The 54,766-nt window shown below is 65.1% G+C and carries 54 protein-coding genes (2 of these 54 running past the window's edge); 25 read left to right on the forward strand and 29 right to left on the reverse strand.

Annotation, left to right across the window (positions count from 1 at the left end; all coding sequences use genetic code 11):
* Window positions 1-992, reverse strand: the 5' portion of a protein-coding gene (locus AC1Q5W_RS01050) for a c-type cytochrome (RefSeq protein WP_492645870.1). The gene continues 49 nt to the left of window position 1, outside the view; the window shows 992 of its 1,041 coding nt (coding positions 1-992); it begins with the start codon at window positions 990-992; its stop codon lies off the left edge, out of view.
* Window positions 993-1,234: 242 nt separating this feature from the next.
* On the reverse strand, window positions 1,235-1,948 hold the full coding sequence (locus AC1Q5W_RS01055; protein WP_492645871.1) for a DNA alkylation repair protein: 714 nt from the start codon (window positions 1,946-1,948) through the stop codon (window positions 1,235-1,237).
* Between the two features lie 46 nt (window positions 1,949-1,994).
* Here AC1Q5W_RS01055 and AC1Q5W_RS01060 point away from each other — a divergent pair, with 46 nt between their 5' ends.
* Entirely contained in the window at window positions 1,995-3,155 is a 1,161-nt protein-coding gene (locus tag AC1Q5W_RS01060) for an NAD(P)/FAD-dependent oxidoreductase (RefSeq protein WP_492645872.1), read from the forward strand.
* A 7-nt stretch (window positions 3,156-3,162) separates the two neighbouring features.
* Here the strand turns inward: AC1Q5W_RS01060 and AC1Q5W_RS01065 are convergent, their stop codons facing one another.
* Window positions 3,163-4,275, reverse strand: coding sequence for a diguanylate cyclase (locus AC1Q5W_RS01065; RefSeq protein WP_492704003.1), 1,113 nt, complete (start codon window positions 4,273-4,275; stop codon window positions 3,163-3,165).
* 239 nt (window positions 4,276-4,514) lie between these two features.
* On the opposite strand from AC1Q5W_RS01065, the gene AC1Q5W_RS01070 reads away from it, so the two are divergent.
* Window positions 4,515-5,207 (forward strand): crotonase/enoyl-CoA hydratase family protein, encoded by a 693-nt coding sequence (locus tag AC1Q5W_RS01070; RefSeq protein WP_492645874.1) that lies wholly within the window; start codon window positions 4,515-4,517, stop codon window positions 5,205-5,207.
* Between the two features lie 10 nt (window positions 5,208-5,217).
* Here the strand turns inward: AC1Q5W_RS01070 and AC1Q5W_RS01075 are convergent, their stop codons facing one another.
* Both AC1Q5W_RS01075 and AC1Q5W_RS01080 read right to left on the reverse strand, forming a co-directional pair.
* Complete coding sequence (locus tag AC1Q5W_RS01075) at window positions 5,218-5,643, reverse strand: DUF6691 family protein (protein ID WP_492645875.1); 426 nt, start codon at window positions 5,641-5,643, stop codon at window positions 5,218-5,220.
* Between the two features lies 1 nt (window position 5,644).
* Entirely contained in the window at window positions 5,645-6,115 is a 471-nt protein-coding gene (locus AC1Q5W_RS01080) for a YeeE/YedE family protein (protein ID WP_492645876.1), read from the reverse strand.
* A gap of 103 nt (window positions 6,116-6,218) precedes the next feature.
* Here AC1Q5W_RS01080 and AC1Q5W_RS01085 point away from each other — a divergent pair, with 103 nt between their 5' ends.
* A complete protein-coding gene (locus AC1Q5W_RS01085) occupies window positions 6,219-7,004 on the forward strand; it encodes an enoyl-CoA hydratase (protein ID WP_492645877.1) in 786 nt (261 codons plus the stop codon).
* Window positions 7,005-7,043: 39 nt separating this feature from the next.
* Entirely contained in the window at window positions 7,044-7,298 is a 255-nt protein-coding gene (locus AC1Q5W_RS01090) for a hypothetical protein (protein WP_492645878.1), read from the forward strand.
* A 31-nt stretch (window positions 7,299-7,329) separates the two neighbouring features.
* Here the strand turns inward: AC1Q5W_RS01090 and AC1Q5W_RS01095 are convergent, their stop codons facing one another.
* The 6 genes from AC1Q5W_RS01095 to AC1Q5W_RS01120 form a co-directional block, all read right to left on the reverse strand.
* On the reverse strand, window positions 7,330-7,479 hold the full coding sequence (locus AC1Q5W_RS01095) for a lmo0937 family membrane protein (protein ID WP_492645879.1): 150 nt from the start codon (window positions 7,477-7,479) through the stop codon (window positions 7,330-7,332).
* 110 nt (window positions 7,480-7,589) lie between these two features.
* Window positions 7,590-7,901, reverse strand: coding sequence for a BON domain-containing protein (locus AC1Q5W_RS01100; RefSeq protein ID WP_492645880.1), 312 nt, complete (start codon window positions 7,899-7,901; stop codon window positions 7,590-7,592).
* Between the two features lie 290 nt (window positions 7,902-8,191).
* On the reverse strand, window positions 8,192-8,920 hold the full coding sequence (locus tag AC1Q5W_RS01105) for a Crp/Fnr family transcriptional regulator (RefSeq protein ID WP_492645881.1): 729 nt from the start codon (window positions 8,918-8,920) through the stop codon (window positions 8,192-8,194).
* 23 nt (window positions 8,921-8,943) lie between these two features.
* Entirely contained in the window at window positions 8,944-9,768 is an 825-nt protein-coding gene (locus AC1Q5W_RS01110) for a response regulator (protein WP_492645882.1), read from the reverse strand.
* A complete protein-coding gene (locus tag AC1Q5W_RS01115) occupies window positions 9,765-11,459 on the reverse strand; it encodes a hybrid sensor histidine kinase/response regulator (protein ID WP_492645883.1) in 1,695 nt (564 codons plus the stop codon). Before AC1Q5W_RS01115 ends, AC1Q5W_RS01110 begins: the two co-directional genes overlap by 4 nt.
* Window positions 11,460-11,606: 147 nt before the next feature.
* Window positions 11,607-12,278: an OmpA family protein gene (locus tag AC1Q5W_RS01120; protein ID WP_492645884.1), complete on the reverse strand. Its 672-nt coding sequence runs from the start codon at window positions 12,276-12,278 to the stop codon at window positions 11,607-11,609.
* Window positions 12,279-12,488: 210 nt separating this feature from the next.
* On the opposite strand from AC1Q5W_RS01120, the gene AC1Q5W_RS01125 reads away from it, so the two are divergent.
* Window positions 12,489-12,863: a translation initiation factor Sui1 gene (locus AC1Q5W_RS01125; protein WP_492645885.1), complete on the forward strand. Its 375-nt coding sequence runs from the start codon at window positions 12,489-12,491 to the stop codon at window positions 12,861-12,863.
* 18 nt (window positions 12,864-12,881) lie between these two features.
* The gene (locus AC1Q5W_RS01130) at window positions 12,882-13,418 is read left to right on the forward strand and encodes an NYN domain-containing protein (protein WP_492645886.1); all 537 of its coding nucleotides are present in this window, start codon (window positions 12,882-12,884) and stop codon (window positions 13,416-13,418) included.
* On the opposite strand, the gene AC1Q5W_RS01135 is transcribed toward AC1Q5W_RS01130, so the two are convergent.
* From AC1Q5W_RS01135 to AC1Q5W_RS01145, 3 genes are read right to left on the reverse strand one after another with little or no spacing between them, the layout of a single operon-like run.
* The gene (locus AC1Q5W_RS01135; protein WP_492645887.1) at window positions 13,415-14,398 is read right to left on the reverse strand and encodes an LLM class flavin-dependent oxidoreductase; all 984 of its coding nucleotides are present in this window, start codon (window positions 14,396-14,398) and stop codon (window positions 13,415-13,417) included. The two genes, AC1Q5W_RS01130 and AC1Q5W_RS01135, sit on opposite strands and share 4 nt — an antisense overlap.
* Window positions 14,395-15,606 carry a YbfB/YjiJ family MFS transporter gene (locus tag AC1Q5W_RS01140; protein ID WP_492645888.1) on the reverse strand — a complete coding sequence of 404 codons (1,212 nt, stop codon included), beginning with the start codon at window positions 15,604-15,606 and terminating at the stop codon, window positions 14,395-14,397. Before AC1Q5W_RS01140 ends, AC1Q5W_RS01135 begins: the two co-directional genes overlap by 4 nt.
* Window positions 15,603-16,199: a 3'-5' exonuclease gene (locus AC1Q5W_RS01145; protein ID WP_492645889.1), complete on the reverse strand. Its 597-nt coding sequence runs from the start codon at window positions 16,197-16,199 to the stop codon at window positions 15,603-15,605. Before AC1Q5W_RS01145 ends, AC1Q5W_RS01140 begins: the two co-directional genes overlap by 4 nt.
* 102 nt (window positions 16,200-16,301) lie before the next feature.
* On the opposite strand from AC1Q5W_RS01145, the gene AC1Q5W_RS01150 reads away from it, so the two are divergent.
* On the forward strand, window positions 16,302-16,652 hold the full coding sequence (locus AC1Q5W_RS01150; RefSeq protein ID WP_492645890.1) for a DUF6172 family protein: 351 nt from the start codon (window positions 16,302-16,304) through the stop codon (window positions 16,650-16,652).
* A 33-nt stretch (window positions 16,653-16,685) separates the two neighbouring features.
* Here the strand turns inward: AC1Q5W_RS01150 and AC1Q5W_RS01155 are convergent, their stop codons facing one another.
* Window positions 16,686-17,945, reverse strand: coding sequence for a DEAD/DEAH box helicase (locus AC1Q5W_RS01155; RefSeq protein WP_492645891.1), 1,260 nt, complete (start codon window positions 17,943-17,945; stop codon window positions 16,686-16,688).
* A gap of 165 nt (window positions 17,946-18,110) precedes the next feature.
* On the opposite strand from AC1Q5W_RS01155, the gene AC1Q5W_RS01160 reads away from it, so the two are divergent.
* Window positions 18,111-18,845, forward strand: a complete 735-nt coding sequence (locus AC1Q5W_RS01160) for an AsmA family protein (RefSeq protein ID WP_492645892.1) — start codon at window positions 18,111-18,113, stop codon at window positions 18,843-18,845.
* Between the two features lie 15 nt (window positions 18,846-18,860).
* On the opposite strand, the gene AC1Q5W_RS01165 is transcribed toward AC1Q5W_RS01160, so the two are convergent.
* Window positions 18,861-19,922: an AraC family transcriptional regulator gene (locus tag AC1Q5W_RS01165; RefSeq protein ID WP_492645893.1), complete on the reverse strand. Its 1,062-nt coding sequence runs from the start codon at window positions 19,920-19,922 to the stop codon at window positions 18,861-18,863.
* A 111-nt stretch (window positions 19,923-20,033) separates the two neighbouring features.
* Between AC1Q5W_RS01165 and AC1Q5W_RS01170 the strand changes: the two genes are divergently transcribed.
* Genes AC1Q5W_RS01170 through AC1Q5W_RS01185 form a run of 4 tightly spaced genes read left to right on the forward strand, consistent with a single transcriptional unit; the run spans window position 20,034 to window position 24,138 of the window.
* Window positions 20,034-21,167 carry an acyl-CoA dehydrogenase family protein gene (locus AC1Q5W_RS01170; RefSeq protein WP_492645894.1) on the forward strand — a complete coding sequence of 378 codons (1,134 nt, stop codon included), beginning with the start codon at window positions 20,034-20,036 and terminating at the stop codon, window positions 21,165-21,167.
* A complete protein-coding gene (locus AC1Q5W_RS01175) occupies window positions 21,164-22,546 on the forward strand; it encodes an acyl-CoA dehydrogenase family protein (protein WP_492704006.1) in 1,383 nt (460 codons plus the stop codon). Before AC1Q5W_RS01170 ends, AC1Q5W_RS01175 begins: the two co-directional genes overlap by 4 nt.
* Before the next feature lie 30 nt (window positions 22,547-22,576).
* The gene (locus AC1Q5W_RS01180; RefSeq protein ID WP_492645896.1) at window positions 22,577-23,362 is read left to right on the forward strand and encodes an acetoacetate decarboxylase family protein; all 786 of its coding nucleotides are present in this window, start codon (window positions 22,577-22,579) and stop codon (window positions 23,360-23,362) included.
* The gene (locus AC1Q5W_RS01185; protein WP_492645897.1) at window positions 23,362-24,138 is read left to right on the forward strand and encodes an SDR family oxidoreductase; all 777 of its coding nucleotides are present in this window, start codon (window positions 23,362-23,364) and stop codon (window positions 24,136-24,138) included. Before AC1Q5W_RS01180 ends, AC1Q5W_RS01185 begins: the two co-directional genes overlap by 1 nt.
* 19 nt (window positions 24,139-24,157) lie before the next feature.
* Here AC1Q5W_RS01185 and AC1Q5W_RS01190 read toward each other — a convergent pair whose 3' ends face one another.
* The 3 genes from AC1Q5W_RS01190 to AC1Q5W_RS01200 form a co-directional block, all read right to left on the reverse strand.
* On the reverse strand, window positions 24,158-24,850 hold the full coding sequence (locus AC1Q5W_RS01190; protein ID WP_492645898.1) for a TetR/AcrR family transcriptional regulator: 693 nt from the start codon (window positions 24,848-24,850) through the stop codon (window positions 24,158-24,160).
* Between the two features lie 72 nt (window positions 24,851-24,922).
* The gene (locus AC1Q5W_RS01195; protein ID WP_492645899.1) at window positions 24,923-26,494 is read right to left on the reverse strand and encodes a GMC oxidoreductase; all 1,572 of its coding nucleotides are present in this window, start codon (window positions 26,492-26,494) and stop codon (window positions 24,923-24,925) included.
* Window positions 26,495-26,508: 14 nt separating this feature from the next.
* Entirely contained in the window at window positions 26,509-28,179 is a 1,671-nt protein-coding gene (locus tag AC1Q5W_RS01200; RefSeq protein ID WP_492645900.1) for an AMP-binding protein, read from the reverse strand.
* A 135-nt stretch (window positions 28,180-28,314) separates the two neighbouring features.
* Here AC1Q5W_RS01200 and AC1Q5W_RS01205 point away from each other — a divergent pair, with 135 nt between their 5' ends.
* Window positions 28,315-30,099 (forward strand): acyl-CoA dehydrogenase C-terminal domain-containing protein, encoded by a 1,785-nt coding sequence (locus AC1Q5W_RS01205; protein WP_492645901.1) that lies wholly within the window; start codon window positions 28,315-28,317, stop codon window positions 30,097-30,099.
* 95 nt (window positions 30,100-30,194) lie between these two features.
* Window positions 30,195-30,845, forward strand: coding sequence for a DsbA family oxidoreductase (locus tag AC1Q5W_RS01210; protein ID WP_492645902.1), 651 nt, complete (start codon window positions 30,195-30,197; stop codon window positions 30,843-30,845).
* Window positions 30,846-30,869: 24 nt separating this feature from the next.
* Here the strand turns inward: AC1Q5W_RS01210 and ytfE are convergent, their stop codons facing one another.
* From ytfE to mfd, 4 genes are all read right to left on the reverse strand, one after another.
* Window positions 30,870-31,610, reverse strand: coding sequence for an iron-sulfur cluster repair protein YtfE (ytfE, locus tag AC1Q5W_RS01215; protein WP_492645903.1), 741 nt, complete (start codon window positions 31,608-31,610; stop codon window positions 30,870-30,872).
* A gap of 134 nt (window positions 31,611-31,744) precedes the next feature.
* Window positions 31,745-32,473, reverse strand: a complete 729-nt coding sequence (serB, locus tag AC1Q5W_RS01220) for a phosphoserine phosphatase SerB (protein WP_492645904.1) — start codon at window positions 32,471-32,473, stop codon at window positions 31,745-31,747.
* A gap of 131 nt (window positions 32,474-32,604) precedes the next feature.
* A complete protein-coding gene (locus AC1Q5W_RS01225; RefSeq protein ID WP_492645905.1) occupies window positions 32,605-33,165 on the reverse strand; it encodes a GNAT family N-acetyltransferase in 561 nt (186 codons plus the stop codon).
* Window positions 33,166-36,684, reverse strand: a complete 3,519-nt coding sequence (gene mfd, locus AC1Q5W_RS01230) for a transcription-repair coupling factor (protein WP_492645906.1) — start codon at window positions 36,682-36,684, stop codon at window positions 33,166-33,168.
* 33 nt (window positions 36,685-36,717) lie between these two features.
* Here mfd and ispD point away from each other — a divergent pair, with 33 nt between their 5' ends.
* Window positions 36,718-37,431 (forward strand): 2-C-methyl-D-erythritol 4-phosphate cytidylyltransferase, encoded by a 714-nt coding sequence (gene ispD, locus AC1Q5W_RS01235; RefSeq protein WP_492645907.1) that lies wholly within the window; start codon window positions 36,718-36,720, stop codon window positions 37,429-37,431.
* Between the two features lie 48 nt (window positions 37,432-37,479).
* Window positions 37,480-37,953, forward strand: coding sequence for a 2-C-methyl-D-erythritol 2,4-cyclodiphosphate synthase (gene ispF / locus AC1Q5W_RS01240; RefSeq protein WP_492645908.1), 474 nt, complete (start codon window positions 37,480-37,482; stop codon window positions 37,951-37,953).
* 27 nt (window positions 37,954-37,980) lie between these two features.
* Here ispF and AC1Q5W_RS01245 read toward each other — a convergent pair whose 3' ends face one another.
* Window positions 37,981-39,390 carry a sensor histidine kinase gene (locus tag AC1Q5W_RS01245; protein WP_492645909.1) on the reverse strand — a complete coding sequence of 470 codons (1,410 nt, stop codon included), beginning with the start codon at window positions 39,388-39,390 and terminating at the stop codon, window positions 37,981-37,983.
* A 17-nt stretch (window positions 39,391-39,407) separates the two neighbouring features.
* Window positions 39,408-40,139, reverse strand: coding sequence for an osmolarity response regulator transcription factor OmpR (gene ompR, locus AC1Q5W_RS01250; RefSeq protein ID WP_492645910.1), 732 nt, complete (start codon window positions 40,137-40,139; stop codon window positions 39,408-39,410).
* 154 nt (window positions 40,140-40,293) lie between these two features.
* Here ompR and AC1Q5W_RS01255 point away from each other — a divergent pair, with 154 nt between their 5' ends.
* From AC1Q5W_RS01255 to AC1Q5W_RS01270, 4 genes are all read left to right on the forward strand, one after another.
* The gene (locus AC1Q5W_RS01255; RefSeq protein ID WP_492645911.1) at window positions 40,294-40,602 is read left to right on the forward strand and encodes a hypothetical protein; all 309 of its coding nucleotides are present in this window, start codon (window positions 40,294-40,296) and stop codon (window positions 40,600-40,602) included.
* Window positions 40,603-40,649: 47 nt separating this feature from the next.
* A complete protein-coding gene (locus tag AC1Q5W_RS01260) occupies window positions 40,650-41,360 on the forward strand; it encodes an SIMPL domain-containing protein (RefSeq protein ID WP_492645912.1) in 711 nt (236 codons plus the stop codon).
* 5 nt (window positions 41,361-41,365) lie between these two features.
* A complete protein-coding gene (locus tag AC1Q5W_RS01265; RefSeq protein WP_492645913.1) occupies window positions 41,366-42,652 on the forward strand; it encodes a hypothetical protein in 1,287 nt (428 codons plus the stop codon).
* A 98-nt stretch (window positions 42,653-42,750) separates the two neighbouring features.
* Complete coding sequence (locus AC1Q5W_RS01270) at window positions 42,751-45,219, forward strand: protein kinase domain-containing protein (RefSeq protein ID WP_492645914.1); 2,469 nt, start codon at window positions 42,751-42,753, stop codon at window positions 45,217-45,219.
* 11 nt (window positions 45,220-45,230) lie between these two features.
* Here the strand turns inward: AC1Q5W_RS01270 and AC1Q5W_RS01275 are convergent, their stop codons facing one another.
* Window positions 45,231-46,001: a 3-hydroxybutyrate dehydrogenase gene (locus tag AC1Q5W_RS01275; protein WP_492645915.1), complete on the reverse strand. Its 771-nt coding sequence runs from the start codon at window positions 45,999-46,001 to the stop codon at window positions 45,231-45,233.
* 72 nt (window positions 46,002-46,073) lie between these two features.
* On the opposite strand from AC1Q5W_RS01275, the gene AC1Q5W_RS01280 reads away from it, so the two are divergent.
* The 4 genes from AC1Q5W_RS01280 to AC1Q5W_RS01295 are packed head-to-tail and all read left to right on the forward strand — an operon-like array spanning window position 46,074 to window position 51,176.
* Window positions 46,074-46,970: an alpha/beta fold hydrolase gene (locus AC1Q5W_RS01280; protein WP_492645916.1), complete on the forward strand. Its 897-nt coding sequence runs from the start codon at window positions 46,074-46,076 to the stop codon at window positions 46,968-46,970.
* A gap of 9 nt (window positions 46,971-46,979) precedes the next feature.
* Complete coding sequence (locus tag AC1Q5W_RS01285; protein WP_492645917.1) at window positions 46,980-49,205, forward strand: RelA/SpoT family protein; 2,226 nt, start codon at window positions 46,980-46,982, stop codon at window positions 49,203-49,205.
* Window positions 49,206-49,216: 11 nt separating this feature from the next.
* On the forward strand, window positions 49,217-50,668 hold the full coding sequence (gene sbcB, locus AC1Q5W_RS01290; protein ID WP_492645918.1) for an exodeoxyribonuclease I: 1,452 nt from the start codon (window positions 49,217-49,219) through the stop codon (window positions 50,666-50,668).
* Between the two features lie 31 nt (window positions 50,669-50,699).
* Window positions 50,700-51,176 (forward strand): FKBP-type peptidyl-prolyl cis-trans isomerase, encoded by a 477-nt coding sequence (locus AC1Q5W_RS01295; protein WP_492645919.1) that lies wholly within the window; start codon window positions 50,700-50,702, stop codon window positions 51,174-51,176.
* A 12-nt stretch (window positions 51,177-51,188) separates the two neighbouring features.
* On the opposite strand, the gene AC1Q5W_RS01300 is transcribed toward AC1Q5W_RS01295, so the two are convergent.
* Window positions 51,189-52,445 carry a class I SAM-dependent methyltransferase gene (locus AC1Q5W_RS01300; RefSeq protein ID WP_492646189.1) on the reverse strand — a complete coding sequence of 419 codons (1,257 nt, stop codon included), beginning with the start codon at window positions 52,443-52,445 and terminating at the stop codon, window positions 51,189-51,191.
* Between the two features lie 203 nt (window positions 52,446-52,648).
* On the opposite strand from AC1Q5W_RS01300, the gene AC1Q5W_RS01305 reads away from it, so the two are divergent.
* Window positions 52,649-53,275, forward strand: a complete 627-nt coding sequence (locus AC1Q5W_RS01305; RefSeq protein WP_492645920.1) for a phosphoribosyltransferase — start codon at window positions 52,649-52,651, stop codon at window positions 53,273-53,275.
* Between the two features lie 66 nt (window positions 53,276-53,341).
* Here AC1Q5W_RS01305 and AC1Q5W_RS01310 read toward each other — a convergent pair whose 3' ends face one another.
* The gene (locus AC1Q5W_RS01310) at window positions 53,342-54,622 is read right to left on the reverse strand and encodes an amidohydrolase family protein (protein ID WP_492645921.1); all 1,281 of its coding nucleotides are present in this window, start codon (window positions 54,620-54,622) and stop codon (window positions 53,342-53,344) included.
* A gap of 82 nt (window positions 54,623-54,704) precedes the next feature.
* Window positions 54,705-54,766: the final stretch of a uracil phosphoribosyltransferase gene (gene upp / locus AC1Q5W_RS01315; RefSeq protein ID WP_492645922.1), read on the reverse strand. The gene runs 568 nt beyond the window's last position; 62 of the gene's 630 nt are visible here — the last part of the coding sequence; its start codon lies off the right edge, out of view; it ends in the stop codon at window positions 54,705-54,707.

The following is a 54,766-nucleotide window of genomic DNA, read 5'->3' on the forward strand; positions in this document are numbered from 1 at the left end:
TCCTGCAATGGGCCGAACGGTCCATATTTATGCTGGTCGGCCGGCGCCCCGTCCACATAGGGTGGGAAAGCCGAATCCACAGGCTTGTTCCAGCGTCCGGGGAAATCGCGCTCCAGATGGGCCTTGACTGGTCGTGGATGGCTCAGGACAAAGGCCGCCACGTCGTAGGCCTCGTCGTCTGTTACCTGGGGTTGGCCGTACTGCGTGCCCTGCGGCATGTTGGTCTTGATGAAGGATGAGGCAAACAGCAGGCGGCTCATTCCGGCGCCGTTGTTGAACGAATCCTTGCCCCACAGCGGCGGGAAGGTGTAGCCCGTGGCGCTTCCCGGAGCACCGGCCCGCAGCCCCGCACCTTCGGCACCGTGGCAACTCGCGCATTTTTCCGCGTAGACCGTGCTGCCGGCAGCGGGGTCGGCGCGGCGATTCGGTGCCTTGAAGGGCGGAAGGCCCTGGCCTTCGACCTTGCCGCCCGTTGGCACGTCCCTGGACAGGAAATGCATGTAAGTGACAAAGGCTTTCATCTCGCGGCTGTCGAGCGGCAGTTTCTTGCCGGCCATGCTGCGTTCCATGCAGCCGTTGATGCGCTCCTCTACTGTGCTGACTTCGTCTTCCCGTGCCCGGTATTGGGGAAAGGTGGCATGCGCGCCGACCCATGGGATGGCAAATTTCTTGGTCGCCGAGGCCTGATGGCACGATGCACACGCCAGGTTGTTGCCCGCGAAGCGCATCTTGGTGTTCTTGACCTCCGGGCCAATGTATGCAAAGGTGCGGTCGGTCAGTTCCTTGCCGTAGCGAGCCAGCCGGCCGTAGTGGTCGTCGGGTAGTTTGGAGGTGTCGTAAGCCTCTGCGGGGCGAATGACAAACGCGCCAGTCGGTGCTGCAGTCTGCGTGGCAGACACGGACGCAGAGGCAGCCGCGGCGGGCGCTGAGCCCTGTGCATGCAGGGCGCCTGTGGCACAGAGTGTGCCCAGGGTAATCAGGTGTTTCAGCATACAAATTTCTCCCCGTGGATTCGCACAACGGTTTTCACTGTAAATCTGGCGGAATGCCACAGCATGATTTTTCGCAAGGATGCTGCGCCCGCATCGGGTAGGGCGGGTTCGGATTGGGGTAGCCTAGGCCCCCTGAATGCAAGGGCCCCACATGAAGAAAATCAACGTCACCATCCGGCTGGACATGGTCGAAAGCGAAGACGTGATCTACGCATTCGCAGCGTAGTCTGCGGACCTGACGCTCAGGCCGGCCGGGGGCGGCCCGACCGTTTGCGTAGGCGTTCCTGCACCGCCTCGCTCTCCAGTTCCCGCAGCGCGTCTGCCGCAATCCAGCGCGCCGGCTGCGTGCCCTGCTGCCGGATGCGCAGGGCCGCCTCCCGCGCGGCCGCGTTCAGCGCCCCATTGCGCTTGCCGATGTTGCGCAGCGCCCAGTTCACGGCCTTTTTCACGAAGTTGCGCCCATCGGCGGCGGCGCTCTCCACCAGGGGCAGCGCGGCGATGAACTGCGCGTCGGGTGCCTGCTTGTCGTGAACCGCCAGGGTGGCCAGCAGGGCAAAGGCGGCGCGGCGCACAAACTCTTCCTCGTGCGCGGACCACGCCGCTACCTTGTTCCACGCCAGGGGTGAGGCCAAAAAGGCGCTACCGCAGACCTGGTCGCACACGTCCCAGGATGCAAAGCCCCGGGCCCAGGCATCCATCTGGCGTGAGGTCAGCCGTGCGGGGTCGGCCAGCAGGCCGGCCACGATGCGGGCTTCGGGAATGGTGGTGTCCCACAGCGCCAGGGCTAGATCGTGGTCGCGCCCCAGGGTGCGGGCAATGCGGCGCATGACGGGCATGGACAGGCCCAGGCGGTTGTCGCCCACGATGCCAAAACGGGCCATGCTCGCCAGTTCCTCGGGGCGGGCGTTTTGCTGCAGCAGGGCCATGGCGTCGGCCAGACGGGTGGTGTGGGGCATGGTGGCGGCGTGCGTAAACTAGGGCGTCTGCTCGGAGGACCACACTATGCCGCAAACGTCTCGCGCTCCCGTATCTGTCGACTTTCTGGTTGTGGGTGCTGGCATTGCCGGAGCGTCGGTCGCCTACTGGCTGGCCCCGCATGGCCGGGTGCTGGTGCTGGAGCGCGAGTCGCAGCCGGGCTACCACTCCACGGGGCGGTCGGCTGCGCTGTTCATGGCCAGCTATGGCGGCCCGCAGGTGCGGGCGCTGTCGCTGGCCAGTCTGCCGTTCTACAGCAAGCCGCCCGCGGGGTTTTCCGAGCACCCCCTGATCAGCCCGCGCGGGGCCATGATGGTGGCTACGCCGCAGCAGATGGATGCGCTGGACGCCCACTGGCAGGTGCTCAGCCCGTTATCCCCCATGGCCCGGCGCCTGACAGGCGCGCAGGCCTGTGCGATGGTGCCCGTGCTGCGCCCGGAGACGACGGCCGGCGCCACCTACGAGCCCGATGCCGCCGACATGGACGTGCACGCCATCCACCAGGGATTTCTCAAAGGCCTGCGCCACCATGGTGGCACGCTGGCCTGCGATGCCGGGGTTGCGGCCCTGCACCACGACGGCGCGCAGTGGCAGGTGCAGACCACCGACGGTCGCGCCTGGCGTGCCCGCGTGGTGGTCAACGCCGCCGGTGCCTGGGCGGACGAACTGGGCCAGCTGGCCGGCGCCATGCCGATCGGCCTGCAGCCCTGCCGGCGCTCGGCCTTTGTGTTTGCGCCGCCCCCCGGGGTTGCGGTCGCACAGTGGCCCATGACCTACAGCGCCGGGGAGGACTGGTACATCAAGCCCGATGCCGGCATGCTGCTGGGGTCTCCCGCCAACGCCGACCCGGTGCCGCCCCACGATGTGCAGCCCGAGGAGATGGACATTGCCCTGGCCATGCACCGCATCGGCGAGATGACCACGCTGGCCATGCGGCGCCCGCAGCGCACCTGGGCCGGTCTGCGCTCCTTTGTGGCCGATGGCGGACTGGTGGGCGGGCCGGACCCGCAAGTCCCCGGTTTTGTGTGGGTGGCCGCGCAGGGCGGCTATGGCATACAGACGGCGCCGGCCATGGGTGAGGCGTGTGCCGCACTGGCGCGCGGCCTGCCGCTGCCGGCCCACATTGCCGCCCTGGGCCTCACGCCGGAGATGCTGGGGCCGCAGCGGCTGCAGCGCCCGGCAGGCTAGCGGGGCCTTACCCCATCTCCACTCGGTTGCGTCCAGACTCCTTGGCGCGGTACAGCGCCTGGTCGGCCCGGTCGATGGTGGCGTTGAAGCATTCATCGGGCACGAACTGGGCAACACCCGCCGAAAAGGTGAGCCGCAGTGCGGGGCTGATGTCGCTGAGGTTTTCGCGTTCCATCCGGTTGCGCATGCGGCCCACCGCCTGGTTGGCGGCGTCCAGATCGGCATCGGGCATGAGCAGCAGGAACTCCTCGCCACCCCAGCGGGCCAGCGCATCGGAGGCGCGCATCTCGTCTTCCAGCACGACCGTGAACCGCTGGAGCACGGTGTCGCCGACGCCATGGCCGTGTTCGTCGTTGATGCGCTTGAACCAGTCGATGTCGATGAGCGCCAGCGACACGGCCTGCGCACCGCGGTCGACGCGTGACTGCTCGTGTGCCAGCACCTCCACCATGGCGCGGCGGTTGAGCAGGCCGGTGAGGGCGTCGCGCGTGGCCAGCTCGCGGTTCAATGCGAGTGCGGTCTTCAGTTCCTTCTTTTGCGCGGCCAGCTTGGCCCGCAGGCGGCTCACGGTAATGGCCAGGCTGGACGTTGCCAGCATGACGACGGCGGCGAACACAAAGTGGATCAGCTCGACGCGCGGATCGTATTGGGCGCTGGTTGCCGCCCGCCAGGCCATGGCCAGGGCCAGCATGAGAAAGCCGGCAAGGCTCAGGCGGCGCGCAACGTGGGGTTTCAGGTCGAACACGCCGAAGAGGATGACCAGAATCATGAGTGACAGCACAGCCCCGCGCGCGGGGCCGCTGATGGCGTAGGACCAGGTGAGGGCGGCCATGGCAAACAGCATTTGCGGCAGCGTCAGGCTGGGGTCCGCAGCAAAGCGCCGGCTCCAGCCGCTGCGCACCAGCACAAAGAATATGCAGGCGCCCGGCAGGGTGACCAGCGTGAGCTGGTTGGACGCCGCCTGTGGCATCAGCCCGAGGTAAACCTCACCCTGCTGTATCAGAGCCAGCAGCAGGTAGCTCACCAACGCCACCGCCGCAGGCGCATAGCGCGCCCGCATGGGGCCGCTGGGGCCTGCGATCAGTGTGGCAAGCCGTTGCGGCAAGCTGGTGTGTGGCATTGTTGAACAGGGCATGCGGTTGCGCTATCAAATTGATAGCTACTGGCGCAGTAAACAAAAGCTTTGCAGCGGCATTTTATGCCGGTATTGCCCGGCTGTGGTCAGGTCGAACCCGCATGGGCTGCGGGCTTCGGATGGGGGCGGGCCGGCACGGGCCGCCGAATTGACCAGGGTCAACGACGTGCCGCCCGGACGGCACACGCTAGACTGCTGCTTTTGCAATTTACGGAAGATTGATCATGAGTGAACTGGTTGTGTACAGCTTGCAGGACGGTGTGGCGACACTGACCTTGACCAATGGCAAGGTGAATGCCGTATCCCCCGAACTGATTGCCAGCTTCAACCGGGCGCTGGACCAGGCCGAGCAGGCTGGTGCGGTGGTGATCGTCACCGGCCAGCCCGGCATCCTGAGCGGCGGCTACGACCTCAAGGTCATGCTGTCGGGGCCGCAAAACGCCCTGGACCTGGTGGCTGCGGGTTCCACGCTGGCGCGGCGCATGCTGGCGCATCCGCAGCCCGTCATCGTGGCGTGCCCGGGCCACGCCGTGGCCAAGGGGGCCTTTCTGCTGCTGTCGGCCGACTACCGCATCGGGGTGGAGGGCGCGTTCAACATCGGCCTCAACGAGGTGAAGATCGGCATGACCATGCACCACGTGGGCATTGCCCTGGCGCGGGACCGCCTGACGCCGCCGGCCTTCCAGCGCGCCGTCATCAACGCCGAGATGTTCAACCCTCAGGGCGCGCTGGACGCCGGCTTCCTGGACCGGGTGGTGCCGGCCGAGCAATTGCTGGCGGCGGCGGGCGAAATGGCCCAGCAACTCAAGGGCCTCAACATGACCGCCCACAAGAACACCAAACGCAAGGCGCGCAAGGGCCTGCTGGACGCGCTGGACGCCGCGATCGAGGTGGATAAATTGGTGGGCCTGAACTAAGGCCCTGTCTTCACGCCGCGCGGGTCTGGCGATCCTTGAGCCAGCCCTGCGCGTAGGCGCCCAGCGCAATGCCGGCCAGCGCCACCAGCAGCGACCAGTTGCCCGTGCCCAGGCCGGCAATGGCCGGGCCCGGGCATACCCCGCAGATCCCCCAACCGACGCCGAAAATGGCCGCACCCAGCACCGTGTCGCGGTCCAGCGTGGAGGGGCGCACCGAGAAGTGGTCGCCCAGCAGCGGGCGGCCCAGCAGGCGGGGGGCCAGCTGGTACACCAGCACGGTCACGCACACGGCGCCGCCCATCACCAGCATCAGGCCCCAGTCCTGAAAACGCAGGAAGCTCAGCACCACTTCGGGCGACACCATGGTGGAGACCGCCAAGCCCAGCCCGAACAGCATGCCACTGGCCAGCACGGCGAGAAATTTTGCGAACGACATATCAGCGGCCTCCCAGAAACAGCACCACGTTGGCGGTGACAAAGCCCGTGGCCATGAAGGTCAGCACCGCTACCAGCGACGGCAGCTGCAGTGAGCCCAAGCCGCAGATGCCGTGGCCCGAGGTGCAGCCGTTGCCCAGCCGGGCCCCAAAGCCCACCAGCAGGCCGCCCAGGCCCAACTGCCACAGCGGCACGCCGGTTTTCAGACCTCCTGCGGGGCCTTGCACGGCCCACCAGAGGGCGGCTCCGGCGATCAGGCCCAGTGCGAAGACAAGACGCCAGACCCGTGTATCCACAAAGCGGCCCTGCTGAAAAAACGGCCGCTTCGATACATACGACCAGGTGCTGCTGAAGACGGTGCTCATGCCGCCCACCCAGCCGGTCAGGACGAACAGCAGGCTCACTCCGATTCCGATCAACAGGCCCCCGGCCAGGTAATGCCCCCAGCCCAGGGGGAAAAGCGACAACGTCATGCAGGCTCCTGTGTTTTGCGCAAAAGGCGCAAGCATAGCGCCAGACGCCGCGGGCTGCAGGGCGCGCGCCGGTAAGATGGGGTGTCACACCTCAGGAGCGCCCATGAGCCCAAGCACCGAAGCTCTCGTCCTTTCCTCTCGCGATGCACGTGGCGTCGTCACCCTCACGCTCAACCGGCCGGATGCGTTCAACGCCCTGTCGGAGGCCATGCTCACCTCGCTGCAGATCGCGCTGGACGCCATTGCCACCGACAACACGGTGCGCGTGGTGGTTCTGGCCGCTGCGGGCAAGGCCTTCTGTGCCGGCCATGACCTGAAGGAAATGCGGGCAGCGCCCTCGCAGGACTACTACCTGAACCTGTTTGCGCAGTGCGGGCGCGTCATGCTTTCCATCCAGCGCCTGGCGGTGCCGGTGGTGGCGCGGGTGCAGGGCATTGCCACGGCGGCGGGCTGCCAGCTGGTGGCCATGTGCGACCTGGCGGTTGCCGTCAGCACGGCCCGGTTCGCGGTGAGCGGAGTCAACCTGGGCCTGTTCTGTTCCACGCCCAGCGTGGCCCTGTCGCGCAACCTGGGGCGCAAGGCGGCGTTTGAAATGCTGGTGACGGGGGAGTTCATCGACGCCGAGCAGGCCCAGAGGCAGGGCCTGGTCAACCGGGTGGCCAAGCCCGCCCTGCTGGACCTGGAGGTTGCCCGCCTGGTCGATAGCATCCTGTCCAAGCCCCGCGTGGCGTTGGCCATGGGCAAGGCTTTGTTCTACCGCCAGCTCGAAGAGGGTATCGAGGCGGCCTACCAGGACGCGGCGCAGACCATGGCCTGCAACATGATGGACGACGCGGCCCTGGAGGGGGTGCAGGCGTTCATCGACAAGCGCCCACCCCGCTGGGACTGACGGCTATGCTTGCGGCTTTGCAATCTGGGCTGTACTGCCATGGCTGAACGCACCATTACCACCGATACCTACAAACTGTTTCCCTCGCCGCGCAACGCGCACCGCGAGATCTTTGCGCACGAGGTGTTCGTTCCCTATCCCTACGCGCTGATTGACTTGCCGAGCTTCTACCTGCAGGGGAAATACAGCCTGTTTGCGGCCTGCCGGCTGGCGGACAACAAGATGGGGCAACTGGTGAGCTTCGAATTGGAGGCCGACCGGAATAAATTTACGGCGGGCTTTGTGCCGGACTGAGTCAGAACCTGACGCCAGTGCGGCATGCGGTCTAGAACGGACTGTTGCCGTTAATTACCCGCAGCAGCACCACGATGACGGCGATCACCAGCAGTACGTGGACAAAACCGCCCATGGTATAGGAGGTGACCAAGCCGAGGAGCCACAAGACGATAAGAATGACGGCGATGGTATAGAGCATATTTGACCTTTCAATGAGGGACCAGTGATCACTGGACCTGGTTGCCGCTGGCGGCGCCCATAGCGGCGCCGCCAACGGTTCCCACGGTGCTGTCACCGGTGAGTGACCGGTTATTTCAGACGCATGTCGTTCTTGACGGACGTCACGCCGCTAACGGCTTGTGCGGTCGCCACGGCCATGTCGATGTTGGCTTGGGAGCTCAGGAATCCGCTCAGCTGCACGCGACCCTTGAATGTTTCCACGTTGATCTCGGCTGACTTCAGCGTTGGTTCGTTGAAGATCGCAGCTTTGACCTTGGCGGTAATGGCGCTGTCGTCAACGTATTGGCCCGTGCTTTCCTGCCTGGATGTTGAGGCACAGCCCACAATGGTCGTCAGGGCACAGGCTGCAAGCAGTACGGAAATGAGTTTGGTGTGTTTCATGTTTGTCGTTCCTTTGGTTGATTGGAGCCTGTAGGTTATCCCCGGACGAGGCGCCCGTCTGTGCGCAAGCGCACACAGAACTTGTTCGGTTGTCATACAGATCGCCCCAGTATTTCGTGCAGTTGGCTTCTGAAAACGACCGCAGCGAAAAAGCGCGATGCCGCCTGCGCCGTAGCCAAGGAAAATGCGCAGCACCGGCGGGTGACACCATGGTCGGTTGCATCAAGGAAGCAAAGCTGCCTACGGTCAACTCTAGATGGACGCGCAAGGCCCCATGTGGGGCTTTGCGATCAGGTTTGCGGGGGTTGCTGGATATCGGCCAGCAAGCGGCTGAATTCCTTCTTGACGACACCGTAGCATTCGCAGGCACGTTTCTCCAGGCCGGAGCGATTCAGCACCGCAATGTGGCCACGGCGGTAGCGGATATAGCCTGCTTGCTGCAGTTTGCCGGCCGCTTCGGTAATGCCTTCGCGGCGCACGCCGAGCATGCTGGCTACCAGTTCCTGCGTCATCACCAGTTCACCCGATGGGATACGGTCCAGCGTGACCAGCAACCAGCGAGACAGTTGCTGCTCCACCATGTGGTGGCGGTTGCAGACCGCCGTCTGGGCCATTTGTGTCATCAGGGCCTGCGTGTAGCGGAGCAACAGCCGTTGCAGCAGCCCGGAGCGGTCAAACTCCTGCTTCAAAATATGGCGGTCCAGCCGGTAGGCATGGCCGGCGGTTTGCACCACGGCGGCGCTGGGAGTGGTGTCTCCTCCCAGGAAGAGCGACACGCCCACCAGGCCCTCGCAGCCCACACCCGCAATTTCGGACGATGCGCCGGTGTCGACGACATAGTGCAGCGACACGATGGATGTGGTGGGGAAGTAAGCATGCCGCAGCGGGCCACCGGTTTCGTAGAGCATTTCACCCAAGGGCAGGGAGACCAGCTCCAGATGCGGAGTCAGGCGTTGCAACTCCTGCACCGACAAGGCTGCGAGAAGGCGATTCTGGCTGGGGCTGTGGGGTATGGGCATCGTTGAGTTTTGGAGCGACTGCGCTACTTCCTGGCGATGAGTTCCACGCCGATGCCACGGTAGCCGATGAATCGACCGGACCGGCTGAACATGGGTTCACCGCTCACCCGAAACTCCTGCCGGGATCCATCGGCGTTGACGCGACTGAAGACGAAATCCAGAAAGGGCTGCCGGGCTGCAATACGCGTTTGGAGCACCTTGCGCTCGGCCTCGTTCCAACCGGCGCCCTCAATGCCTGACAGGTCGTCCGCCGTGGTGTCGGAACGGATGCCCAGCATCTCCAGAACAGGGCCGGAAACCTGGGTGAAGTTGCCCGCTTCGTCTTGTTCCCAATACCAGTCGGAAGCCAGTTCTGTCAGGCTACGGTAGCGGGCTTCACTCTCACGCAATTCGGCGGTTCGCTCCTGCACTGTTTGTTCCAGTACCTGATTGGACTTTTCCAGTGCCTGGTAGAGCAGGCGTACTTCCAGCATGTTGCGGATGCGCGTTTTGGTTTCGAGCATGTCAAATGGCTTGCTCACGAAGTCTCTTGCACCAGCCTGCAAGGCATGGAGTTTGTGACCGGGCTCGGCCGTGATGACCAGAATGGGAAGATAGTCCTGCGGATAGCGGACCTTGAGCGCCTGCATGACCTCAAAGCCATCCATGCCGGGCATTTTGAGGTCCAGCAAGATCAGATCGTAGTGGTTCTCGCCATACAGCGCACAGACTTCACACGGGTTGGTGGTGGACGTAACCCGGGTGTAGCCCTCATGTTTGAGCATCTGCTCCAGCAATTCAACGTTGACGGGCTGGTCATCCACCACCAGGATGCGGGAGTTGCGGATGTCGGTTTCTGAAATAGTCATAGGAGTGTCTTCTGGGCTGACCGGCTTGCCCGTGTTTGTGCAAAGATCAACGCCACGTCCAGCGCGTCCATGAACTGGCGGACCTTGATGGGCTTGGTGATGTAGTTGAAGAAGCCTGCCTCGATGCCTCTTTCAATGTCACGCGGCACCGCATTGGCGCTCAGTGCAATGATGGGAATGTGTGCGGTCAGGGGATCAGCGTGCAAAATTTTCATGGCCTCAATGCCACTGATACCGGGCAGGTTGATGTCCATGAGAATAACTTCCGGCAGGTGGGTGCGGGCGTATTCGATGCCCAGATGCCCATCGGCCGCCGTCAACAGGCGCAGGTCCGGGCGGCGCGCAATGAGCTGCTCAACCAATTCCAGATTGGCGGGGTTGTCTTCGACATACAGCAGGGTGTGCAGCAGACCGCCATCCGGCGCAGACGGACGCGCTAGCGGGTTGTATTCTGGGTGTGACTCCTCCAGTTCAGGAGCAGTTGTTAGGTCAAATTCGACCCAAAACACGCTGCCCACGCCCACCGTGCTGTCTGCGCCAATGGCGCCCCCCATGAGATCAACCAGCCGTTTGGTTACCACCAAGCCAATGCCGGTGCCTTCTTCCGCGCCGGACTCCTTGCCCAGGCGATTGAATGGCTGGAAGAGTTGCTCCAGCTGTTCGGGTGCGAGTCCCATGCCAGTGTCGCACACACTGATGCGTATGGCGTGTGGAGGCTTCACGGTGTATTCCACGGCGACCATGCCATGGGGCCGGTTGTACTTGATGGCGTTGAACAGCAGGTTGATGAGAACCTGTTTGATTCGGGTGCGATCGGTTTTGACGAAGTGGGGGGCATGAAACCGGGGAAACGTCATGCCGATGTCGCGCTTGTGGGCTTGCGGCTCAATCATGGCCCGGCATTCGAGCATGACCTCGGCCAGGGAGACCGGCTCCTTGGAAAGGGTCAGGCGGCCGGATTCGATCAATGCCAGATCAAGGACTTCGTTGATCAGTTCCAGCAGGTACCAGCCGGCCTTGAGAATCTGGTCGATGTTGCGTTTTTGGGTCGGCGTCGGCGCGGGCGTGCCCGTTTCCACGAGCTGGGCAAAACCCAGAATCGCGTTGAGTGGTGTGCGCAGTTCATGGCTCATGCTCGACAGAAAGTCGGACTTGGCGCGGTTGGCCTTGTCGGCCGCCGCCATGGCCTGGTTGAGCTCCAGCTCCACCCGCTTGCGCGCCGAGTTATCGGTGCCAATCAGCAGGTAGCCAATGATGCTGCCATAGTCATCGCGCAGGGCGGTGATGGAAATGATGGCCGGGAACCGGCTGCCGTCCTTGCAGATGTAGGTCAGCTCGTAGATGTCTTCAATGCCGCGTGAGGCTTTGAAAGCCAATGCTTCAAAGCCCGGCGCAATGGTGGTTCCGAGCTCTGCGCTCAAGGCTTCGGCCCGCGCCATCACTTCCTGAGGGTCGTGGATATCACTCGGACGGATGTTGTTGACGACGTCGGCTGCGCTGTAACCCAGCATGCGTTCGGCGCCGACATTGAACAACTGGATGATGCCTTTTTCGTCCGTGGCAATCAGCGAGAAATTGGGGCTCGTGATGATGGCGTTCTGCAAGGCGCCGGCTTTCAGCAAGGCATTTTGGCTTCCCATGTCACTGGCGTTGAGCGCAGTGTCAGCGAACGTGTTTCCGGCTTCGGACATGGCGGGTTTTTCCTCTAAAGGATGCAAGAAGATTCAGGAGGGGGCCGGGCGCCACCACGGGAAAGGGCCGACCATAGCACCTATTGCGTCGGCCGATTTTGTTCCGGTTACTGCAGCGGCTGTGTGAGCCGCTGGGCTCACTTTGGGTTACTGCGCTACCGCTTTGCTGCCGGTCATTTCAATATCCACGCGGCGGTCTGGCTGCAAACAGGCAATCAGCTTGGCAGTCTTTGCACCGCGGCAGTCGCCCGGCTTGGTGACGGGCTGTGTTTCGCCCTTACCCTGCGCGTCAATGCGATCGGCTTGGACTTTTTTACTCACCAGGTAGTCTTTCACGGCTTGGGCACGACGTTCCGAGAGCTTCTGGTTGTAGGCGCTGCTACCCAGGCGGTCGGTATGGCCGGTTGCCACAATCGTGTCATAGCTTGCGCCGCGGACCTTTTGCACCAGGCCGTCGAGCATCACTTGGCCATCGGGGTTCAATACGGACTTGCCAAAGCCAAACAGCGCATCGCCCGAGAAGCTGATTTTTTGTGGCGATGCCGCTACGGGAACGGTAACTGGCACCGGCGCGGGTGTGGACGTTGCCGCGGCGACGACCGGTGCCTTTTCCAGGGTGGGGTCGCACGGTGCCATGGCACGCGCCGGAGTCCAGTCGCTGGTGCGCCAGCACAGGCCGGTTCCGCTCGTGACGAAGCCACTGGCATTGTCCTGCAGGTAGCCCTGGTTTTTTGTGTCTGGCGTCTGCGCCATGGCTGCCATGGGCAAGAGCGTGGTCGCTGCAAAAGCGGTAAGGAGTAGTCCCTGAATCGTTTTCATTGTGTGTGTGTCCTGTAAGAGAGTTGAAGCGAGAAAATTCCCGATGTGTTGAGAATAGGATTTCGTTCACGTACAGTCTGTTCGCTGGCGCACCTAGCGCCGTTGCGGGCGAATGGTGTGGGTTGATTTTTTGCTATCGTATTTATAGCTGTATGCGCAATGAATACGACGCTTGTGGCCTGATTTTGTGCTTTTTTAAGTGGTTGTGTGATGAAAAATAAGTTGTCGGGGCTGGCTGCCCTGGGCGGGCTGGTGTATTCCACCGAGGCCGGGCGTATGTGCCCTGATTGCCGCCTGCCCGTGGCGCAGTGCACCTGTAAGCAGGCAAAACCGGTGCCGGCGGGGGATGGCGTTGTGCGGGTCTCGCGCGAAACCAAGGGCCGCGGTGGCAAGGCGGTGACGCTGGTCAAGGGCGTGGCGCTGGATGCCGATGCGCTGGCCGCGCTGGGCAAGCAGCTCAAGGCCGCCTGTGGCAGTGGCGGTACCGTGAAAGACGGCGTGATCGAAGTGCAAGGCGACCATTGCGACCGGGCGATCGAACTGCTCAAGGCGCAGGGCCACACCGTCAAACGGGCTGGCGGCTGAAGCGGCGACACTATGCCCATGACTGAAAGCCAAGGTAAACCCTCCGTTGCCCTGTATTGGGACTTTGAAAACCTGCACGCCGCCCTGTGCGAGGCGCGCGTTGAGGGCTCCTACAGCAAGCAAGACAACCGCTTCAAGGTGCAGGAACCGCTGGTGGATATTGCGGCGGTGGTGGCACTGGCCGCGTCATTGGGGCCGGTTGCCATTAACCGCGCCTATTGCAACTGGCAATACTTTGGCCGCTACCGTGATGTGCTGATGCACCACGGCATGGAGCTCATCCAACTGTTTCCGCCCGGTGGCGCGGCCAAGAACGGTGCCGACATCCGGCTGTGCCTGGACGCTGTGGAGGATGTGAGTCGTTTTAACCACCTTGGTACGGTGGTGGTAGTGGGCGGCGACAGCGATTTCATGCCCCTGGCGCAAAAGTTGAAGGCTGCGGGCCGCACCGTGGTCGGTGTCGCGGCGCGTAAAGCCACCAATACACACTGGGCCGCTGGCTGCCACCGTTTTTATTACTACGACGATCTTGTTCCTGCGATGGTTTCGGGCTAGCGGTGCAGAACTTCGGCCGCGATCTCGTAGGAGCGCAGGCGCGCGTGGTGGTCGAACATCTGCGAGGTGATCATCAGTTCGTCGGCGCCGGTACGCGCCACAAAGTCCTGCAGCCCCTTATGAACGGTGGCCGGTGAGCCCACCGTGGAGCAGGACAGCACGCTGTCGAGCAAGGCCCGCTCGGCCGGACCCACCTGCTCGGCGTAACCGGGCCTGGGTGCCTGCAGGCGCCCCGGGCGGCCACTGCGCAGGTTCACAAAGGCCTGCTGCATGGACGTGGCCAGAATCTGCGCCTCGGCATCGGTATCGGCCGCAAACACGTTGAAGCCCAGCATCACATAAGGCTTGGCCAGTTGCGCCGAGGGCTTGAAGGTGCTGCGGTAGAGATCGATGGCCTGCATCATTTGTGCCGGAGCAAAGTGCGAGGCAAAGGCGTAGGGCAGGCCCAGCATGGCCGCCAGCTGCGCGCCGAATAGGCTGGAGCCCAGAATCCAGACCGGCACCTTGGTACCCATGCCGGGCACGGCGCGCACGCTCTGACGCGGTGTGTCCGAAAGAAAGTCCATCAGCTCCACCACGTCGCGCGGAAACTCATCGGCCTCGGACGACAGGTTGCGCCGCAGCGCCCGCGCGGTGGCCTGGTCGGAACCTGGCGCACGCCCCAGGCCCAGGTCGATGCGCCCGGGGTAGAGCGACTCCAGCGTGCCGAACTGCTCCGCAATCACCAGCGGCGAGTGGTTGGGCAGCATGATGCCGCCCGCGCCGACGCGGATGGTTTGTGTGCCCCCGGCCACATGGCCAATGAGCACGGCGGTGGCGGCACTGGCAATGCCGGGCATGCCGTGGTGTTCGGCCAGCCAGTAGCGCTGGTAACCCCAGCGTTCGGCGTGCTGGGCCAGGTCCAGCGTGTTGCGAAACGACTGCGCAGCGTCGCTGCCCTCGGTGATGGGAGAGAGATCGAGAACGGAAAAAGGAATCATGTTTTTACCGGATACAACCGGACCAGCAGTCCATAGATCAAGGTTCCCAGCAGCAGGCCGCAGGCGGCAATTTCCAGCGACAGCGTAAAGCCCTCGCCGGGCGTGCGGCTGCGCGCCAGCATGGCTGCGGCCAGTGGCGGCCCCACGATCTGCCCGATGCCATAGCTGGCAGTGGCCAGCCCCATGTAGGCGGGGGCCTGGGCCGGGCGCAGGCGGCGCAGCTCCTGCATGGCAAAGAAAGTGATGGCGGTAAACGGCAGGCCCAGCAGCAGGCTGCCCAGGGCAAAGCCGGCCAGCGTGGGGCTGATGAGGCTGGTGGCTACGCCCACCGCCTGGATCAGGTAGCAGGCGATCAGTAGCAGGCGCAGGTCCCGCACGCCGTGGATGCGCGAGGCCACCAGCGCGCCTACCACGACACCCAGGCCGAACAGCGGCCAGAACATGTCCAGCCAGGGCGAGCCGGGAATGGCCTGGCGGGCAATCACCGGCAGGAAGGTGGCGGTGATGATGTAGCCAAAGCCGGCCAGACCGTAGGCGGCCGTGAGCAGGGCCATCTCCGCGCCCTTGCCGGCGGAAGCGGGCTGGGGCACCGCGGCGGCGGTGGCCGCCGCAGAGGGCGAGGCCTTGGTGCCGGTGTGGAAGGTACCCCAGACAGCAGCCGTGAGCAGGGCCGCCAGCACGCCAAAAATCAGCCATCCGGTGGATGCGCTCCAGTGCAGGGCCACCATGCCGCTGGCGGCCAGGCCGCTGAGCACAATGCCGGCGCCGGGGCCGGTGTAGATCAGGGCGCCCATGGCGGGCAGGTTGCGTTGTGCTAGCTGGGCCAGACACCAGCCCGAGGTGTAGACGAACACCAGTGCGCTGGCGACCCCGGCGGCAAACCGCAGCGCCGGCCAGGCCCCAGGCCAATGCAGCACCATGCCCAGCGTCAGCAGCACCGTGGCCACCAGGCCGGCGCGCACCAGCACCGTGCCCTGGGGCGGCGGCGGGTTGCCCAGGCGCCGCCAGATCCAGGGCTGCAGGGTGCACAGCAGTGCGCCCACCAGGTAGCCCAGGTAGTTGGCGCTGGCCAGCCAGCTGGCACCGGCCAGGCTGACCGTGCCGTCAGCCAGCATCATGGGCAGCAGGGGGGTGAAGGCAAAGCGGCCAATACCCATGGCCACCGCCAGCGACACCATGCCGGCCAGAACGATGCGCCAGGGCTTCATGCCAGCCCCAGTGCGTGAAACACGCGGATGGCGGCGTAGGCGTCGTTGGCCGCGTAGACCAGTTGCGCCTCGGTCAGGTGCGGGTTGGCCCAGTTGGAGGTGGCCGCTTTCTTGGATTTGATGAAGCGCTGTTCAAACAGCACCGCCACGGCGCCCTTGACGCCCATGTCCTTGCGGTAGCCGCGTTCGCGAAAGATGGTGTTGAGTTCCAGCACGCCGGCGGGCTCCACGCCCAGCTTGCTGACGATGCGCTTGCGGTCATCGCCCAGGCCAAAGCCTGCCTTGGTGAAGCCGCCTTGGGCCAGCAGGTCTGCCACCACGGCGCGGCAGGGCAGGTCGTGCAGCTGGAACACCCAGGCCTTCTCCAGCGTGGCCAGCTGCACGATGTGCGGGCCTTCCGACGCCTGGTCCTTGAAAAACGTGGGTTTGGATTCGGTGTCGAAGCCCCAGGCCTGGCTGGCGGCCAGTTCGGTGCAGGCGCGTTGTGCCTGCTCGGCGTTGGCTACCAGGGTGATGCGGTCCAGTCCCAGGCGGTCAAAGGGCACCAGCAGGGCAATTTCTTCTTTACTGGGTGTGCTGTGGGTGGTGTGCATGGGTAATGGAGGGCGGTAACGCCGCTGGCCCGCGCTGCGCCGCATAATCACCCCTTCGCATTGTGCCCAATCCAGGGAGCCCCCTAACGGGCAAGGACTTTCATGAGAAAAACATTCAAACTCGCCGTCGAAGGCAAGAACCGGGACCGCGTCCTGGAGGCCGTCAAGCATGAGGTGCGCAAATACCTCAAGCGTGAGCGCCGGCGTGCGCTGCCCGAGGGCGTGGATTACTGGGACTTTGACTGCAAGTTCGGTACCACGCAGGACGCCGCTGAAGTGGTGCACCTGGCCACGCTCATCGGCCACATGGACGCCGTGGCGCAAGCTGGCGGCGAGCAGTTCTATGTGGAAATCCTGGCCAAGCATGGCCACCGTCAGGCCCGGCCGGAAGGCAGCACGGACCGTGTGACGTCGGCCGCTGCCGCCGCCAACTTTCTCGACGACCCGCAATAAGAGGCCGGTGGCGCCGCGCCGCGCCACCCCTGCTCAGGAGCCCTTGGCGGCCGCTGCGCGCAACTTGTCTTTCTTGCTGGGGCGTTTGCCCTTGATGCCGCCTGTGCCGGCCGGGGCAGGCGCGGCCGCTGTTGCAGCTGGTGCAGATGGCTCAAAGCCGGCAACCTGTTCCCGCGGCAGCGCCATGCCCTGGCGCTTTTCGATCAGGCGAAAGTGGGCTTCGGTAGCGGCGCTCACAAAGCTGACGGCCAGCCCGGTTTCCCCGGCGCGCCCGGTGCGGCCGATCCGGTGCACGTAATCCACAGCCGAGCGGGGCAGGTCGTAGTTGACCACCACCGGCAGCTTGGCAATGTCGATGCCGCGGGCTGCCAGGTCGGTGGTGACGACCACCTCCCATTGCTCGTTCTTGAACTCGGCCAGCACCTGCTTGCGCGCGCCCTGGCTCAGGTCACCGTGGAAGGCCGTGGCGTAGATGCCGGCCTTGTAAAGCTTCTCGGCGACCAGTTCGGCCGCGTACTTGGTGGCCACAAACACCAGCACGCGCTTCCAGCCTTGCTCCTTGACCAGGTGGCGCAGCAGCTGGGTGCGCCGGGCAGGGTCGACCTCGATGGCCCGTTGCACGATGTCGGGTTCGCTGGTTTCGGTGGCCTCCACGGTGATGCGTACCGGGTCGTGCAGCAGGTTGTCTGCCAGTGCCTGCACGTCGGCCGGGAAGGTGGCCGAGAAAAACAGGTTTTGCCGCCGGGGCGGCAGCAGGGCCAGCACGTGCGTCAGTTCCTCCGCAAAGCCCATATCGAGCAGGCGGTCGGCCTCATCAAGCACCAGCAGGCGCGTGGTGGACAGCTGGACGGCGTTCTGGCGGGCCAGGTCCAGCAGGCGGCCGGGCGTGGCCACCAGCACGTCGGCGCCGCCGCGCAAGGCCAACATCTGCGGGTTGACGGAAACGCCCCCGAACACCACGGCCACCTTGAGCGGCTGGGGCAGGGCCTGCGCCAGGCTGCGCACCACGTCACCCACCTGGGCGGCCAGCTCGCGCGTGGGCACGAGCACGAGGGCGCGCACCCCCCGCGGTGCCTGCTGGCGATCGGCCGCCAATCCGTCCTGCAGACGCTGCAGCAGGGGGAGCGCGAAGGCGGCTGTCTTGCCGGAGCCGGTCTGCGCGGCGCCCAGTACGTCTGCACCCTGCAGAATGGCCGGAATCGCCTCGGTCTGGATGGGCGTTGGCGTGGCAAAGCCGAGTTCACCGGCGGCGTGAACCAGGGCGGGAGAAAGACCGAGAGCGAGAAAGGGCATGGTGTGGGGTGCTTGGGTGAAAGGCGCGCTCAGGGGCTGGGCGTCGCTGGACTCTACCTGATTGCAGCGGTCCGCGGTCGTTGGGGTGGCGGATTCTGGCAAGATTGGTGCGGCGCTGCCGTGGGCAGCATAATTTTCTGAAACCGGGTTGAACGGAGATGCGGTATGGGTAAAGCGTTGTGGGCGGCGCTGTCGGTTCTGGTTGTTGTGATGGGAGGCGGTGCGTGGTGGTTGTATACCTCGCTGGACCGGGTGGTGGCAACGGGCATCAGGACGTACGGCCCCGACATCACCGGGGTGTCCGTCAAGCTCGCCGGTGTCAAGATTCAGCCCGCCGACGGGGCGGCCGCCTTGCGGGGCCTGGAAATCGGCAACCCAAAAGGTTTCAAGACAGAGCGTGCGCTGTCGGTCGGGCAGGTCAGCATGAAGCTGGACGTGGCGTCGCTGACCAAAGACGTGGTGCTGGTGCATGAAATCAGCATTGAGCAGCCCAGCGTCACGTACGAATACGCGGCGGGCCGCAGCAACCTGGACGCCATCCAGCGGCATGTGGAGGCCTACATTGCCGAGCAAACCGGGAGCGCGGGGCAGCCCAAAAGCACAAGTCCCGAGAAAAAAATCATCATCGAAAAGCTCACCATCAAAGGGGCTCGGGCCCATGTCAGTGCCGAAACGCTCCAGGGCAAGACCCTGACGGTGCCCCTGTCGGACATGCGTATGGTGGATATCGGCAAAAAAACCAATGGGGTCACTCCGGCAGAGGCGGCCAAACAGGTAGTGGGAGCCCTCACGCAAAACGCCACCCGGGCCGTGGCTCCGTTTCACCTGGGCGGTGCGGTGGATGGTGTCAAGAAAGGCTTTTCTGCCACAACCAACGCGATCACGGGCTTGTTCAAGTAGCGGCCAGCCTGTCGTTTACTGGGTTTGGCCGTTTACCCGCTGCCGGTATTTGAGCGGCGAGACGCCGAACCACTGCGCAAATGCGCGACTGAACCCGGCGGCCTCACTGTAACCCAGCGCGTCGGCAATGCGTTCGATGGATTGGGTCGTGTTGCACAGCAACCCGGTGGCCCGGGCAGCGCGCGCCTCGTTGAGCAGGACCTGGTAGGTCTGGCCTTCCTGCTGCAAATGGCGCCGCAGGGTGCGGTCGGTGCAATGAAAGCGCACGGCCATCTGGGCCATGGTGGGGTAGTCTTTGCCTTCGATGGCGGTCAGCGCCTGCCGGACGCGTTGCGTCCAGGTGTGCGGACTGCCGGCCAGGACCCGGGCCTGGCGTTGGCTGCATTCGGGTTCGATCAGGCGCAGCGCCAGCAGGTTGGCCTGGGGCATGGGTTGGTCCAGGCCGCGCGCGTCAAACTCCACACAGGATTGGGCTGCACCATGCTGCACCGGGACGCCAAAAAAAACGTCGTAGGGGCGGAGATCCGCCGGTGCGGGGTACGCCAGCCGTGCGGCGGTGATCAGCGTGGGGTTGGCTCCGCCCAGCACTTCGCGTGCCACGGTCACCACAAAAGCGAGGTCGCGGTCCAGGTAATAGCGCCGCAGACCATTCAGGTGCTCACCGCCGCTGAAGCGGACCGTGCCCAAGGTCGCACCGATTTCCAGCACGGTGGTGAAGTGCGTGTAGGTGAGGTTGATGTAGCGCATGAGCAGGGTCGCCACGTCGCGCCGCGTGGCGGCATAGGGCAGGGCCATGCCCAGGTGGCCGAAGGACGACAGACGAAAGTGCTGGCCGGCCTGCAGGCCGATGGCGGGGTCGCCCGTCAGCTCCAGCAAGCGGCGCGAGAAGGCCATGTCCTGCTGCGGGCTGATCAGCGCGTTGGGGTCGTCCAGCAACCCGCCGGGGATGCCGGTTCCGGCCAGCAATTCGGCGCGGCTGCGTCCCTCCTGCGTTTGCCAGTCCATGAGGCTGGCTACGCCGAGCACTGACAGGGCGCGTTGTGCGTGCAGTTCGCCGTTGAGTATCTGGTGGGCCATCGACGGCCATCTTGCCAGCCTGTCCGGATTTGTCAATTTCTTTTCCGCATGCGCCATGGCCGTCTCAACGGCCGGCCCCTAGCATTCCTGCATCTTTGAACAGGATTGCCGATGCGCAGTGAGTTTTTGACCGAAGCCGATCTGGGGCCCATGCTGGAGACGGTCCAGCGTTTTGCCGGGCGTGCATTGGCGGATGCCACGGCCAGGCCGGAGGTTCCCTTGCCCCACGCCGTGGCGCGCGACCTGCTCGACCAGCTGGGGCACATGGGCGTGCTGAATGCGGCGGCCGAACCGGCCGGCGGCGTGTGGGACGACCCGCAGGATCCCCTGCAGCGGGTGTTTGCCGTGGAAACCCTGCGCTGCCTGGCTGCTTACGCGCCGGGTTTTGCCTACCAGGTGCATGTGCAGGGTCTGGCCCACGGGCTGAATCGGCAGTATCAGCGCGAGGCCGGTGACGGTGTGGTGTGTCTGGACGGACGCGTGGGTATCGGGCGGCAGCCGCTGGTGCAGGCCCTGGCGGGCCAGGTGCTGGCTTCGGAACAGGCCGCGCAGCTGGCGGACTGCTGGGCTCCTCCGGTGGCGGGCGCACCCCGCATGCTGCATGCCCTGCCGGACTGGCAGGCGGTCTGGATGCCCCTGTGGCAACCCGATCTGGGCTTCCAGTGGCTGCGTTTTGAGCGTGCTGCGGTCGACGTGCAGCTGCACGCCAACGGGCATGGCCTGGACGGTTTGTCCACGCACACCCTGGGTTTGCGGTCAGCTCCCGATTGGGATGCTGCGGTGGATGCCGCTGCGTCACTGCGCAGCACCATCGGGCTCATGGCGCTGCACGGTCTGGGCTTGCTGGCCATGGCCACGGGTGCCGCCCAGCGGGCGGTGGCTATGGCGACGGACTATTCCCGGGTCCGTAAGCAGGGTGGGCAGGTCATTGCCGACCACGTTGCGGTGGGGCAACTGCTGGCGCACGGTGGCAATGCCGTGTGGCTGGCGCAGGGGTGTTTGCAGCAGCTGTGCCGGCGGGAGCCGGACCTGCCCCTGCTGGTGGATGTCTGGCGGGCGCGGGTGCAGCTCCATCCACTGCTGTGCACGGCCGCCAGCCATGCGATGCAGGTGTATGGCGGCATGGGGTATATGCGCGACAACGGTGTGGAACGCTTGCTGCGCGATTGCAACCAGTTGCGCCTGCTGGCTGGGTCCCCGGCTGAACTGACGCTGTGTTGTGCGCAATGGGAGAGAGGGCAATGAACATGCCGGAAGCAAATTTGATCCAGCTGCCCGCGCTCGAAGGCCACGTGGCCGGCACGCACCCCTTGTCGGCGCGCTCCGCTGCCAGTGGTTTGTCGGGGTTGACGCGCAGCGTGGTGGGCTATGCCCCCGATTCGCTGTGGGAAATTGAAACGGCCCGCCTGCCGTCTGCGTTGCAGGCGCTGCGCCGCAGGGCCAGGGCGTTTGCTGAACGTACGCTGGCGCCGCGGGCGCTGGAAGTGGATGCCCTTGCGCACTGGCCGGTCGGTGCAACTCCTGCGCCCCTGGCCAGCCTGCTGGAAGAGGCCGGCCGTGCGGGCTGGCTGACCGACATGCTGCCCTGGCCGTTGGGGTCGGCCCCCTTGGGGGAATACCGGCACCCGCTGGTGTTGCGGGCCTGCCTCAAGGTGGAAGAATTCAGCCGCGTGTGCGGTGGGCAGATGCTGTTGCTGTGCGCGCACACGCTGGGGATTGCGCCGATTCTGCTGACTGGCAACCCCAACACCATCCGCCGTTTTGTGCTGCCGGCGTTTCGCGCGCTGCAGCGGGGCGAGCCGCACCTGTTTGCCTTTGCCATCACTGAGCCTGGGGCGGGGTCTGACGTGGAAGACGGCATGGGAGCGGCCCAGCTGCAGCCCGGCGTGGTGGCGAGCCGCGTGGACGGTGGCTGGCAGCTCAATGGGCGCAAGTGCTTCATCAGCGGGGGGGACCTGGCCCAAAGCCTGACCGTGTTTGCCGCACTGGAGGGGGAGGGCATGGCATCGTGGACCTGCTTCCTGGTGAACCGCGACATGCCGGGCTTCCGCCCGGTGCGTACCGAGTTGAAAATGGGCATGCGGGCTTCCGGGGCCGCCGAGCTGGAGTTCGACCAGGTGTTTGTGCCTGACTCCCACGTGCTGGGTGGCTTGCGCAAAGGCTGGTCACTGAACCGCGAAACCCTGAACCTCTCGCGCACGCCGGTGGCCGCCATGGCGGTGGGTTTTGCCCAGGCTGCCACCGACATTGCAACCGACTTTGCCTGCCGCACGCAGCTGGGCGGAAAGGCCCTGGTGCACTACCAGGACGTGCAACTGACGCTGGCGCAGATGATGGCGGAGACTAGTGCCATCCGCGCGCTGGTCTGGCAGAGCGCCAGGACCTGGGCGCCGCGCCAGGGGACTGCCTCGATGGCCAAATTCCACGCCACCGATGTGGCCATGCGCGTGATTGCCCTGGCCCAGGACCTGATGGGCAACCACGCCTTGCTGCACGCCAACCGGCTGGACAAGGTGTACCGCGACTGCCGGCTGACGCAGATATTTGAAGGCACCAACCAGATCAACCGGTTGAGCGTGATCGAAGACTTTCAGGAAACCCTGCTGGCCAGCGCAGCAGGGTGATGCCGGTTTAAAAAAGATGAGGAGAACTTCTTGAGCACCCTTTACAACGACCCCTTCTTCCAGGTTCCGCGCACGGTCCGGCCGACCAGCGAGGGCGATGTCGACTTTCCGATCCTGTACTACAAGACCCGTTGCGTGCAGGCGTTTTTCCTGTGCCCGGTGGCGCAGGTGGAGAAGCATCTGGTCGGCACAGGCCTGACGCCGGGCCTGGTCTGGCGGGACAAGGCGGTGGTGGGTCTGGCGTTCTTTGAATACACCGACACCTCCATCGGTGTGTACAACGAGGTGGGGTTGGCGTTGCCGGCGGTGCCCGAGGGCGCACAGGGACGACGGTGGCTGGGTCTGCTGGGGGACGTGGAGAGCCCCGGGCACGTACTGGGCTTTCATATCGAGCACCTGCCCGTGACGACTGCGGCGGCCTGCGCTGCCGGGCGGGAAATCTGGGGCTATCCAAAGTTCGTGACCCCCATCCCGTTCCAGTTGTCCGGGCGTGATCTGGAGACCGGCGTGGCGGACCCGGTGACGCCGGAGGTCAGCATCTGCGAACTCCGCGGACGCATGGGCGCCGGGTTGCCGGGGCCGACCTTGAGCCTGCTGCTGTACTCGCGCCTGGGGGCGCAGCGCCTGCGCACCAAGGTCAATGTGCGGGGCAACAGCCGCCTGCACCGGCCGGGGTCGGTGCGGCTGCAACTGGGCGCATCCAGCCACCCCATGAATGCCTCCCTGCGCGATCTGGGGCTGCAGGGGGCCCGGCCCCTGGTGCTCAGCGTGACGGAGAATTTCCAGTCGCGCCTGAACCTGGGGCGGGAGTACTGATGGGAGTGGCTCGTAGCGCGCCGTCGGTGTTCATCACCGGCGCGGCGTCGGGCATTGGGCGCGCCTGTGCGCTGCGTTTTGCCCGTGCTGGCTGGCGACTGGGGCTGGCCGACCGCGACGGCGGGGGCCTGGAGGCGGTGGTGACCGAGCTCGGTCTGGCGTCGGTACAACCGTATGTGCTGGACGTGAGCGACGGCGACGCGGTGCGGCAGGCGCTCGCCGGCTTCTGCGCGGAACGACCGCTGGATGTGCTGGTCAACAACGCCGGAATTCTGAGCGTGGGCAAGTTCAGCGCGCTGCCCCTGCAACGCCACCAGCAGATCATCGACGTCAACGTCAAGGGGGTGATCCACTGTGCCCATGCGGCCTTCCCGTACCTGCGGGCGGCCCGGGGCGTGCTGATCAACATGAGTTCGGCATCGGCCATTTTTGGCACGCCCGATTTCGCCAGCTACTCGGCGTCCAAGTTTGCCGTGCGCGGGTTGACGGAAGCACTGGCCTCGGAATGGCGAAGCGAGGGGGTTGCCGTGTGCGATGTGCTGCCCCCATTTGTGGACACACCCATGCTGGCGCCGCACCGCAGCAGCAGCCAGTTGTTTGCCTCCGTGGGGGTGCGCTTGCGGGCGCAGGACGTTGCCGAAGCCGTTTTCCGCTGCACCCAACGGCGCCGCCTCCACAACCCGCTGACCGGGCCGGTGCGCCTCTTTTACAGCGTGGCCCAGCTGGCCCCGGTGTGGCTGCAGCAACGCCTGATGCGCGCGCTGTCGGGGCATTGACCGTGCCCGGTACTACGGCTTATTTCTTGCGCGCTGGGGGTGCGGTGCGCAGGAGGAACCCGACAACCTGGTCGGCCAGTTCTTCAATGCTAGTACCCGAGCCGGGTCGGTACCACTGGGTCGTCCAGTTCAGGGTGCCAAACAGGAAGAGCCGGTCCAGCTTGGCTGGCATGGACCAGTCGCCCGAGCGGTGCAGGGCGTCGATCACTTGGTCCCAAATGGCTTCGTACCGGTTGGTCAGTGCGGCAATCTTGGCCCGGCTGGTCTTGTCCAGCGAGCGCCACTCGTACAGCAGCACCGGAATGAAATCGTTCTTCGGTGCCAGCAGGGTCCTCAGGTGCGCCAGCACCAGTTGGTGAAAGACTTCGCGGGCGGGAAGGTCCTGCGCGGAGAGGGCTTCCATTTCCTGCAACGAGCGGGTCATGCCCTGTTCCATCACGGCCACCAGCAGATCGTGTTTGGTCTTGAAATGGTAGAACCAGCTGCCGGCCTGCATGCCCACCGCGGCCGCAATGTCGCGCACGGTGGTCTTGTCGTAGCCATTTTCCCGGAACAGCCGGGCAGACTTGGCGATGAGTTCACTGCGCCGGCTGTCGTCTTCCGCCCGAGGTGGCGGCGCGGACTTGGGCGTACGCGTCGATGGTTTCTTGGGGGTTGCCGCAGTCTTGGCAGATGCGGTGCGCACCGGGCTGGTTTTTCTGGGGGTGGGCATCTGGTGAGCGATTCTGCTGGGGGCGATAGTCAATGGGGAGACCGTCATAGCATATTCGGTTTTTTTCCGGCCTCAGTGCTTCGCCGGCACCTGGCTGGCGAACCGTTCGGCCATGGCGGTGATGGTCAGGCTGGGGTTGACCCCCACGTTGGCAGAGAGGGATGAGCCGTCCACCACGTAGAGCCCGGGGTAGCCAAAGACCTCGTGGTGGGTGTCAATGACGCCGTCCTGCGCAGACCGTCCCATGGTGCACCCCCCCAGAATGTGGGCCGTGGTGCTCACGTCGGCCAGCGCCTCGTTCAGGGTGCTCACCGCCAGGCCGCCACAGACCCTGGCAAAGACCCGGGTGACGCGTGCCGCCATGGGCAGGTAACCCGGCGGTTTTCCCTGCGGACTGATGGCCGTGTGCAGACCCCGGCGGAACAGGGTCCGCAGGCTGCGCCCGTAACGAAACTGCAGTTCGGAGGGCTCGGTCTGCATGGTCACCAGCAGGGTGGCCTTGGTGCGCCAGTCGGGTGTGCGCCAGATGGACCAGAGGACCCATGGGCGCGCCAGCATGCTGGCCAGGGTGGCCAGTTTTCGCTTGCCGGGGTGCTCCTGGTCGACCAGGGGAGCGCTGAACAGGCGCATGTAGTTGAAGCTGCGGGGTACCCGGGTATTGGTGATGTGTGTGCGTCCGCCGTCGGTGTAGAAGTGGCTGGTGATGGCGGGGCCATCCACCCAGTTGGCCTCTTTGTCGGGGGTCTGCACGGCAGTGACCGACTCGCTGTTGGTGCGCACACGGGCACCCAGGCGGGCGGATATGCCGGGCAGGGTGCGGTGCACGTCGCGGTTGCGAAACAGCAGCGACAGGGTGCCCAGCACGCCCGCCGCCAGAATGACGTTGCGAGCCTGCACCGGTTCGCGTTCCTCTCCGGTGAACGGATCGACGACGCGCAAGGTGTAGCCACCGCTCGCCAGCGGGGTGATGCGGTCGACCTGCGACAGGGGACGAATTTCAACGCCCAGGCGCTCGGCGAACCACAGGTAATTCTTGTCCAGGCTGTTCTTGGAGCCTATGGGGCAGCCGGAGAGGCAGTCGCCACAGCCGGTGCAGCCGGTGCGACTGGGGCCTTTTCCGCCGAAATAGGGGTCGTCAACGGTCATGCCGGGCTGGCCGAAGAAGATGCCGTTGTCGGTCGCGCTGAAGGTATCGGCAACACCCATTTCGCGGGCGGTCTGCGCCAGATGGCCGTCAACGGCCGTCCGGAACGGGTTGGCAGTGGGGCGCAAGATTGACTTGGCGGTGCGGTAGTGCGGCGCCAGTTCTTCCTGCCAATTGACGCCCAGGCCGGACCATGCCTCGTCTTCGTAAAACGAGCGGTGCGGCTCCAGCAGCACCGAAGCAAAGACGATGCTGCCGCCCCCTACACCGACTCCGCCCACCAGCCCGATGTGGCGGAACAGGCGCTGGTAGAAATAACCCGGCAAGCCCAGTGGAGGCGACCACAGCAGCTTCTTCAGGCGCTGGCTGCCCTGCTCCATGTCGGCCGGAGAGATGCGCCGGCCCTGTTCCAGCACCGTGACCGTGTAACCTTTTTCTGCCAGCCGGGCGGCGCTGACTGCGCCGCCAAAGCCGGAACCAATGATGGCGTAGTCGAGCATGGGGGCTCCGACGGTCAGACGGTCTCTTCGCGCAGCGCGCGACGCAGAATCTTGCCGACGGGTGTCTTGGGCAGTTCGTCACGGAACTCGATCAGTTTGGGGATCTTGTACCGCGTCAGGTTGCTTTCGCAGTGGGCCAGCAGGTCTTCGGTGGTCAGGTTCGGGTCCTTGCGGACGATGAACAGCTTGACGGCTTCCCCCGAGCGCGCGTCGCCAATGCCAATGGCCGCCGCTTCCAGCACGCCGGGGTGGGTGGACACCACGGCTTCCACTTCGGCCGGGTAGACGTTGAAGCCCGAGACGATGATCATGTCCTTCTTGCGGTCCGTGATTGCCACCCAGCCGTCGGCGTCCATGGTGCCGATGTCGCCGGTCTTGAGCCAGCCTTCGCGCGACAGGGCTTCAGCGGTTTCCGCCGGGCGGCCCCAATAGCCTCTCATGACCTGTGGTCCGCGTACTTCAATTTCACCGGCTTCACCGGCCGGGCAGGTACTGCCATCTTCGGCCTGGATGCGCACTTCGGTGGACGGCAGGGGAATGCCCACCAATCCCAGGCGGGGCCGGCCGGGTGGGTTGATGCAGACGCCAGCCGTGCTCTCGCTGAGGCCATAGCCCTCGATCAACGGGGCATTGGTCAGCTGCGTCCAGCGCTCCATGACCGGGCGCAGCATGGCGGCGCCGGCGCCGATGGACAGCTTGGCGGTGCGTGCGCAGTCGGGGCCGAAGCCGGGCGTGTTGGCCAGCGCGTTGTACAGGGTGTTGACGCCGGTCATCACCGTCCAGGGGTAGGTCTTCATGGTCTGCACGAAGGCCGGCAGGTCCTTGGGGTTGGTGATCAGCACGTTGAGTCCCCCCAGCGTCATGAACGTCAGGCAGTTGGCCACCAGCGAGAAGACGTGGTACAGCGGCAGCGGGGTGAGCACAATTTCCTCGCCTTCGCGCAGGGTCTCGCCAATCCAGGAGCCGCACTGCAACACGTTGGAAACGATGTTGGAGTGCGTCAGGATGACGCCCTTGGACACGCCGGTGGTGCCGCCGGTGTACTGCAGGAACGCAATGCTGTCGAGATTGAGCTTGACTGCCGTCCGGGGCATTTTCTTCCCCGCTGCCAGTGCGTCACGGAACTGCAGTGCGTCGTCCATTTTCCACGGAGGAACCATTTTCTTCACGTGCTTGACCGCCAGGTTGGTCAGCAGGCGTTTGGGCGTGCTGAGCATGTCGCCGACCTGCGTCACCATCACGTGCTGCAGGCCGGAGGCCGCCCGGACGTTTTGCACCTTGGAGGCAAAGTTCTCCAGCACCAGGATGGCGCGCGCGCCGGAGTCCTTCAGCTGGTGCTCCAGTTCGCGCTGGGTGTACAGGGGGTTGACGTTGACGACGACCAGACCCGCCCGCAGCGCACCGAAGATGGCTACGGGGTATTGCAGCAGATTGGGCATCATCAGCGCGATGCGCTCACCCGGCGCCATGCCCGGCAGGGACTGCAGGAATGCCGCGAATACGCCCGAGAGGCGGTCCAGTTCCCCGTAGCTCAGCGTCTGCCCCATGTTGGTGAAGGCGGGCAGGGTCGCGAACTTCTGGCACGCATTGTCAAACATCTGGTTGATGGACTGGTAACGCGTGGGATCGACGTGCACGGGGGTGCCGTTTGGGTAGTCCTTTACCCAGTGTGGGATTGTCTCCATTGTCTTGCCTTTATTGGTTTTGAGATGCCAGCAAGATGCTACACTCATTTTTTATAAAATCAAGCGGTTGCTTGAAAACGGGTGCACTCAAACCTGTTGCAAACACTGGAAACCGCCTCGTATTGGAGTAAATCAATGGCGCACTATGTTCCCCCGCTGCGTGACATGCAGTTCGTTCTGCAGGAGGTGCTGGATGTGGAAGGCACGCTCCAGCAGCTTCCCGCCCATGCGGACTTGAACCTGGACCTGATCAACCAGGTCCTCGAGGCGGGCGGGAAATTTTGCGCGGAAGTGCTGCATCCGCTCAACGCCCGTGGTGACCATGAGGGCTGTACTTATGACCCACAGACGGGTGCCGTGCGTACGCCAGCGGGGTTCAAGCAAGCCTATGCCCAGTTCGTGGAGGCTGGCTGGCCTTCGCTCAATTGCGATCCCGTGCATGGCGGGCAGGGATTGCCGCAAATTGTGAAGACCGGCTTTCAGGAAATGACGACGGCGTGCAACCAGGCGTGGTCGATGTACCCGGGCCTGACGCACGGGGTATCGGAGATCCTGCGTGCCCACGGAACGGATGAGCAAAAAGCCCTCTACCTGCCCAAGCTGGTTGGTGGGGAGTGGGCGGGCACGATGTGCCTGACGGAGCCGCATTGCGGGACCGATCTGGGTCTCTTGCGAACCCGTGCGGAGCCGGCTTCCGACGGTACCTACCGCGTAACAGGCAGCAAGATCTTCATCACCAGTGGTGAACACGACTTCACGCCCAACATCATCCATATGGTGCTGGCCCGCCTGCCCGGTGCGCCCGAAGGAACCCGGGGAATCTCCTTGTTTCTGGTGCCCAAGTTCCTGCCGGATGCTGACGGCCAGCCGGGAACGCGCAATGGCGTGCGGTGCAATGGCATTGAAAACAAGATGGGCATTCACGCCAGCCCGACCTGCCAGATGGCGTTTGACGGTGCCATCGGCTGGCTGATGGGGCAGCCCCACCAGGGCCTCAAGGCCATGTTCGTGCTGATGAACGTGGCGCGTCTGGGGGTGGGGACCATGTCGCTGGGCCTGATGGAGGCGGCCTACCAGGCGTCCGTGGCGTATGCCAGGGAGCGCCTGCAGATGCGGGCGTTGTCTGGCCCCAAGGCGCCGGAGCTGGCCGCTGACCCGATCATCGTGCACGCCGATGTCCGGCGCATGCTGCTGACCCAGCGCGCCTACCTGGAAGGCAGCCGCGCGCTGGCGTACTGGGCGGCGCTGCTCACCGATGTGAGTGAACGCCACACCGATCCGGTGCAGCGCAAGCAGGCCGACGATGTGCTGACTTTGTTGACGCCAGTGGTAAAGGCCTTCATTTCAGATGCGGCATGCGAGTGCACCAACCTCGCGGTGCAGGTGTACGGCGGACACGGCTACATCGTGGAGTCCGGTGTGGAGCAACTGGTGCGCGACGCCCGCATCAACCCCATTTACGAGGGCACCAACGGCATCCAGTCGCTGGACCTGCTGGGGCGCAAGGTGCTGGCCGATGGTGGTGCACGCATGAAGATTTTTGGCGCGTTGGTGCACCAGTTTGCGCAGGCGCACAAGGACAGTGAGCCCATGCGTGAATTCCTTGCGCCGCTGGAAGCCACGGGCACGCTGGTGATGGAGTGTTCCCTGCAGATTGGCGCCCGGGCTTTTGAGAACCGGGACGAGGTGGGGGCGGCCGCGGTCGACTACCTGCGCCTGTTCAGCCACTACGTGTATGCCTATCTGTGGGCGCGCATGGCCCAGGTGTCGCTGGGGCGTGGCGACGATCCGTTCTACGCCGCCAAGCTTGTGACTGCACGTTTCTACGTGCAGCGCCTGTTGCCGGAGACCCGGATGCTGGCCGCGCGCATCCAGGCCGGCGGCAAGAACCTGTTTGAAATGGGTGCCGAACAGTTCTGATCGGTGTTGCTTTCCAGGTCACGGCATGGGGACTTTGGGGTTCTGGTACGGTGTGCAGCATGGGCGCGCCGTGTTACGCGCCGGAGAAAACGGCCATGGCCAAGAAGCTGAAAGTTGATTTTGTGTCCGATGTGTCCTGCCCTTGGTGCGCCATCGGTCTGGCGTCCCTGCAAACCGCACTGACTCACCTGGAGGGCCAGGTGCAGGCCGACATCACGTTCCAGCCCTTCGAGCTGAACCCGCAGATGGTTCCCGAAGGGCAGGACATTGCCGAGCACCTGCACGAGAAATATGGGTCATCGCCCGAGCAGGCCGCCGCGGCCCGGGAGGCCATTCGCGCGCGCGGGGCGGCGCTGGGGTTCACATTCAACATGGACAAGCGTGGTCGCATCTACAACACCTTCGACGCCCATCGCCTGCTGCATTGGGCGCAGCTGGAAAGTGCCCCGCGGCAACTGGCGCTGAAGCAGGCCCTGCTCAAGGCGTATTTCACGGATGGGGAAGACCCCAGCAACCACACCGTGCTGGCACGTGTGGCTGGTGAGGTGGGACTGGATGCGGATCAGGCCCGCGCCATTCTGGCGAGTGATACCTATGCCGCCGAGGTGCGAGAACAGGAACAGTTCTACCTGCAGCAGGGCATCCATTCGGTGCCCGCGGTGGTGATCAACGACCGCCACCTGATCTCGGGCGGACAGCCGCCCGAAGTGTTCGAGCAGGCCTTGCGGCAGATCGCCGCCCAGTAACCCGGCCGCAGCCGGGTTGTCCGCTTACTGGCAGCCGCAGCCACCACCACCGCCGCAACCGGTGGATTGGGGTGCCGGAGCGGGAGCCGCCTCGAACATCGGGAACAGGACGTTGTTTTCCAGGTGGATGTGGTTGATCAGGTCGTCGGTGAACTGGGCAATGCCGGTATACAGCGCGCGCCAGGTGTTGCAGGCACCCTGGGGCGGGGTCGCGTCGTTGGTGAGTGCGTTGACCTTGTCCAGTGCTGCGCCGTGGTCGATGTGCTCAGAGCGCATCATGCCGATGGGCTGGCTTGCCATGGGGTGACCACCGGCCTTGAGCATGGGGAACAAAACCATTTCTTCCTTCTGCATGTGACCCAGCAGTTCCTGGTGCATTTCTTCCAGCAGATCGGCCAGGCCGGCGGGCACGTTGGGGTTGTTCTGGTGCACGGTCTCCACGCGGTGGGCCATGCGGATCAGCTCGGGCAACTGGGCGCGGTGGACTTCGTGGTAACGCGACAGGATGTGGTCGATCAGCGCGGAGGGTGTCACGTCGGTAGGCACTTCGGACGGGCGCTCCAGCGCGGCCAGCTGGCCCAGCAGGGCGTTGAGGTCCAGGTTCTTGTCCTGTGCGGCCTGGCGCAGGCTGACGTTGCCGTGGCAGCAGAAATCCAGCTTCAACTGACGGAACACGGCGGTGGCACCCGGCAATTCCACGGCAATGCTGCCCAGGGATTGTTCGGCGCGGTCAGTGGAAGATTCAAATTGCTGTCTGGCGTTCATGGGGATCATCCTTAAAGGTTCATGCGATGGCGGTATTTTACGACAAAAGTACAATCAGTATGCATCTTTTGTCTTGGCGCAGGGCAAGACGGAGATCCCGTAAAACGGGTGCCTGGAGGCTCCCGTAGGCGGCGTCAGCCGGCGTGCAGCACTTCCAGCAGGCGGTCCAGGCCGCCGGCGTCAATGGCCACATGGGCCTGCGCGCGGACGGCGGGTTTGGCGTGGTAGGCCACCGACAGGCCGGCCACGCCCATCATCGGCAGATCGTTGGCGCCGTCGCCCACGGCAATGGTCTGCTCCATGCCAATACCCATCAGCGAGGCCACTTCCATGAGGGTGCGGCGTTTCTCCGCGCCGTCGCAGATGTCGCCCCAGGACTGGTTGACCATGCGCCCGGTCAGCATGCCGCAGTTGGGGCCGCTTTCCAGTTCCAGCACATTGGAGCGGGCAAAGTCGATGCCCAGACGCTCCTTGACCCGATCGGCAAAGAAGGTGAAACCGCCCGACACCAGCAGCACCTTGAGCCCGGCCTTCTTGCAGGCAGCCACCAGTTCGCCAGCGCCGGGGTTGAGCTGCAGGCGCTGGGTGTAGACCTGCTCCATGTCGGCCACGGTCACGCCCTTGAGCAGGGCCACGCGGCGGCGCAGGCTGTCCTTGAAGTCGGCAATCTCGCCGCGCATGGACGCCTCGGTGATGGCTGCCACCTCGTCCTTGCGGCCCACCGCATCGGCGATTTCGTCCACGCACTCGATGTTGATGAGGGTGGAGTCCATGTCAAAGGCGATGAGCTTGAAATCGGACAGTTTCTTGCCGCTGGGGCAGTTGCGAAGAACCAGGCCGGGGGCGAATGGGGTGGCTTGCATGGAAATTTGCTATCAAATAAGTAGCTGCTTGCGCAGTATCTACGGGCTCTGGAGTCTTTTTTTTGCGCTAAAAACTGGGACGCTGGCGATGCCGGGTAGTTTAATCGCTGGGCCAGACCGGTGTACGGCCGTCAGGTATGGGGCAGAGGGCGGCGCATGACCAGGCCGTCTTCGGGCGTGCCACTATGGGGGCCGAAGAATCCATCCAGGCGGGCCACTTCCACAAACCCGGCGCCGGCGTAGATGCGCCGGGCCGCGGCCCAGTTGGCGTTGACCAACAGCACCGCAGACCGCAAGCCGGGGAAGGCCTGCACCGCATGGGCCATGCAGCCCCGCAGCAGCGCCGCCCCCAGGCCCTGGCCGCGCACGTGGGGCGCCAGGGTCATGGAGCTGATGTACAGCTCAGTTCCGTGCTCCGGGGCGTGGCGTTCGCGGATGTCGTGGCCCAGCTCAAAGTGCGCGGCGTCCGGCTCGGGTGTGCTCTGCCAGATTTCCGAGAACACGCAGCCCACGCAATCGGCTCCGCGCCAGGCCATGAGCGAACCCTGGGGAAAGGTGGCAATGCGCTGGGCGTAGGCGCTGCGCTGTTCCTGGTGGCTGGCGGCAAAGCCCAGGCATTCCAGCTCCATGATGCGGTCCAGGTCTGCGGCGCTGGCCTCTACCAGGCGCAGCGTGTGGGTGGGCGTGGGCATTCAGGCGGTCACCACGGGTTGCCCCAGGCTGCGCAGCACATCCCGCACCATCTGCGCCCGGTCACGGGTTTCCGGCAGCGCACGCTCGATGCGCAGCTTTTCGTTGCCTACCAGTTTGATGTGCTTGTTCTTCTGGATCAGCGCGATCACGCCCATGGGGTCGATGGGCGCGTCCTTCTTGAAGGTGATGTTGATGACGCCCGGTGCTGCATCCACCTTGACCACGCCATAGGGCCTGGCCAGCACGCGCAGGCGGTGCACGTCGATCAGCGTTTGTGCCTGGGCCGGCAGCTTGCCGAAGCGGTCCACGACTTCTTCCAGCAGGGCGTCCACCTGGTCGCTGGTCTTGGCCGTGGCCAGCTTCTTGTAGAAACTCAGGCGCAGGTGCACGTCGCCGCAGTAGTCGTCGGGCAGCAGGGCGGGGGCATGCAGGTTGATCTCGGTCGTCACATTGAGCGGGCTGAGCAGATCGGGCTCAATGCCGGCCTTGAGGCAGCGCACGGCTTCACTCAGCATCTCGTTGTAGAGCTGGAAGCCCACTTCGAGCATGTTGCCGCTCTGGTTCTCGCCCAGCACTTCGCCGGCGCCGCGAATCTCCAGGTCGTGCATGGCTAGGTAGAAGCCGCTGCCCAGTTCCTCCATCTGCTGGATGGCGTCCAGGCGCTGCTGGGCCTGCTTGGTCAGTCCTTCGATGTCGGGCACCATGAGGTAGGCATAGGCTTGGTGGTGGCTGCGGCCGACCCGCCCGCGCAACTGGTGCAACTGCGCCAGGCCGAACTTGTCGGCACGGCTCATGATGATGGTGTTGGCGCTGGGCACGTCAATGCCGGTTTCGATGATGGTGGAACACAGCAGCAGGTTGGTGCGCTGGGCGATGAAGTCGCGCATCACCGCCTCCAGCTGGCGCTCGGGCATCTGGCCGTGGGCCACGGCAATTCGGGCCTCGGGCAGCAGCTCTTCGAGCTTGGCGCGGCGGTTCTCGATGGTTTCCACCTCGTTGTGCAGGAAGTAGACCTGGCCGCCGCGCTTGAGTTCGCGCAGCACGGCCTCGCGAATCACGCCGTTGCCCTCGGTGCGCACAAAGGTCTTGATGGCCAGGCGGCGCTGTGGCGCGGTGGCAATGACCGAGAGGTCGCGCAGGCCTTCCAGTGCCATGCCCATGGTGCGGGGGATGGGCGTGGCGGTGAGCGTGAGCACGTCCACTTCGGCACGCAGGGCCTTCATCTGTTCCTTGTGGCGCACGCCAAAGCGGTGTTCCTCGTCGATGATCAAGAGGCCCAGGTTCTTGAAGTGCGTGTCCTGGCTCAAGAGCTTGTGCGTGCCCACCACGATGTCCACCGTGCCATCGGCCACGCCCTTGAGTGCAGCGTTGATCTCCTTGGTGGAGCGAAAGCGGCTCATCTCCGCCACCTTGACCGGCCACTTGGCAAAGCGGTCGGCAATGGTCTGGAAATGCTGCTCGGCCAGGAGCGTGGTCGGCGCCAGGATGGCCACCTGCTTGCCGCCGGTCACGGCCACGAAGGCGGCGCGCAGGGCGACCTCGGTCTTGCCAAAGCCCACGTCGCCGCAGACCAGGCGGTCCATGGGGCGCGGGCTGATCATGTCTTGGATCACGGCGTGGATAGCGGCGCTCTGGTCGGGCGTCTCATCAAAACCAAAGTCGTTGGCAAAGGTCTCGTAGTCCTGCGGCGAATAGCGGAAGGCGTGACCCTCGCGTGCCGCTCTGCGGGCGTAGATGTTGAGCAGCTCGGCAGCCGAGTCGCGCACCTGTTCGGCGGCCCGGCGCTTGGCTTTTTCCCACTGGCCGCTGCCCAGCTTGTGCAGGGGCGCTTCGTCGGCGCTCACCCCGGTGTAGCGGCTGATGAGCTGCAGCTGGCTGACCGGCACATACAGCGTGGCCTGGTCGGCGTATTCCAGGTGCAGGAACTCCTGCATTTCGGGCTCGCCATTGGCCTGCACCTGCCCCAGGTCCAGGTGGATCAGACCGCGGTAGCGGCCAATGCCGTGCTGCGAGTGCACCACCGGGTCGCCCACGTTGAGCTCGCTCAGGTCCTTAATGAGGGCTTCCACATCGCTGACCTGTTCCTGCTTCTTGCGCCGGCGCGTGGTCGGGCCGGCCGCAAACAGTTCGGTTTCGGTGACCAGGTCCAGGCCGGTTTCCAGCCAGCTGAAGCCGGCCGTCAGGGCGGCGGTGGCAATGCCGAATTTTTCGGTGCTGGTCTGAAAGTCCAGCAGCGAATCGAAGGCCGGCGGGTGAATGCCGCTGGCACGCAGGAAGTCCAGCAGGCTTTCGCGGCGGCCGTCGCTCTCGGCCAGCACCAGAATGCGCTGCTGCGTGTTGCGGGCGTGGCCCTTGAGGCGCGCCAGCGGGTCTTCCGTGCCACGCTCGGCGGCCAGCGGGGGCAGGGTTTCCAGTTCGGCATAGGGTGAGACCGAAGTTTCGGACTCATTTATGGCTGTAGCACCCGTGGAATCCGCGTGAACAGCTCCTGATTTGATAGCGAGTTGCGCGTAGCCGTTGGCGCGCGCGTAGAACTGTTCAGTGCCCAGAAACAGCGATTCCGGTGGCAGGGCCGGGCGCTCCGGGTCGCCCTGCACCAGGCGGTAGCGGTCCTTGGTGTCCTGCCAGAAGCGCTGGAAGGAGCCTTCCAGGTCGCCGTGCAGCACCACTGTGGCGTCGGCTCCCACATAGTCGAACACCGTGGCGGTTTCTTCGAAGAACAGCGGCAGGTAGTACTCGATGCCGGCGGTGGCTACCCCGTTGCCCATGTCCTTGTAGATGCGGCTCTTGGTCGGGTCGCCCTCCAGCAGCTCGCGCCAGCGGCTGCGAAAGCGCGCCCTGGCGTCGTCGTCCATGGGGAACTCGCGCCCGGGCAGCAGCCGCACTTCGGGCACCGGGTACAGGCTGCGCTGGCTGTCGGGGTCGAAGGTGCGGATGGAGTCGATCTCGTTGTCGAACAGGTCCACGCGGTACGGCACGGGGCTACCCATGGGAAACAAGTCGATCAGCCCCCCGCGCACCGCGTATTCGCCGGGGCTCACCACCTGCGTAACGTGGCTGTAGCCGGCCAGCGTGAGCTGGGCCTTGAGCCTGGCCTCGTCCAGCTTCTGCTTGACCTTGAACTCAAAGGTGTAGCCGGCCAGAAAACTGGGCGGTGCCAGGCGGTACAGCGCCGTGGTGGCGGGCACGATGACCACATCGGCACCAGTTTCCTTGTCGCGCTGGCTGATGCGCCACAGCGTGGCCAGGCGCTCGCTGATCAGGTCCTGGTGCGGTGAAAACGTGTCGTAGGGCAGGGTTTCCCAGTCGGGAAACAGGGCGCAGCGCAGGCCCGGGGCGAAGAAGACGATCTCGTCGAGCAGGCGTTGGGCGTCGTTGGCGTCCGCGGTGACCACGGTCATGGGTTTGCCGGCGGATTTTTCGCGTTCGCCCAGGCGGGCCAGGAGCATGGCGTCGGCGGAGCCAGCGGGACGGGGCAGCGTAAAGCGCTTGCCGATCTGTAGTTTGGGTAAATCCATGGAGGGCTTGATTTTAGAATGGGGCACTCCACCATGACCGACACGCCCACCAATCCCCCCTCCGCCGCCCGCATTTGGGCCCTGATTCCCTGTGCCGGAACCGGTTCGCGCGCCGGCGCGCAAGGCCCCAAGCAGTACCAGCCCGTGGCGGGCCAGCCCATGGTGCTGCACACGCTGGCCGCTTTTGCGGGCGTGCACCGCCTGGCCGGCGTGCTGGTGGTAGTTTCGGCAGGCGACACGTTTTTCGAGTCGGCTGGCGCTACTGTTTTGATAGCTGACTGCGGAGGTTCCACAAGGGCTTCCAGCGTATTCAATGGCCTGAATGCGTTGCTGGAACAGGGCGCCGCGCCATCGGACTGGGTGCTGGTGCATGACGCCGCCCGCTGCCTGATCACCGCCGAGCAGATCAACACCCTGCTGGATGCCTGCCTGCAGGACGCTGTGGGCGGCTTGCTGGCGCTGAAATTACCCGACACCCTCAAGCGCGAGGCTGGCGGACGGGTGGCCCAGACCGTGGAGCGGGGTGACAAATGGCTGGCCCAAACGCCCCAGATGTTCCGCATTGGAGACCTGCAGCAGGCACTGCAGGCTGCCGGCGACAGCGTGACGGACGAATCCAGCGCCATGGAATACCTGGGCAAGGCACCGCTGCTGGTGGAAGGCAGCGCGCAGAACTTCAAGGTGACCTATCCGCAGGACTTTGCGCTGGCGCAGGCGGTCCTGCAGGCGCGGGCGGCGGTGCCGTGAGCGGCGCCGGCCCGGTCAGAATGCCAACCTGTTTGAAACGAGGACTCCATGAAACTACGCATCGGTGAAGGCTGGGACATTCACGCCCTGGTGGAAGGGCGCAAGCTTGTGCTGGGCGGGGTGGAAATTCCCCACAGCAAGGGCCTGCTGGGGCATTCCGACGCCGATGCGCTGCTGCACGCCATTACCGATGCGCTCCTGGGTGCGGCGGCATTGGGCGACATTGGCACGCACTTTCCGGATACCGATGCCCGCTTCAAGGGCGCCGATTCCACCGTGCTGCTGGCCGAGGCCGCGCGCCGCGTGCGCGAGCAGGGCTACGCGATTGGCAATGTGGACAGTACCGTGGTGGCCCAGGCGCCCAAGCTGATGCCGCACATACCGGCCATGCGTGCGCGCATTGCGCAGGTGCTGGGCGTGGCGGTGGAGCAGGTCAACGTAAAAGCCAAGACTGCGGAAAAGATGGGCCCGGTGGGCGAGGGCCTGGCCATGGAAGCACGCGCCGTCGTCCTGCTGGTCTGACAGGCTCTGCCTGCAGCCCGGCGGTGGTCAGAGGTGGGAGCCGCGGCGCAACTTGATGTGGGCCGACAAGCCGCCTGATTTGGAGTTGGCCAGCACAAACGCGCCGCCCATGCGGCGCACCGTCTTGTCCACAATGGCCAGCCCCAGCCCGGCGCCGTTGGCGGCGGTGCGCGCCGCTTCGCCGCGGTAGAACGGCTGGGTCAGGTTGGCCAGCTGGGCTTCGGCCACGCCCATGCCATGGTCGCGAATCTTGATGAGCACCCACTCGTCACGGGCGATCGCGGCAATGTCGATGATGGCCACGCCGGTGTGCGGGGACTTACCGTAGCGGCGGGCATTTTCCAGCAGGTTGGAGACAATTCTGCCGAGCTCCACTTCGTCGGCCTGCACCAGCAGATCGTCTTCCAGGTTGACGTGGATGCGCACGTCGTCCCGGTCCTTGAGTGAATAGATGCAGGCGTCCACCACGTCGGCCAGAATCACCACGTTGAGCTTGACCTTGTCGGGGCGCGCGTAATCCAGGAACTTGTCGATGATGGCGTCGACCTGCGCAATGTCGGCCGCCATGTGGGCGCGGGCGTCCAGATCGGCGACGCTCATCTCGGTTTCCAGCCGCAGACGCGCCAGGGGCGTGCGCAGGTCATGCGAAATGCCGGCCAGCATGACGGCGCGGTCCTGTTCCACCTTGGCCAGCCGCTGTGCCATGCGGTTGAAGCCGATGTTGACCTCGCGAATCTCGTTGGTTTGCACACTCTCGTTGAGCCGGCTGGCGGCGAAGTTGCCCTCCCGTACGCGGCTGGCGGCAAAGGACAGCTCCTTCAGCGGGCGGTTGATCAGGCGCGCGATCAGGGCCGCACCGGCCAGTGACAGCGCGCCGGCGACCACCAGCCAGATGATCCAGGTTTGCTTGCTGGCGGGGCTGAAACGCTCCTGGTCGGTCAGCAGCCAGTAGTTGTCGCCGTCAATGACGAATCCAATCCACAAACCCGGCTGGGCGTTGACGCTGCTGGCAACCACCGTGCCCGGCCCCAGGCGGGTGGTCAGTTCCAGGGCAATCTGGCGGTTGGTGGTGTCGCTGTTGAACGGGGTGAACTGGTCGCTGGGCTCACGCGGAACAATGTGCAGGCCTTCTTCGTCGCTCATGGTTTTCAGCAGCGACACCCGGGCGATGGCGTCGGCGTGGACCAGCGCCGCGCGGCTCAGGTTGACCAGGGACGCCAGTTGCTGCGCGGTCTGGATGGCGCGCGGTTCGAACTCCAGCGCGCGCAGGGTCTGCAGCCACGCCAGAATGCTGCCCAGCAGCAGCAGGGCAAGCAGGAAGAAGGTTCGCCAGAACAGGTTCAGACCGCTGTCGCCCTGCGAGGCTTCCGCCTCCACGCTGTTCTCTAGCGCATGGGGTACGCTGTTTTCAAATTCGGAAAACTGGGTTTCGGCCAATTACTCGGACTCCAGCATCAGGCCGCTTCGTCCGGGACAAACACGTAGCCCACGCCCCACACGGTCTGTATAAAGCGGGGCGATGCGGGGTCGGCTTCGATGAGCTTGCGCAGGCGTGAGACCTGGACGTCCAGGCTGCGGTCAAAGGGCTCGAACTCGCGCCCGCGGGAGAGCTGCGCCAGTTTTTCCCGGGACAGCGGTACACGCGGGTGGCGCACCAGGGCCTTGAGCATGGCGAACTCGCCGGTGGTCAAGGTCAGTTCCTCGCCGTTCTTGTGCAAGGTGCGGGCACCCAGGTCGAAGACAAAGGGGCCGAAGCAGGCCACTTCGTTGTCGATGGAAGGCGCGCCCGGGACCTCGGGCGTGGGGCGGCGGCGCAACACGGCGTGGATGCGTGCCAGCAGCTCGCGCGGGTTGAAGGGCTTGCCCAGGTAGTCATCGGCACCGACCTCCAGACCCACGATGCGGTCGATGTCCTCGCCCTTGGCCGTGAGCATGATGATGGGGGTGAGGTCGTTGGCGGCACGCAGACGCCGGCAGATGGAAAGGCCGTCCTCGCCGGGCATCATCAGGTCCAGCACGATGAGGTCGGCGGTTTCACGCATCATGACGCGGGTGAGGGACTTGCCATCCTCGGCCAGCAAGACGTCAAAGCCCTCCTGGGACAGGTAGCGTCGCAGCAGATCGCGGATGCGGGCATCGTCATCTACCACCAGGATTTTGTTGGGTCGGGTTGTGGGCTGCAGCATAGGATCGGATGAATTTGTAACAAGTGCGATTTTGCGCGGCTTGGCGGCCTTGTGCTGGTGCCAGGGGAGATTAGTTGACACAATGTTACAAATATGGGCGGCGCAATTTCAACCGGCCTCCAACAATGTGAACCAGGGTGTGTGGGAGGCCGTTATGACCGTCATGTTCAAACGCAGTGTCATTTTTCTGTCCGTCGGCATGGCCGCTGCTGTGGCACAGGCCCAGCCGGACGCCGGCGAACGTGCCAGAGCCGCGGAAGCGGTGCATACGGTACACGCGGAGGGCGCCACCAATGCGCAGCAGCGGCGGGCCGCTTTGCGCGAGGTGTTGCAGAGCCAGCGCGACGCCCGCGCCCAGCCCGGCGCCGCCTCCGGCGCGGCGCGCCAACTCAGCCCGCAGGAACGCGCGCAACTGCGCGAGCAGCTACGCCAGCAACAACCCGGTGCGCGGCCGCTTCCCTGAAGAGGGGAGCGCAGGGGCCGGCAGATCATTTTCATGGGAGTTCTTTAGTGAATATTGCTATTAAATTGCTAGCCGTCTGCACAGTGTTGACGGCTTCTGGCGGCGTTTTTTCTCAGGTTCCCAGTCCGTTGGAGCCGCACAATGTCGTGCAGCTGGCGTCCAGCGGTGTGGTGGACGTGCAGCAGGATTTGCTGACCGTCACCCTGGGCAGCACCCGGGACGGCGCCGACCCCGGGGCGGTGCAGGCCCAGGTGCGCCAGGCACTGGAGACGGCGCTGGCAGAAGCCAGAAAGACGGAGCAAACCGGTGCCATGGAGGTTCGCACGGGGGCTTTCAGCCTGCAGCCGCGCTACGGGCGCGACGGCAAGATCACCGGCTGGGTGGGCAGTGCCGAGCTGGTGCTGGAGGGGCGTGACTTTGTGCGCATCGGGGCGGCGGCGGGCAAGATCCAGACCCTGACCATCAGCAACACAGCCTTCAGCCTCAGCCGTGAAGCGCGCAGCCGGGTCGAGGCGCAGGCCCAGGAGATGGCCATTGACCGGTTCAAGGTAAAGGCCAATGACATCGCGCACAGCTTCGGCTTCGGGGGCTACACCCTGCGCGAGGTGTCCGTCAGCGCCAACGACCAGAACGTGGGACCCCGCCCGCGGTTCATGGCAGCGGAGATGAAGACCCTGGCCTCCGATGCCCCGGTGCCGCTGGAGGCGGGCAAGACGTCGGTTGTGGTCAGCGTCTCGGGCAGCGTGCAGCTCAAATAGCGCCCATGTGCGACACGCTCTTCATCCACAAAGACGGCGTCAGCTGGTTCGCCAAGAACAGCGACCGCGAACCGGATGAACCCCAGGCACTGGTGTGGCTGCCGCCGGCCCAGGGCGATGGTCCGGCCACGGTGGATGCAACCTACCTCACGGTCGCCCAGCAGAGCCGCCGCCATGGCGTGCTGCTGTCGCAGCCATCGTGGCTGTGGGGCGGCGAAATCGGCGTCAATACCCAGGGCGTTGCCATTGGCAACGAAGCGGTCTTCAGCCGGCTGGTGGATCGCCACGGCCAGGCCTTGCTGGGCATGGACCTGCTGCGGCTGGGCTTGGAGCGCGGCGGCACGGCGCGGGAGGCCCTGGACGTCATCGTCTGGCACCTCCAGCAGCATGGACAGGCGGGGCCGGCAGGCTACCGTGACAAGGGCTTTCGCTACGACAACAGTTTCCTGATCGCCGATCCGCACGAAGGGTGGGTGCTGGAGACCGCCGGCCGCTTGTGGGCCGCCAAGAAAGTCCAGGCCTGGGCGCTTTCCAACTGCTATTCGCTGACCACCGAGTTCGATCTGTGCAGCCCGGGCCTGCAAGACGAGGCCAAGCGGCTGGGCTGCTGGAGTGGCCGCGGGGACTTCAACTTCGCCCAGGCGTTTGACACTCGCCTGTACGCCTTTGTGGGCGGTGTCCACCGGCGTCGTGCCCTCAATACCGACGCCATCGCCTGCGGTCTGGAGCCGGGCTGGGCCGCACTGGCCGCCCGCTTGCGGGACCACGGACGCCACGCGGATGACTTCTCCGCCCACGACAACCGCCAGGTGTGCCTGCATGCGGGCAGCCTGCTGCGCCCGTCGCAGACCACGGCCTCCCTGATCGCCCGCCTGGCGCCAGACAGCGGCCCGCGCGTGGCGGCCACAGGCACCTCGGCTCCCTGCCTGTCCCTTTTCCAGCCGGTGCCGCTGGAGCCGGGGCAGCCGGGCGGCCCCGTGGTGGCCAGTGGCAGCCGTGTCGGGGATTGCCTGTGGTCGCGTTTTGAGCCCGTGCACCAGCGGGCCCTGTTTGATGTGGGGCTGCGGGAGCTCTTGCGAGCGGAGCGCGACGGCCTGGAAGCCGCCTTTTTCAACGCCCTGCAGCAGGCGGAACCCGACTGGTCGCTCATGGGCCGGCAGGCACGCGACTGGCACCAGCGCTGGCAGGAGCGGGTGCAGGCATCCGTGTTCCATGCACCGGGTCGCCTGGGGGCCTGGTGGCGCGCGCGGGCGGAGCGTGAAAAGGCGCAGGCACAGGCGTGTTTCCCCTAGTCCGATAAGCGCACCGTGTCAGCGCGGACGGGCCCGGTCGGTGTCATACTTGGGCACATGATCCAGAAAATGGACCGCCTCCGTAACACCGCCTGAGCATGTCTGAATTCCCTATTTTTGCGAACAGCCGACCGTCGTTGGCCACGGGCGCCCTGCGTGCGTCCGACACCCTGGGGCGGTTTGAATTGCGCAGGGTTCTGGGGCAAGGGGCGCAGTCCACCGTGTGGCTGGCCTTTGACCCCCGCCTGGAGCGGGAGGTGGCGATCAAGGTGATGCGTCCGTCCAGCGTGTCTGACGACCAGGCGGTGGCGCAATGGCTGCAGGAAGCACGCAGCGTGGGGCGTGTCACCCATCCCAACATTGTTCCGGTGTACGAGGCTGACATCCAGGACCGGCAGCCCTACCTGGTGTTCGAATACGTAGCCGGAAACACCCTGGACCAGCTTATCCGCCAGCGGGGTGCCCTGCCGGCGACCGAGGCTGTGACGCTGATGCTGGACGTGCTGGATGCCGTGGCCGTGGCCCACGCCGTTGGCGTGATCCACCGCGACCTCAAACCCTCCAACGTCCTGGTGGACTCGGCCGGGCGTGCCCGAGTAATGGACTTTGGCATCGCGGCGCGCATCCGAGACCGCAACAGCACCGAGCCGGATGTGTCCAGTGGCGGGACCATTGGCTATCTGTCGCCCGAAGCCGCCAACGGCGCTGCGCCAGCGGCCTCCATGGACATTTTTTCCGCCGGAGTAGTGCTGGCCGAGATGCTCATGGGCAAGCCCCTCATCGCGGAGCGCGATCCCTACCGGGCCGTATACCGCGTGGTGCATGAGCAGCTCATGTTGCCGCCCGGTTTGGGCGCAGACGTGGACGACGGCCTGCGCGCCATCGTCACTCGGGCACTGGCACGCGACACGTCCCAGCGGTTTGCCAGCGCCCAGGCTTTTCGCAGCGCGCTGCAGGAGTGGGCCAAGCCAGTCGCCGACACCGCGGTGGACGCCGCCGGCGCCACGGCCGCCAACAGCGGAACACTGGATTTCCTGCTGCGTCGCATGCGCCACAAGAGCGATTTTCCGGCGCTGTCGGACTCGGTGGTGCGCATCCAGAGCATGGCCGCTTCCGACACCGAAAGCGTCAACAGCGTCACCAACGAAATCCTCAAGGACGTCGCGCTGACCAACAAGCTGCTGCGGCTGGTCAACAGCGCGCATTATGCGCGCGGCGGCAGCATCAGCACCGTGTCCCGGGCGGTCACGCTGGTGGGCTTCAATGGCATCCGCAACATGGCGCTCAGCCTGGTGCTGCTGGAGCACATGCAGGACAAGGCGCATGCCGCGCAGTTGCGCGAGGAGTTTTTGCGCTCGCTGATGGCGGGCACCATCGGGAGCGAACTGTGCCCGGTCCAGCGCGAAAGCGAAGAAGCGTTTATTGGCGCCATGTTCCAGAACCTGGGGCGGCTGCTGGTGCAGTATTACTTTCCCGAAGAGGCCAGCCGCGTGCGCAGCCTGATGCAGTCGCGCCGTGAGCCCTTGACCGAAACGGCGGCGTCCTCCAACGTGCTGGGCATGACCTTTGAAGACCTGGGCCTGGGTATTGCCAAGGCGTGGGGCCTGCCGGCCAGCATCCAGCGCTGCATGCGCAAGCCGTCCGGTGCGCCGCCGCTGGTTTCACCGGCCGACTCCACCGAACGCATCCGCTGGATCGCACAGGCCTCCAATGAAATGGCCGACGTGCTTTTGCACAGCGAGCCCGACCAGGTGGCGACCCGCATGGCCGAGGTAACCCGCAAGTACGCCCGCACCATAGGCGCCAACCCCAAAGCGGTGCAGGCCGCGATTGCGAAGGCGCGCCAGAAACTGATCGATACCGCGGGGGTGATGGAAATCCGGGTTGCGCCCGGTTCAGGGGCTTCCAAACTGCTGAAAGCCCCTGACCCGCAGGCCAGCCTGGCCCTGCTGGCCGAACCCGATACCGACGCCAATCTGGGGCGCTTTGAGCTGCACGCCACCACCCCGGCTTCGCTGGATCAGGTGACGGCGCTGCAACCCAAGAGCAGCCAGGTGGCCGACACGCTGGCAGCGGGCATCCAGGACATCACCAATGCCATGGTGGAAGACTTCAAGCTCAGCGACGTGCTGCGCATGATCCTGGAAACCATGTACCGCGCCATGGAGTTCGATCACATTATTTTTTGCATGCGCGACGCCAAGACCGAGATGATGAGCGGACGGTTTGGTCTGGGCCAGGGCGTAGAGCAATACGTCAAGGGGTTCCGGGTGCCGCTCAAATCGGCCACGCCCGACCTGTTTGCCGTGGTCTGCGAAAAGGGCTCGGACACCATGATCAGCGACGCCACCGAGGCGCGCATTGTGCAGCGCCTGCCCGAGTGGTACCGCAAAGGCATCAATGCGCCCACCTTCTTGCTGTTGCCCCTGCTGATCAAGGGCGCACCGTTCGGTCTGATCTACGCCGACAAAAACACGCGTGGCGCGCTGGAACTGGACGACAAGGAACTGGCCTTGCTGCGCACCTTGCGCAACCAGGCCGTGATGGCGTTCAAGCAGTCGAGCTGAATCGTCGGGGCTTACTGGGCCGCCCAGCCGCCATCCATGTTCCAGGCCACGCCGCGTACATTATTGCCGGCGGGCGAGCAGAAGAACACCGCCAAAGCGCCCAATTCTTCGGGTGTGGTGAACTGCAGGGAGGGTTCTTTTTCGCCCAGCAGTTGCTTGGTGGCTTCCACGTTGCTGATGCCTTGCGTGGCGGCCTTGGCGTCCACCTGTTTTTGCACCAGAGGCGTCAGTACCCAGCCGGGGCAGATGGCGTTGCAGGTCACGCCGGTGGTGGCGTTTTCCAGCGCGGTGACCTTGGTCAAGCCCACTACGCCATGCTTGGCGGCCACGTAGGCAGATTTTTCCGCCGAGGCCACCAGGCCGTGGACCGAGGCCACGTTGATGATGCGGCCCCAGTTCTTGGCCAGCATGGCGGGCAGGGCCAGCCGGGTGGCGTGGAAGGCGCTGGAGAGGTTGATGGCCATGATGGCGTCCCAGCGCTCTACGGGGAAATTCTCGACCCGGGCCACATGCTGGATGCCGGCGTTGTTGACCAGAATGTCGACCCCGCCAAAGGTATGCGCAGCGTACTGCAGCATGGCTTCAATCTCGGCGGGTTTGCTCATGTCGGCGCCGTGGTAGGCCACCTGCACTCCCAGCGCGACGATAGCCGCCTTGGGGCCCTCCACGTCGCCAAAGCCGTTCAGGACGATGTTGGCGCCCTGCGCGGCCAGTGCCTTTGCAATTCCCAATCCAATGCCGCTGGTCGATCCGGTCACGAGGGCAGTTTTACCTTGGAGCATGGCGTCGCTTTCAAAAAAAAGGGGTGACGATTCAATTAGGATGTAGTCGTATTATCAAACCAAGCGCGCACCATGGCTGAACCCACCCTGAATTACCTGCATTGCCCTGACGGAGGCGCCGGCCACCGCATGGCGTACTGGGCGTGGGGCGACCCGCAGGCGGGGCATGTGGTGGTGTGCGTGCATGGCCTGTCACGCCAGGGGCGGGATTTTGACGTGCTGGCGCAGGCGCTGGTGGCACGGGCTGGCGGAGCCATCCGGGTGATTTGCCCCGATGTGGCGGGGCGCGGCCAGAGCGACTGGCTGCAGGACCCGCAGGGCTACCAGGTGCCCGTGTATGCAGCGGACATGCTGGCGCTGCTGCACCACCTGCAGCCGCAGACGCTGGACTGGGTGGGCACGAGCATGGGCGGGCTGATCGGCATGGCCGTCTGCGGGCAACCCGGGCTGCCCCTGCCGGTGCCCGTGCGCCGCCTGGTTCTCAACGATGTGGGGCCCAGCATCCAGTGGGAGGCCATTGTGCGCATTGGCGCCTACCTGGGGCGCGCGCTGCAGTTTGCATCCTTGCAGCAGGCGGCCGACGCCATGTGGGCCATTTCCAGCAGTTTTGGCCCGCATACACCGGCACAGTGGCTGGAACTGTCCCGTCACATGGTCAAGCCGGTGGCCGGTGTGCCGGGTGCGGTCACCTTGCATTACGACCCTGCCATTGCCGTGCCGTTCGGCGCGGTGACGCGGGAGGCGGCCGTGCAGGGCGAAGCCCTGCTGTGGCAGCTTTACGATGGCATTCAGGCGCAGACGCTGCTGTTGCGCGGTGCCCAGTCGGATTTGTTGTCCCGTGATACCGCCCGCCAGATGACCGAACGCGGACCCAAGGCGCGCCTGGTGGAGTTTGCCGGCGTGGGCCATGCCCCGACCCTGATTGCTGCCGACCAGGTGCAGGCTGTAACTTCTTTTTTGCTGGACTGAACCGTACGTATGAAAAGTTCGTCGTCCGAACACTCCACCAGCGCACCGCCTCCGGTGATCGCGGCCACGGCGCAAAGCCTGCCCGAGCAGGTGGATGCCCTGGCGCGCGCGCGCGCCTTTGCCGAGCCGCTGCTGGCCAGCCAGACGCTGGACACCGGCGAAAACGTGCTGGCCCACGCCGACGCCGTGGCCGCCATTCTCAAGACCATTGGCGGATCGCAGGCCATGCAGGCGGCCAGCTATCTGGTGTATGCCTGTGACCACCTGAACAAGCCGCACGAAGTCATTGCCAAGGCGTTTGGCGAAAACTTTGCCGACCTGGCGCTGGAGACCACCAAGCTGGTGCGCGTGCAGCGCATGGCCCGTCTGGCGCAAGTGTCGGCCGGCCATGCCAGCACGCCCATTCCCATGGCGCAGACGGTGGCGGCACAGACCGAGAGTGTGCGCAAGATGCTGCTGGCGTTCTCGCGCGATTTGCGGGTGGTGATGCTGCGCCTGGCCTCGCGCCTTCAGACCCTGCGGCATTTTGCGGCGACCAAGCTGCCTGTGCCTGCCGGGGTGGCCAGCGAGGCCCTGCAGGTGTTTGCGCCGCTGGCCAACCGGCTGGGCATCTGGGAAATCAAGTGGGAGATGGAGGACCTGGCCTTTCGCTTCCTGGAGCCCGATACCTACCGGGAGGTGGCGCGCCTGCTGGACGAAAAGCGCACCGAGCGGGAGGCGCGGGTGGAAAAGCTGCGCCTGCAGCTGGCGGCAGACTTGGCCAGCCAGGGCATTGCGGCCACCGTGCAGGGGCGGCCCAAGCACATTTACAGCATTGTCAAGAAGATGCGCGGCAAGTCGCTGGGGTTCGCGCAGGTGTACGACATTCGCGCCCTGCGCATTGTGGTGCCCACCGTGCCGGATTGCTATGCCGCACTAAGCTGGGTGCACAGCCATTTCACTCCGGTCGCCGACGAGTTCGACGACTACATTGCCCGGCCCAAGGCCAACGGTTACCAGTCGCTGCACACCGTGGTGCGGGACGCCTCGGGCCAACCCATCGAGATCCAGGTGCGCACCCAGGCCATGCACGACCATGCCGAGAACGGCGTGGCCGCCCATTGGGCCTACAAGGAGGCGGGCACCAAGGGCTATGCCGGGGTGTCGGCCAGCGGTGAATACGATGCCAAGATTGCCGTGCTGCGCCAGTTGCTGGCCTGGGAACGCGATCTGTCGGGTGGGCAGGGCGCCGGTTTCTTTGAGGACCGCATTTATGTTTTGACCCCCAATGCCGCCATTGTGGAGCTGCCCCAGGGCGCCACGGCGGTGGACTTTGCCTACAGCGTGCACACCAACCTGGGTCACCGCTGCCGCGGGGCCCGCGTGGATGGCGTCATGGTGCCACTCAACACCCCCTTGAAAAACGGCCAGACCGTGGAGGTGACGGTGGCCAAGGAAGGCGGCCCATCGCGCGACTGGCTCAACCCGGAGCTGGGCTTTCTGGCCAGTCCGCGGGCGCGTGCCAAGGTGCGCGCCTGGTTCAACGCCCAGGCCATGGGCGAGACGGTGGCCAAGGGCCGCGAAGCGGTGGAAAAACTGCTGCAGCGCGAGGGCAAGACTGCCATCAAGCTCGACGATCTGGCATCGCAGCTGGGCTTCAATTCGGCCGACGCGTTGTTCGAGGTGGTGGGCAAGGACGAGTTTTCCTTGCGCAACATCGAGAGCGTGCTGCGCCCTCCCGAGCCAGCGCAACCGCAAGATGATTTCGTGCTGCTCAAGAAGCCCCGCGTACCCAGTCACGCCGCCAAGGGCGGTGTGCTGGTGGTGGGGGTGGATTCGTTGATGACGCAGCTGGCCAAGTGCTGCAAGCCGGCGCCACCCGACGCCATCTGCGGCTTTGTCACCCGGGGCAAGGGCGTGAGCGTGCACCGGGCCGATTGCTCCAACCTGCGCAACATGGTCACCCGCAGTGGCGACCGCGTGATCGAGGTGGAGTGGGGCGGCGCGTCCGCAGGGGTGGGCTCGGTCTACCCGGTGGACGTGGCGATCGAGGCCAACGACCGGCAAGGGCTGCTGCGCGACATTTCCGAGGTGTTTGCCAAGGAGAAGATGAACGTGATCGGTGTGCAGACCCAGTCCATCCGCGGCATTGCCTGGATGACCTTCACCGTGGAAGTGGCCGATTCCGGGCGTCTGACCAAGGTGCTGGGCATTGTGGCGGAGCTCAGTGGTGTGCGGTCGGCACGGCGCCGCTAGGGAAAGCGCGCATGGCCGACGAACTCCATACCTTTCTCTGGCACGACTACGAGACTTTCGGCGCGCAGGCGCGGCGTGACCGGCCGGCGCAGTTTGCCGCCATCCGCACCGATGCCGATCTCAACGAGATCGATGAGCCCATCATGCTGTACTGCCAGCCGGCGCCGGATTTCCTGCCCGATCCGCAGTCCTGCCTGATCACGGGGATTACGCCGCAGCTGTGCCTGGAGCGCGGTGTGCCGGAGCACCAGTTTGCCGCCGTTATCGAGCAGGCTCTGAGCCTGCCGGGCACCATTGGCGTGGGCTACAACACCATCCGCTTTGATGACGAGATCACGCGCCACCTGTTCTGGCGCAACCTGATTGACCCCTATGCCCGCGAATGGCAGAACCACTGCGGGCGCTGGGACCTGCTGGACGTGGTGCGAACGGCCTATGCGCTGCGGCCCGATGGTATTGAGTGGCCCAGCAAATCCGAGGGGGGCGTGAGCTTCAAGCTCACGGACCTGACCGCCGCCAACGGCCTGGTGCACGAAGCCGCGCACGATGCGCTGAGCGACGTGCGCGCCACCATTGCGCTGGCGCGCCTGATCAAGCAGGCCCAGCCGCGCCTGTTTGACTTCTGCCTGGGCCTGCACCGCAAAGACCGCGTGGCGCAGGAGCTGGGCCTGCCGACCACCGTGCGCACGGCTCGGCCCTTTTTGCACATTTCGGGCATGTTCCCGGCCGAGCGCGGCTGCCTGGCCCTGATGTGGCCCTTGGCCATGCACCCCAGCAACAAGAACGAGCTGCTGGCTTGGGATCTGGCGCATGACCCGTCCGAGCTGGCCGCGCTCAAAGCCGAGACGATCCGCCTGCGGCTGTTCAGCAAGGCGGCGGATTTGCCCTCGGGCCTGACGCGGCTGCCCATCAAGTCGGTCCACCTCAACAAGTCGCCCATGGTGATGTCCAACCTGAAAGTGCTGACCGACGCCATGGCCCAACGCTGGGGTCTGGAGTGGCCAGTGCAACTGCACCACGCCGCACTGGCACGGGAGCTGCCCGACATGAGTGCCATCTGGCCCGAGGTGTTCCAGCGACCGGAGCCGCCCCGGCCGGACGTGGATGAAGACCTGTACGGCGGCTTCGTGGGCAACAGCGACCGCCGCCGCCTGAACGACCTGCGGGCCCTGTCGCCCCAGCAACTGGCCGGTGCCCATCCGGCCTTTGAAGACGCGCGGTTGCCGGAACTGCTGTTTCGCTACCGGGCGCGCAACTACCCCGAGCTGCTGACCGAAGACGAGGCCGCGCGCTGGGAGGCGCACCGTGCCGAGCGCCTGTTCGGGGGCGCGGACGGAGCCCGGACCATTGAGCAGTTGTTTGACGCGATCGATCAGCTGTCGGAATCGGCCAGCGACCGCGACGAGGCCATTCTGGGTGCGCTGTACGATTACGCCGAATCCATCGCGCCGCAGCGCGATTGATAATCTTCCTTTCCAAGACACACACTGCACCATGAAAATCCAAAAAGACACGGCCGTCACCCTGCAATTCAAGGTGGCTGACGCCACCGGCAAGCTGATCGAGGAAAGCAAGACGCCTTCGGTCTACCTGCATGGCGGTTACGACAACACCCTGCCCAAGATCGAGGCGGCGCTGGAAGGCCAGGAGCCGGGCTACCAGGTGACTCTCACCTTGTCACCCGAAGACGCCTTTGGCGTGCGGGACGAAAGCCTGGTGCGCACCATCCCCAAGTCGGAGTTTCCACCCGGGGTGAAGGTGGGCGGCCAGTTGCAGGGCCGTGGCGATGATGGCAACGAGCGCATTTTCCACGTCATGAAGATCAAGGGCCCCACCGTGCACCTGGATGGCAACCACCCGCTGGCCGGCCAGACGTTGCGCTTTACCGTGAAGGTGATCGACGTACGCGCCGCCAGCGCCGAGGAAATTGCCCACCGCCACGTGCACGGGGAACACGGGCACCACCACTGAGCGCCTGCGGGCCTAGCGCGCCGCGTACATCCAGCGGCGTGACCAAGGCTGGCCCTGCGTGCTGCGCCCGGCGCGACGGCACAGCACCTGGTAGAGCGAAACCTGGTCGTGTTCAAAGGCCCACTGGCTGCCCACCAGGTAGACGCGCCAGATGCGCCAGCGTTTCTCGTCGATCTGGGTCTTGATGCGGTCGGTCCTGGCCTCGAAGGCATCGCTCCACAGTTTGAGCGTCAGGGCGTAGTGGCGCCGCAGCCCCTCCACGTCCACGGCCTCCAGACCACCTTCCTGCAGGGTCGTCAGCACCGTGCCGATGTGCGGCAGTTCCCCCTGCGGGAACACATAGCGGTCAATGAAGCGGCCACCGCCGTAATGGGTTTCACCGTTGTGCGCGTCGGTGGAGGTGATGCCGTGGTTCAGCGCCCAGCCGTCGGGCGTGAGCAGGTCGTGAATATGCCGGAAATACTCCGTCAGGTGCTGCAGGCCCACATGCTCGAACATGCCCACGCTGCTGATGCGGTCGAATGGCCCGCTCACGTCGCGGTAGTCCTGCAGGCGGATCTCGATGCGGTCCTGCAGTCCGGTGGCGCGGACCCGTTCGCTGGCCAGTGCATGCTGGTTTTCGGACAGCGTCACGCCCACGCAGTGGGCACCCCAGTGGGAGGCCGCGCGCAGCACCAGCGCCCCCCAGCCGCAACCGATGTCCAGCAGGCGCTGACCCGGCCGCAATTGCAGCTTGGCCAGGATATGGTCGATCTTCTTCTGCTGTGCCAGTTCCAGCGATTCGTTGCCGTCTTCAAAGTAGGCGCAGGAATAGACCATGGCCGGGTCCAGCCACTCGGCATAGAACGCGTTGGACACGTCGTAGTGGTATTGGATGGCCGCGTGGTCGCCTTCCTTGGTGTGGTGGCTGGCGTGTGCCATGCGCTGGAGCAGCCGCGTGACCGGGCCGCTGCGCGGGGTGGGTCCGATGTCGCCTTCGGCGCCCGCGCGGGCCAGTTGCCATGCAACGGCAATCAGGTCCTGTGCCGAGCCGCTGATGTCGAGGTAGCCCTCGACGTAGGCCTCGCCCAGACTGCTCAGGCTGGGGGCCAGCAAGGCGGGCACGGCCGCCGGGTGGCGGATGGTCATCTCGATCCGCGGCTGGTCGAAATTGCCCAGCTTCAGGGTCTTGGGGTGTTGGGGGGCGCTGCCCCAGCGCAGCAGAACCGGCAAGTCCAGCCGGGCCCGCAGGCGGTCGGCCCAGGACGGCAGTGTCATATCGAGAGACAGCATGGTAGGGGTCCTCCTGCAGTGAAGCAGCGCACCGGTCCGGGTTGGGGCGGTGCCATCCGTGTGGCCATGAACCCTCTGCGCCGGAGGAGTTGCCATGGCACTGTCTGTGGCTTATAACGAGTTTTTTCGTCCAAAGCAAGGCGGCGGGAGCGTGTCCCTTCGCACCTGGGGGGCGAAACGGGTGAAGGAGGATCGCCACCATGCTGTTTCGTGACCGACTGGATGCGGGCCAGCAACTGGCGCAGGCCCTGCACCGCTACCGGGGGAAAAAACCGCTGGTGCTGGCCATTCCCCGTGGGGCGGTGCCCATGGGTAAGGTTGTGGCCGATGCGCTGCAGGGCGAGCTCAATGTGGTGCTGGTGCGCAAGATTGGGGCTCCGTTCTACCCGGAATTTGCCGTCGGCGCGGTGGATGAAAGTGGCTGGGTGTACCGCAACCCCGATGCGGGCGATGCCCCGGAACTGGCCCGCCATGTTGCGGCGCAACGCGAGGTGGCGCTGGAGCTGATCCGCCAGCGCCGCCAGCAGTACACGCCGGGGCGTGCGCCGGTGAGCCCGACCGGGCGCACCGTGATCGTGGTGGACGACGGGCTGGCCACCGGCTCGACCATGATCGCCGCGCTGCACGCGCTGCGCCAGCAGCAGCCGGCGCGCCTGGTGTGCGCCGTGCCGGTGGCGCCGCCCGACATCCTGCAGAAAGTGGGCCCGTATGCGGACGAGGTGGTCTGCCTGCACCAGGAGGCCGACTTCCACGCCGTGGGGCAGTTCTACCGGCACTTTGACCAGGTGGAAGACGCCGAGGTCATGGCGGTCTTGCAGGCCGCTTAGCCGCAGCGCGCGGTGGCGCGGTATTTGCTATCAAAACAAGAGCTGTCTGCGCAGTGAATACGGGCGCTAACGGCTGGAATGTATCCAGGAAACGGCATTCGACCGGCCGGGCAGGTGCAGTGTTGCGGTAGCTGCAGGCGACTGCGCCACCCGTTTGCCGCGCCGAAACACCTGGAGCCGGGTGGCACGCAGGCGAAGGGCTTCCACCGGGTCGTGCGCCTGCAGGAGCACAAAATCGGCATGGCAGCCCGGCTCCAGGCCATAGCCTTCCAGGTGCAGGATCCTGGCCGGGCTGGTGGTCACCGCGTCAAAGCACTGGCGCATGGCGGCCTGGCTGGTCATCTGCGCCACGTGCAGGCCCATGCTGGCCACTTCCAGCATGTCGGCGCTGCCCAGGCTGTACCAGGGGTCCATGACGCAGTCGTGGCCAAACGCCACGTTCACGCCGGCGGCCAGCAGCTCAGGCACGCGGGTCAGGCCGCGGCGCTTGGGGTAGCTGTCGTGGCGGCCCTGCAGGGTGATGTTGATGAGCGGGTTGGCCACCACGCTGACGCCGGCTTCGGCAATGAGCGGCAGCAGCTTGCTCACGTAGTAGTTGTCCATGCTGTGCATGGAGGTGCAGTGCGAACCGGTGACGCGGCCCTGCAGGCCCAGGCGCTGGGTTTCAAACGCCAGGGTCTCGATGTGGCGCGACAGCGGGTCGTCGGACTCGTCGCAGTGCAGGTCGACCAGCTTGCCCTGCGCGGCGGCGAGCTCGCACAGCAGCCGGACACTCTGGGCGCCTTGTTCCATGGTGCGCTCAAAGTGCGGGATGCCGCCCACCGCGTCCACCCCCATGGCCAGCGCGCGCTGCAGTTTTTCCAGGGCCTGGGGGTCGCGCAGGGCGCCGTCCTGCGGGAAGGCGACCAGCTGCAGGTCGAGGTAGGGGGCGACCCGGCGCTTGACTTCCAGCAGGGCCTGCACGGCCAGCAGGCGCGGATCGCACACGTCCACATGGCTGCGAATGGCCAACAGGCCCCGGGCCACGGCCCAGTCGCAGTAGGTCAGGGCGCGCTCAACCAGGGCGTCAAACGTGAGCTGGGGTTTGAGTTCGCCCCACAGCGCAATGCCTTCGAGCAGGGTGCCGCTGGCGTTCACGCGGGGCAGGCCGTAGCTCAGCGTGGCGTCCATGTGGAAGTGGGCGTCCACAAAGGGCGGGCTCAGCAGCAGGCCCTGGGCGTCCACCGTCTCGGCTGCAGGGGCCTGCAGGCCGCACGCCACCTCCGTGATGCGGCCGTCTTGCACGGCCACCGACATGTCGGTGCGGCCATCGGGCAGGGTGGCGTGGTGTAACAGCAGATCGAGCATCAGGATTCCCCGGTTTTGCTATCTATTGCATAGCTGCATACGCATATTGCATGCGATCTGGCGGCCTGTTTGGCACAGAAAATCACTGTGTGCCAAAAATGCGGTCACCGGCGTCGCCCAGGCCGGGCAGGATGTAGCCGTGGT

This window comes from Rhodoferax sp. MLSD5-FHT05B10 (assembly GCF_058793415.1).

Bases quoted from the DNA above. Each gene is read 5' to 3' on its own strand.
- AC1Q5W_RS01120 (WP_492645884.1), bottom strand. From the start codon at position 12,278: ATGAAAACGATTCAGGGACTACTCCTTACCGCTTTTGCAGCGACCACG.
- AC1Q5W_RS01280 (WP_492645916.1), top strand. From the start codon at position 46,074: ATGGCTGAACCCACCCTGAATTACCTGCATTGCCCTGACGGAGGCGCC.
- AC1Q5W_RS01310 (WP_492645921.1), bottom strand. From the start codon at position 54,622: ATGCTCGATCTGCTGTTACACCACGCCACCCTGCCCGATGGCCGCACC.
- AC1Q5W_RS01115 (WP_492645883.1), bottom strand. From the start codon at position 11,459: ATGTCCGAAGCCGGAAACACGTTCGCTGACACTGCGCTCAACGCCAGT.
- AC1Q5W_RS01175 (WP_492704006.1), top strand. From the start codon at position 21,164: ATGAACATGCCGGAAGCAAATTTGATCCAGCTGCCCGCGCTCGAAGGC.
- AC1Q5W_RS01200 (WP_492645900.1), bottom strand. From the start codon at position 28,179: ATGGAGACAATCCCACACTGGGTAAAGGACTACCCAAACGGCACCCCC.
- AC1Q5W_RS01080 (WP_492645876.1), bottom strand. From the start codon at position 6,115: ATGACGTTGTCGCTTTTCCCCCTGGGCTGGGGGCATTACCTGGCCGGG.
- AC1Q5W_RS01090 (WP_492645878.1), top strand. From the start codon at position 7,044: ATGGCTGAACGCACCATTACCACCGATACCTACAAACTGTTTCCCTCG.
- AC1Q5W_RS01285 (WP_492645917.1), top strand. From the start codon at position 46,980: ATGAAAAGTTCGTCGTCCGAACACTCCACCAGCGCACCGCCTCCGGTG.
- ispF (WP_492645908.1), top strand. From the start codon at position 37,480: ATGAAACTACGCATCGGTGAAGGCTGGGACATTCACGCCCTGGTGGAA.
- sbcB (WP_492645918.1), top strand. From the start codon at position 49,217: ATGGCCGACGAACTCCATACCTTTCTCTGGCACGACTACGAGACTTTC.
- AC1Q5W_RS01255 (WP_492645911.1), top strand. From the start codon at position 40,294: ATGACCGTCATGTTCAAACGCAGTGTCATTTTTCTGTCCGTCGGCATG.
- AC1Q5W_RS01195 (WP_492645899.1), bottom strand. From the start codon at position 26,494: ATGCTCGACTACGCCATCATTGGTTCCGGCTTTGGCGGCGCAGTCAGC.
- AC1Q5W_RS01055 (WP_492645871.1), bottom strand. From the start codon at position 1,948: ATGCCCCACACCACCCGTCTGGCCGACGCCATGGCCCTGCTGCAGCAA.
- AC1Q5W_RS01265 (WP_492645913.1), top strand. From the start codon at position 41,366: ATGTGCGACACGCTCTTCATCCACAAAGACGGCGTCAGCTGGTTCGCC.
- ispD (WP_492645907.1), top strand. From the start codon at position 36,718: ATGACCGACACGCCCACCAATCCCCCCTCCGCCGCCCGCATTTGGGCC.
- AC1Q5W_RS01155 (WP_492645891.1), bottom strand. From the start codon at position 17,945: ATGCCCTTTCTCGCTCTCGGTCTTTCTCCCGCCCTGGTTCACGCCGCC.
- AC1Q5W_RS01210 (WP_492645902.1), top strand. From the start codon at position 30,195: ATGGCCAAGAAGCTGAAAGTTGATTTTGTGTCCGATGTGTCCTGCCCT.
- AC1Q5W_RS01130 (WP_492645886.1), top strand. From the start codon at position 12,882: ATGACTGAAAGCCAAGGTAAACCCTCCGTTGCCCTGTATTGGGACTTT.
- AC1Q5W_RS01070 (WP_492645874.1), top strand. From the start codon at position 4,515: ATGAGTGAACTGGTTGTGTACAGCTTGCAGGACGGTGTGGCGACACTG.
- AC1Q5W_RS01270 (WP_492645914.1), top strand. From the start codon at position 42,751: ATGTCTGAATTCCCTATTTTTGCGAACAGCCGACCGTCGTTGGCCACG.
- AC1Q5W_RS01185 (WP_492645897.1), top strand. From the start codon at position 23,362: ATGGGAGTGGCTCGTAGCGCGCCGTCGGTGTTCATCACCGGCGCGGCG.
- AC1Q5W_RS01225 (WP_492645905.1), bottom strand. From the start codon at position 33,165: ATGCCCACGCCCACCCACACGCTGCGCCTGGTAGAGGCCAGCGCCGCA.
- AC1Q5W_RS01075 (WP_492645875.1), bottom strand. From the start codon at position 5,643: ATGTCGTTCGCAAAATTTCTCGCCGTGCTGGCCAGTGGCATGCTGTTC.
- AC1Q5W_RS01095 (WP_492645879.1), bottom strand. From the start codon at position 7,479: ATGCTCTATACCATCGCCGTCATTCTTATCGTCTTGTGGCTCCTCGGC.
- AC1Q5W_RS01060 (WP_492645872.1), top strand. From the start codon at position 1,995: ATGCCGCAAACGTCTCGCGCTCCCGTATCTGTCGACTTTCTGGTTGTG.
- mfd (WP_492645906.1), bottom strand. From the start codon at position 36,684: ATGGATTTACCCAAACTACAGATCGGCAAGCGCTTTACGCTGCCCCGT.
- ompR (WP_492645910.1), bottom strand. From the start codon at position 40,139: ATGCTGCAGCCCACAACCCGACCCAACAAAATCCTGGTGGTAGATGAC.
- AC1Q5W_RS01170 (WP_492645894.1), top strand. From the start codon at position 20,034: ATGCGCAGTGAGTTTTTGACCGAAGCCGATCTGGGGCCCATGCTGGAG.
- AC1Q5W_RS01190 (WP_492645898.1), bottom strand. From the start codon at position 24,850: ATGCCCACCCCCAGAAAAACCAGCCCGGTGCGCACCGCATCTGCCAAG.
- AC1Q5W_RS01140 (WP_492645888.1), bottom strand. From the start codon at position 15,606: ATGAAGCCCTGGCGCATCGTTCTGGCCGGCATGGTGTCGCTGGCGGTG.
- AC1Q5W_RS01165 (WP_492645893.1), bottom strand. From the start codon at position 19,922: ATGGCCCACCAGATACTCAACGGCGAACTGCACGCACAACGCGCCCTG.
- AC1Q5W_RS01110 (WP_492645882.1), bottom strand. From the start codon at position 9,768: ATGACTATTTCAGAAACCGACATCCGCAACTCCCGCATCCTGGTGGTG.
- AC1Q5W_RS01065 (WP_492704003.1), bottom strand. From the start codon at position 4,275: ATGCCACACACCAGCTTGCCGCAACGGCTTGCCACACTGATCGCAGGC.
- AC1Q5W_RS01105 (WP_492645881.1), bottom strand. From the start codon at position 8,920: ATGCCCATACCCCACAGCCCCAGCCAGAATCGCCTTCTCGCAGCCTTG.
- AC1Q5W_RS01150 (WP_492645890.1), top strand. From the start codon at position 16,302: ATGAGAAAAACATTCAAACTCGCCGTCGAAGGCAAGAACCGGGACCGC.
- AC1Q5W_RS01160 (WP_492645892.1), top strand. From the start codon at position 18,111: ATGGGTAAAGCGTTGTGGGCGGCGCTGTCGGTTCTGGTTGTTGTGATG.
- AC1Q5W_RS01125 (WP_492645885.1), top strand. From the start codon at position 12,489: ATGAAAAATAAGTTGTCGGGGCTGGCTGCCCTGGGCGGGCTGGTGTAT.
- AC1Q5W_RS01145 (WP_492645889.1), bottom strand. From the start codon at position 16,199: ATGCACACCACCCACAGCACACCCAGTAAAGAAGAAATTGCCCTGCTG.
- AC1Q5W_RS01305 (WP_492645920.1), top strand. From the start codon at position 52,649: ATGCTGTTTCGTGACCGACTGGATGCGGGCCAGCAACTGGCGCAGGCC.
- AC1Q5W_RS01085 (WP_492645877.1), top strand. From the start codon at position 6,219: ATGAGCCCAAGCACCGAAGCTCTCGTCCTTTCCTCTCGCGATGCACGT.
- AC1Q5W_RS01205 (WP_492645901.1), top strand. From the start codon at position 28,315: ATGGCGCACTATGTTCCCCCGCTGCGTGACATGCAGTTCGTTCTGCAG.
- AC1Q5W_RS01135 (WP_492645887.1), bottom strand. From the start codon at position 14,398: ATGATTCCTTTTTCCGTTCTCGATCTCTCTCCCATCACCGAGGGCAGC.
- serB (WP_492645904.1), bottom strand. From the start codon at position 32,473: ATGCAAGCCACCCCATTCGCCCCCGGCCTGGTTCTTCGCAACTGCCCC.
- AC1Q5W_RS01100 (WP_492645880.1), bottom strand. From the start codon at position 7,901: ATGAAACACACCAAACTCATTTCCGTACTGCTTGCAGCCTGTGCCCTG.
- AC1Q5W_RS01275 (WP_492645915.1), bottom strand. From the start codon at position 46,001: ATGCTCCAAGGTAAAACTGCCCTCGTGACCGGATCGACCAGCGGCATT.
- ytfE (WP_492645903.1), bottom strand. From the start codon at position 31,610: ATGAACGCCAGACAGCAATTTGAATCTTCCACTGACCGCGCCGAACAA.
- AC1Q5W_RS01295 (WP_492645919.1), top strand. From the start codon at position 50,700: ATGAAAATCCAAAAAGACACGGCCGTCACCCTGCAATTCAAGGTGGCT.